This is a genomic window from Serratia inhibens (assembly GCF_003591175.1).
GTDB classification, from domain to species: domain Bacteria; phylum Pseudomonadota; class Gammaproteobacteria; order Enterobacterales; family Enterobacteriaceae; genus Serratia; species Serratia inhibens.
On the sequence record NZ_QYYG01000004.1, the window covers coordinates 57672 to 115189 of the forward strand.

General features: G+C 56.8%; 52 protein-coding genes, 4 tRNA genes, 1 other RNA gene and 1 pseudogene (2 of these 58 cut by a window edge). 17 read left to right on the forward strand and 41 right to left on the reverse strand.

The window, feature by feature from the left end; genetic code table 11:
* Positions 1–842, forward strand: partial view of a zinc/cadmium/mercury/lead-transporting ATPase gene (locus D4100_RS14840; protein ID WP_119804759.1) — the end only. The gene continues 1474 nt to the left of window position 1, outside the view; 842 of the gene's 2316 nt are visible here — the last part of the coding sequence; its start codon lies beyond the left edge, outside the window; its stop codon occupies positions 840–842.
* A gap of 59 nt (positions 843–901) precedes the next feature.
* Here the strand turns inward: D4100_RS14840 and D4100_RS14845 are convergent, their stop codons facing one another.
* From D4100_RS14845 to tusA, 3 genes are read right to left on the reverse strand one after another with little or no spacing between them, the layout of a single operon-like run.
* Positions 902–1168, reverse strand: coding sequence for a type II toxin-antitoxin system RelE/ParE family toxin (locus D4100_RS14845; RefSeq protein ID WP_119804664.1), 267 nt, complete (start codon positions 1166–1168; stop codon positions 902–904).
* A gap of 9 nt (positions 1169–1177) precedes the next feature.
* The gene (relB, locus tag D4100_RS14850) at positions 1178–1375 is read right to left on the reverse strand and encodes a type II toxin-antitoxin system RelB family antitoxin (protein WP_006318280.1); all 198 of its coding nucleotides are present in this window, start codon (positions 1373–1375) and stop codon (positions 1178–1180) included.
* A gap of 60 nt (positions 1376–1435) precedes the next feature.
* Positions 1436–1681 (reverse strand): sulfurtransferase TusA, encoded by a 246-nt coding sequence (tusA, locus tag D4100_RS14855; RefSeq protein ID WP_004950955.1) that lies wholly within the window; start codon positions 1679–1681, stop codon positions 1436–1438.
* A 219-nt stretch (positions 1682–1900) separates the two neighbouring features.
* Between tusA and D4100_RS14860 the strand changes: the two genes are divergently transcribed.
* The 3 genes and pseudogenes from D4100_RS14860 to D4100_RS14870 all read left to right on the forward strand — a co-directional run bounded on the left by D4100_RS14860 (position 1901) and on the right by D4100_RS14870 (position 3687).
* Positions 1901–2566: a 7-cyano-7-deazaguanine/7-aminomethyl-7-deazaguanine transporter gene (locus tag D4100_RS14860; RefSeq protein ID WP_006318281.1), complete on the forward strand. Its 666-nt coding sequence runs from the start codon at positions 1901–1903 to the stop codon at positions 2564–2566.
* Positions 2567–2608: 42 nt separating this feature from the next.
* Positions 2609–3043, forward strand: a pseudogene (locus tag D4100_RS14865) (N-acetyltransferase family protein).
* An 80-nt stretch (positions 3044–3123) separates the two neighbouring features.
* Positions 3124–3687 carry a DcrB family lipoprotein gene (locus D4100_RS14870; protein ID WP_119804665.1) on the forward strand — a complete coding sequence of 188 codons (564 nt, stop codon included), beginning with the start codon at positions 3124–3126 and terminating at the stop codon, positions 3685–3687.
* Positions 3688–3735: 48 nt separating this feature from the next.
* Here the strand turns inward: D4100_RS14870 and glpC are convergent, their stop codons facing one another.
* From glpC to glpA, 3 genes are read right to left on the reverse strand one after another with little or no spacing between them, the layout of a single operon-like run.
* Positions 3736–4935 carry an anaerobic glycerol-3-phosphate dehydrogenase subunit GlpC gene (glpC, locus tag D4100_RS14875; protein ID WP_006318284.1) on the reverse strand — a complete coding sequence of 400 codons (1200 nt, stop codon included), beginning with the start codon at positions 4933–4935 and terminating at the stop codon, positions 3736–3738.
* On the reverse strand, positions 4932–6203 hold the full coding sequence (gene glpB, locus D4100_RS14880; protein ID WP_119804666.1) for a glycerol-3-phosphate dehydrogenase subunit GlpB: 1272 nt from the start codon (positions 6201–6203) through the stop codon (positions 4932–4934). Before glpB ends, glpC begins: the two co-directional genes overlap by 4 nt.
* The gene (gene glpA, locus D4100_RS14885) at positions 6193–7836 is read right to left on the reverse strand and encodes an anaerobic glycerol-3-phosphate dehydrogenase subunit A (RefSeq protein ID WP_119804667.1); all 1644 of its coding nucleotides are present in this window, start codon (positions 7834–7836) and stop codon (positions 6193–6195) included. The genes glpB and glpA overlap by 11 nt, the downstream gene beginning before the upstream one ends.
* A gap of 365 nt (positions 7837–8201) precedes the next feature.
* Here glpA and glpT point away from each other — a divergent pair, with 365 nt between their 5' ends.
* Together glpT and glpQ are read left to right on the forward strand one after the other, a co-directional pair.
* Positions 8202–9557 carry a glycerol-3-phosphate transporter gene (glpT, locus tag D4100_RS14895; protein ID WP_119804668.1) on the forward strand — a complete coding sequence of 452 codons (1356 nt, stop codon included), beginning with the start codon at positions 8202–8204 and terminating at the stop codon, positions 9555–9557.
* A 200-nt stretch (positions 9558–9757) separates the two neighbouring features.
* Positions 9758–10837, forward strand: coding sequence for a glycerophosphodiester phosphodiesterase (gene glpQ / locus D4100_RS14900; RefSeq protein ID WP_119804669.1), 1080 nt, complete (start codon positions 9758–9760; stop codon positions 10835–10837).
* A gap of 35 nt (positions 10838–10872) precedes the next feature.
* Here glpQ and yigL read toward each other — a convergent pair whose 3' ends face one another.
* Entirely contained in the window at positions 10873–11673 is an 801-nt protein-coding gene (yigL, locus tag D4100_RS14905; RefSeq protein ID WP_006318289.1) for a sugar/pyridoxal phosphate phosphatase YigL, read from the reverse strand.
* Between the two features lie 11 nt (positions 11674–11684).
* Entirely contained in the window at positions 11685–12722 is a 1038-nt protein-coding gene (pldB, locus tag D4100_RS14910; RefSeq protein WP_119804670.1) for a lysophospholipase L2, read from the reverse strand.
* A 217-nt stretch (positions 12723–12939) separates the two neighbouring features.
* Here pldB and rhtB point away from each other — a divergent pair, with 217 nt between their 5' ends.
* Complete coding sequence (gene rhtB / locus D4100_RS14915) at positions 12940–13560, forward strand: homoserine/homoserine lactone efflux protein (RefSeq protein WP_006318301.1); 621 nt, start codon at positions 12940–12942, stop codon at positions 13558–13560.
* 50 nt (positions 13561–13610) lie between these two features.
* Here rhtB and rhtC read toward each other — a convergent pair whose 3' ends face one another.
* From rhtC to pldA, 3 genes are read right to left on the reverse strand one after another with little or no spacing between them, the layout of a single operon-like run.
* Positions 13611–14237: a threonine export protein RhtC gene (gene rhtC, locus D4100_RS14920; RefSeq protein WP_119804671.1), complete on the reverse strand. Its 627-nt coding sequence runs from the start codon at positions 14235–14237 to the stop codon at positions 13611–13613.
* Positions 14238–14249: 12 nt separating this feature from the next.
* Positions 14250–16082: an ATP-dependent DNA helicase RecQ gene (gene recQ, locus D4100_RS14925; protein ID WP_006318304.1), complete on the reverse strand. Its 1833-nt coding sequence runs from the start codon at positions 16080–16082 to the stop codon at positions 14250–14252.
* Between the two features lie 48 nt (positions 16083–16130).
* A complete protein-coding gene (gene pldA / locus D4100_RS14930) occupies positions 16131–17009 on the reverse strand; it encodes a phospholipase A (RefSeq protein WP_004950930.1) in 879 nt (292 codons plus the stop codon).
* 204 nt (positions 17010–17213) lie between these two features.
* Between pldA and D4100_RS14935 the strand changes: the two genes are divergently transcribed.
* Together D4100_RS14935 and rarD are read left to right on the forward strand one after the other, a co-directional pair.
* Positions 17214–17684, forward strand: a complete 471-nt coding sequence (locus D4100_RS14935) for a thioesterase family protein (protein ID WP_006318306.1) — start codon at positions 17214–17216, stop codon at positions 17682–17684.
* Positions 17685–17748: 64 nt separating this feature from the next.
* The gene (rarD, locus tag D4100_RS14940; protein WP_006318308.1) at positions 17749–18636 is read left to right on the forward strand and encodes an EamA family transporter RarD; all 888 of its coding nucleotides are present in this window, start codon (positions 17749–17751) and stop codon (positions 18634–18636) included.
* Here the strand turns inward: rarD and D4100_RS14945 are convergent.
* Both D4100_RS14945 and corA read right to left on the reverse strand, forming a co-directional pair.
* On the reverse strand, positions 18628–19686 hold the full coding sequence (locus tag D4100_RS14945; protein ID WP_043912292.1) for an AbrB family transcriptional regulator: 1059 nt from the start codon (positions 19684–19686) through the stop codon (positions 18628–18630). The genes rarD and D4100_RS14945 overlap by 9 nt on opposite strands.
* Positions 19687–19889: 203 nt before the next feature.
* A complete protein-coding gene (corA, locus tag D4100_RS14950) occupies positions 19890–20840 on the reverse strand; it encodes a magnesium/cobalt transporter CorA (protein ID WP_004950926.1) in 951 nt (316 codons plus the stop codon).
* 448 nt (positions 20841–21288) lie between these two features.
* Between corA and D4100_RS14960 the strand changes: the two genes are divergently transcribed.
* Complete coding sequence (locus tag D4100_RS14960) at positions 21289–21762, forward strand: WbuC family cupin fold metalloprotein (protein ID WP_006318314.1); 474 nt, start codon at positions 21289–21291, stop codon at positions 21760–21762.
* Positions 21763–21805: 43 nt separating this feature from the next.
* Here D4100_RS14960 and uvrD read toward each other — a convergent pair whose 3' ends face one another.
* The 6 genes from uvrD to lptM form a co-directional block, all read right to left on the reverse strand.
* Entirely contained in the window at positions 21806–23968 is a 2163-nt protein-coding gene (gene uvrD / locus D4100_RS14965; RefSeq protein ID WP_006318315.1) for a DNA helicase II, read from the reverse strand.
* A gap of 78 nt (positions 23969–24046) precedes the next feature.
* Entirely contained in the window at positions 24047–24763 is a 717-nt protein-coding gene (yigB, locus tag D4100_RS14970) for a 5-amino-6-(5-phospho-D-ribitylamino)uracil phosphatase YigB (RefSeq protein WP_006318316.1), read from the reverse strand.
* Positions 24763–25674, reverse strand: coding sequence for a tyrosine recombinase XerC (gene xerC, locus D4100_RS14975; protein WP_006318317.1), 912 nt, complete (start codon positions 25672–25674; stop codon positions 24763–24765). Before xerC ends, yigB begins: the two co-directional genes overlap by 1 nt.
* The gene (locus D4100_RS14980) at positions 25671–26375 is read right to left on the reverse strand and encodes a DUF484 domain-containing protein (RefSeq protein WP_006318318.1); all 705 of its coding nucleotides are present in this window, start codon (positions 26373–26375) and stop codon (positions 25671–25673) included. Before D4100_RS14980 ends, xerC begins: the two co-directional genes overlap by 4 nt.
* Positions 26372–27196 (reverse strand): diaminopimelate epimerase, encoded by an 825-nt coding sequence (gene dapF, locus D4100_RS14985; protein ID WP_004950915.1) that lies wholly within the window; start codon positions 27194–27196, stop codon positions 26372–26374. The genes D4100_RS14980 and dapF overlap by 4 nt, the downstream gene beginning before the upstream one ends.
* A 72-nt stretch (positions 27197–27268) precedes the next feature.
* Positions 27269–27475, reverse strand: coding sequence for an LPS translocon maturation chaperone LptM (lptM, locus tag D4100_RS14990; protein ID WP_006318319.1), 207 nt, complete (start codon positions 27473–27475; stop codon positions 27269–27271).
* Between the two features lie 78 nt (positions 27476–27553).
* Here lptM and cyaY point away from each other — a divergent pair, with 78 nt between their 5' ends.
* Positions 27554–27874: an iron donor protein CyaY gene (cyaY, locus tag D4100_RS14995; RefSeq protein WP_006318320.1), complete on the forward strand. Its 321-nt coding sequence runs from the start codon at positions 27554–27556 to the stop codon at positions 27872–27874.
* Between the two features lie 35 nt (positions 27875–27909).
* Here the strand turns inward: cyaY and D4100_RS15000 are convergent, their stop codons facing one another.
* Entirely contained in the window at positions 27910–30462 is a 2553-nt protein-coding gene (locus D4100_RS15000) for a class I adenylate cyclase (protein ID WP_006318321.1), read from the reverse strand.
* Between the two features lie 315 nt (positions 30463–30777).
* Between D4100_RS15000 and hemC the strand changes: the two genes are divergently transcribed.
* Genes hemC through hemY form a run of 4 tightly spaced genes read left to right on the forward strand, consistent with a single transcriptional unit; the run spans position 30778 to position 34801 of the window.
* On the forward strand, positions 30778–31719 hold the full coding sequence (hemC, locus tag D4100_RS15005) for a hydroxymethylbilane synthase (RefSeq protein WP_006318328.1): 942 nt from the start codon (positions 30778–30780) through the stop codon (positions 31717–31719).
* The gene (gene hemD / locus D4100_RS15010; RefSeq protein WP_006318329.1) at positions 31716–32456 is read left to right on the forward strand and encodes a uroporphyrinogen-III synthase; all 741 of its coding nucleotides are present in this window, start codon (positions 31716–31718) and stop codon (positions 32454–32456) included. Before hemC ends, hemD begins: the two co-directional genes overlap by 4 nt.
* A 23-nt stretch (positions 32457–32479) precedes the next feature.
* The gene (gene hemX / locus D4100_RS15015) at positions 32480–33604 is read left to right on the forward strand and encodes a uroporphyrinogen-III C-methyltransferase (protein WP_006318330.1); all 1125 of its coding nucleotides are present in this window, start codon (positions 32480–32482) and stop codon (positions 33602–33604) included.
* A 3-nt stretch (positions 33605–33607) separates the two neighbouring features.
* Positions 33608–34801, forward strand: a complete 1194-nt coding sequence (hemY, locus tag D4100_RS15020; RefSeq protein ID WP_006318331.1) for a protoheme IX biogenesis protein HemY — start codon at positions 33608–33610, stop codon at positions 34799–34801.
* Between the two features lie 862 nt (positions 34802–35663).
* Here hemY and D4100_RS15025 read toward each other — a convergent pair.
* From D4100_RS15025 to trxA, 20 genes are all read right to left on the reverse strand, one after another.
* A non-coding RNA gene (locus D4100_RS15025) (RtT sRNA) lies at positions 35664–35793 on the reverse strand.
* Between the two features lie 32 nt (positions 35794–35825).
* Positions 35826–35902: transfer RNA gene (locus tag D4100_RS15030), tRNA-Pro, on the reverse strand.
* A gap of 75 nt (positions 35903–35977) precedes the next feature.
* Positions 35978–36064: transfer RNA gene (locus tag D4100_RS15035), tRNA-Leu, on the reverse strand.
* 43 nt (positions 36065–36107) lie between these two features.
* Positions 36108–36183, reverse strand: a tRNA-His gene (locus tag D4100_RS15040).
* A gap of 59 nt (positions 36184–36242) precedes the next feature.
* Positions 36243–36319 (reverse strand) — tRNA-Arg (locus tag D4100_RS15045).
* A gap of 135 nt (positions 36320–36454) precedes the next feature.
* Positions 36455–37858 (reverse strand): bifunctional threonine/serine APC transporter ThrP, encoded by a 1404-nt coding sequence (thrP, locus tag D4100_RS15050; RefSeq protein WP_065505710.1) that lies wholly within the window; start codon positions 37856–37858, stop codon positions 36455–36457.
* Positions 37859–38227: 369 nt separating this feature from the next.
* Complete coding sequence (wecG, locus tag D4100_RS15055) at positions 38228–38968, reverse strand: lipopolysaccharide N-acetylmannosaminouronosyltransferase (RefSeq protein ID WP_065505709.1); 741 nt, start codon at positions 38966–38968, stop codon at positions 38228–38230.
* A 14-nt stretch (positions 38969–38982) separates the two neighbouring features.
* Positions 38983–40359 (reverse strand): ECA oligosaccharide polymerase, encoded by a 1377-nt coding sequence (gene wzyE / locus D4100_RS15060; RefSeq protein WP_065505708.1) that lies wholly within the window; start codon positions 40357–40359, stop codon positions 38983–38985.
* Positions 40356–41441: a TDP-N-acetylfucosamine:lipid II N-acetylfucosaminyltransferase gene (locus tag D4100_RS15065; RefSeq protein ID WP_065505707.1), complete on the reverse strand. Its 1086-nt coding sequence runs from the start codon at positions 41439–41441 to the stop codon at positions 40356–40358. The genes wzyE and D4100_RS15065 overlap by 4 nt, the downstream gene beginning before the upstream one ends.
* A complete protein-coding gene (gene wzxE / locus D4100_RS15070) occupies positions 41438–42688 on the reverse strand; it encodes a lipid III flippase WzxE (RefSeq protein WP_119804672.1) in 1251 nt (416 codons plus the stop codon). The genes D4100_RS15065 and wzxE overlap by 4 nt, the downstream gene beginning before the upstream one ends.
* Position 42689: 1 nt before the next feature.
* On the reverse strand, positions 42690–43820 hold the full coding sequence (gene rffA / locus D4100_RS15075; RefSeq protein ID WP_119804673.1) for a dTDP-4-amino-4,6-dideoxygalactose transaminase: 1131 nt from the start codon (positions 43818–43820) through the stop codon (positions 42690–42692).
* Positions 43807–44532 carry a dTDP-4-amino-4,6-dideoxy-D-galactose acyltransferase gene (rffC, locus tag D4100_RS15080; protein WP_119804674.1) on the reverse strand — a complete coding sequence of 242 codons (726 nt, stop codon included), beginning with the start codon at positions 44530–44532 and terminating at the stop codon, positions 43807–43809. Before rffC ends, rffA begins: the two co-directional genes overlap by 14 nt.
* Positions 44510–45391, reverse strand: a complete 882-nt coding sequence (gene rfbA, locus D4100_RS15085; protein ID WP_119804675.1) for a glucose-1-phosphate thymidylyltransferase RfbA — start codon at positions 45389–45391, stop codon at positions 44510–44512. Before rfbA ends, rffC begins: the two co-directional genes overlap by 23 nt.
* A gap of 50 nt (positions 45392–45441) precedes the next feature.
* Positions 45442–46515, reverse strand: a complete 1074-nt coding sequence (gene rffG / locus D4100_RS15090; RefSeq protein WP_193395137.1) for a dTDP-glucose 4,6-dehydratase — start codon at positions 46513–46515, stop codon at positions 45442–45444.
* Positions 46506–47768 carry a UDP-N-acetyl-D-mannosamine dehydrogenase gene (gene wecC, locus D4100_RS15095; RefSeq protein ID WP_065505702.1) on the reverse strand — a complete coding sequence of 421 codons (1263 nt, stop codon included), beginning with the start codon at positions 47766–47768 and terminating at the stop codon, positions 46506–46508. Before wecC ends, rffG begins: the two co-directional genes overlap by 10 nt.
* Positions 47765–48895 (reverse strand): non-hydrolyzing UDP-N-acetylglucosamine 2-epimerase, encoded by a 1131-nt coding sequence (gene wecB, locus D4100_RS15100; RefSeq protein WP_065505701.1) that lies wholly within the window; start codon positions 48893–48895, stop codon positions 47765–47767. Before wecB ends, wecC begins: the two co-directional genes overlap by 4 nt.
* Before the next feature lie 84 nt (positions 48896–48979).
* Positions 48980–50032: an ECA polysaccharide chain length modulation protein gene (gene wzzE / locus D4100_RS15105; protein WP_065505700.1), complete on the reverse strand. Its 1053-nt coding sequence runs from the start codon at positions 50030–50032 to the stop codon at positions 48980–48982.
* A 20-nt stretch (positions 50033–50052) separates the two neighbouring features.
* On the reverse strand, positions 50053–51150 hold the full coding sequence (wecA, locus tag D4100_RS15110) for a UDP-N-acetylglucosamine--undecaprenyl-phosphate N-acetylglucosaminephosphotransferase (protein ID WP_119804676.1): 1098 nt from the start codon (positions 51148–51150) through the stop codon (positions 50053–50055).
* 311 nt (positions 51151–51461) lie between these two features.
* On the reverse strand, positions 51462–52721 hold the full coding sequence (rho, locus tag D4100_RS15115) for a transcription termination factor Rho (RefSeq protein ID WP_004950874.1): 1260 nt from the start codon (positions 52719–52721) through the stop codon (positions 51462–51464).
* 455 nt (positions 52722–53176) lie between these two features.
* The gene (trxA, locus tag D4100_RS15120; RefSeq protein ID WP_065505698.1) at positions 53177–53503 is read right to left on the reverse strand and encodes a thioredoxin TrxA; all 327 of its coding nucleotides are present in this window, start codon (positions 53501–53503) and stop codon (positions 53177–53179) included.
* A 131-nt stretch (positions 53504–53634) separates the two neighbouring features.
* On the opposite strand from trxA, the gene rhlB reads away from it, so the two are divergent.
* Together rhlB and ppx are read left to right on the forward strand one after the other, a co-directional pair.
* Entirely contained in the window at positions 53635–54924 is a 1290-nt protein-coding gene (gene rhlB, locus D4100_RS15125; protein WP_119804677.1) for an ATP-dependent RNA helicase RhlB, read from the forward strand.
* Positions 54925–54929: 5 nt separating this feature from the next.
* Positions 54930–56426, forward strand: a complete 1497-nt coding sequence (gene ppx / locus D4100_RS15130; RefSeq protein WP_065505696.1) for an exopolyphosphatase — start codon at positions 54930–54932, stop codon at positions 56424–56426.
* Positions 56427–56456: 30 nt separating this feature from the next.
* Here ppx and rep read toward each other — a convergent pair whose 3' ends face one another.
* A protein-coding gene (gene rep / locus D4100_RS15135; protein ID WP_065505695.1) for a DNA helicase Rep crosses the window boundary here: on the reverse strand, positions 56457–57518 show its 3' portion. The gene runs 963 nt beyond the window's last position; only the last 1062 of its 2025 coding nucleotides appear in the window; its start codon lies off the right edge, out of view; the stop codon is at positions 56457–56459.

Sequence of the window (57518 nt, forward strand, 5' to 3'; positions counted from 1 at the left end):
GCGAACAGCGGTTGCTGACCCTGGCGGCGGCGGTAGAAACCGGCTCCCACCATCCGCTGGCGCAGGCAATTATCAAACGGGCCGAGCAGTATGGCGCACCTCTGCCACCGGCTCAGGCGCGTCGCGCTCTGGCTGGGGTCGGGGTGGAAGGTAAGGTCGACGGCAAAACCCTGTTGATCAGCGCACCGGCCAAACTGGCAGCAGGCCAGCTCGACGCACAGTTGCAAAACCAGGTGGAAAAACTGGAAAACGCCGGTAAAACGGCGGTGGTGGTGTTGGAAGACGGCGTGGCGATCGGCCTGTTGGCGCTGCGTGATACGCTACGCAGCGATGCCAAACAGGCCATTGCCGAACTGAACGCACTGGGGATCCACGGGGTGATGCTGACCGGGGATAACCCGCGGGCGGCGGCGGCGATTGCCGCTGAACTGGGGATCGATTACCGGGCCGGGCTGCTGCCGGAGGATAAAGTGAAGGCGGTGATCGAACTGAGTGAACGGCGCCCAACGGCGATGATCGGTGACGGCATCAACGATGCACCGGCGATGAAAGCCTCAAGTATCGGTATCGCCATGGGCAGCGGCACCGACGTGGCGCTGGAAACCGCGGACGCGGCGCTGACCCATAATCGGCTGGTCGGTGTGGCAGAGATGATCCGCATCTCGCGCGCCACGCACGCCAATATCCGGCAAAACATCACCATTGCGCTGGGGCTGAAAGGGATATTCCTGATCACCACCCTGCTGGGGATGACCGGGTTGTGGCTGGCAGTGCTGGCGGACTCGGGCGCTACCGCGCTGGTCACCGCCAACGCACTGCGCTTGCTGAAGAAACGTCAGTGATGCTCTGCGCCGGAGCCCATCCCTGGGATCCGGCGCTACTTTCATCAGCGACAGTGCCTTCAGGGATAGCGTCGGCGTGCATGCAGGACTCGCATCACCCGGATACGTTCGGCAACCACTTGGTAGATCAGAAGATAATTGGGATGAACAATGATTTCGTGCGTGCCATCAACCCTGCCACGGCGAAAAATATGAGGATGTTCAGCGGCAGGAAGAATTGCTTCTGAAATTAACACCTTCATTTTTCTGGCTGCCCGAGGATTGTCATTGGCAATGAAAAGCAGTATATCCGCCAAATCCTGGCGAGCAGATCGACTCCATTCGATGACGAGCCTTTATACCTGTTTGGCTTTCTTCCTTGCTTCCGCTACAGCGATAAGAGCATCCATCTCGGCCATCACCTCATCATGGGAAATGCCAGGCAGGGGATCATCCATGGCTTCCCGAACCTTTTCCCGAAACCAGCGATCGTAGATTTCCGTCTGCTCTTGTGTCTCATATTCTGAGACAACGGGCGAGCGTAAGATAACCATTGCTTACCCCTTTTTCCTGTACCCCATTTCAGGCAACTTACCGCACAAAACGGTCAAAAACTATACGCCCTTACGTAACAGGTAGCGGTACGGTGCCTTGTCGGTTTCCTGCGCCACCAGCGTGTGCTCCATAAAACGGCAAAAGCCCGGAATATCGCGGGTGGTGGCCGGATCATCGGCAATAATCAGCAGGGTTTGACCGTCATCCATATGGCGTACGGTCTTGCGCACCATCATCACCGGTTCCGGACAGCGCAGCCCCAGCGCATCAAGCGTCTGGTCTGCCTGGGCAAATAAGTCAGTCATGCAATTTTCTCGATCAAAAGCGATCGGCGAACGCCCGCCGCATCTCATTGGCGCCTAGTTTACGCCGGTAGTTTTTCTGCGCAAGATACGTTAACGTTTGCGTTAAATTTAGCCATTGCATTGGTTGCGCAAACACGTATCATGCCGCCGCGCAGCGCATTTTGCTGTGGCGACAAGAAACTCTGGGTTCCCTCACCCCACGACTAAAAAGGCTACAACATGTATTCGTTTACCGCTCAGCAGCGCCTCACCGCGTTGGTCTGGCTATCGCTGTTCCATATTGTCATCATTACCTCCAGTAACTACCTGGTGCAGTTGCCGATTACCGTTTTCGGCTTCCATACCACCTGGGGGGCGTTTACCTTTCCGTTCATCTTCCTGGCAACCGATCTGACGGTGCGTATTTTCGGCGCCCCGCTGGCACGGCGTATCATCCTTTCGGTAATGGTCCCGGCGCTGTTCATCTCGTACGTGATTTCTACCGTGACCTATCAGGGCGAATGGCAGGGCTTTGCCGCGTTGGGGAGTTTTAACCTGTTTGTGGCACGCATCGCCATCGCCAGCTTTATGGCTTACGTGCTCGGTCAGATCCTCGACGTACACGTTTTCAACCGCCTGCGCCAACGCAGCGCCTGGTGGGTTGCTCCTGCCGCGGCAATGTTCCTCGGCAATATCAGCGATACCCTGTCGTTCTTCTTTATTGCGTTTTATAAGAGCAGCGATGCTTTTATGGCCAATAACTGGGTGGAGATCGCCCTGGTGGATTACAGCTTCAAGGTTCTGATCTGCCTGCTGTTCTTCCTGCCGATGTACGGCGTACTGCTGAATATGCTGCTTAAGCGCATTGCCGTCCGCCGCAATGACGGCGGCCTGCGAGCGAACTGACCCGTGTTATCATTGGCGGCCTGCACCCTGCGGAGGCCGCCAATGACAGTCATCACCCGCCACGCCACCCTCAAAGAAATCCACGCCCTGTACGGGCAAATCCCCGAATTCGGTGGCCTGCACAGCCTGGCCGATTTATAGCAACGCATCGGACTGTCCGCCTGCCACCTGCTGATCGCCGAGATTGACGGCCAACCCGCCGGTTTCAAACTGGGTTATCAGACGCAAGAAAAGGTATTTTACAGCTGGCTGGGCGGCGTGCTGCCGGCCTTTCGCCGCCACGGCGTGGCGCGAGCCTTATTGGCTGAACAGGAGAGCTGGGCGCAGGCTCAGGGCTATCGCCAGGTGAGGGTGAAAACACGCAATCAGTTCCAGGCGATGCTGATGATGCTCATCGGTAATCACTATCGGATTGTTCAGCTGGAAAAGAAAGGCGAAGTGGCTGATTATCGGCTATTACTTGAAAAAACCTTGTGACAACATCTGCCTTGCATTTCAACGTGGAATAGGTTGCGATACGGCAGTAAAAACCTACCTGAAAGGAAGAAGGAAGCCCAATGCGTAAAGTAGCAAAATTGATGGGTATCAGCCTGTTAGTGCTTGGCCTGGCGGCCTGTGACGGCGACACCAAAGACACCAAGGCGCCGGCGGGCGGCGCTGCGGCCAGCGCACCGGCCGGGCAACAGGTGAGTTTACTGGACGGTAAACTGGCGTTCACCCTGCCGGTCGGCATGGCGGACCAGAGCGGTAAGCTGGGCAACCAGGCGAACAATATGCACGTTTACGCCGACAGCACCGGCCAGCGCGCGGTGATCGTGATCCTCGGCGACAAGACCGCCGACAACCTGGAAACCCTGGCCAAACGTCTGGAAGACACCCAACGCTCGCGTGACGCCAATCTGCAGGTGATTACCAACAAAGCCATCGAGGTTAACGGCGTCCCTCTGCGTCAGTTGGACAGCATCATCACCAGCGGCGGCGAGAAAGCCTACTCTTCGATCCTGATCGGCACACTGGATAACAATATGCTGACCATTCAGGTAACGCTGCCGGCGGATAACCAGCAGCAGGCGCAAAGTGAAGCCGAAGGCATCATCAACACGTTGAAACTGAAGCCGTAATCCCAAGGGGCCGGCGCGCCGGCCCCCGTTTCGCGACCTCATTACCGATTACGCCAATGCCTGCGCCAGCAGGGTGATCGGATGTTCGCAGCGCTTGCTGGTCGACATCTCGATTTGCCACTTGCAGGTTTCGCAGTCGGTCACCACCAAATCCACACCGCTTTCCTCTATCTGGCGAAACAACGAAGCGCCAATACCCTGTGAAGTCGCATAGTTCTCCGATTTAAACCCGTAGGTGCCGGCAATGCCGCAACACTGCGAATCCAGCACGACCAACTCCAGCCCCGGAATTTGCCGCAACAGCTCCAGCGTATAAGCGGTCCAACCCATTTTCTCCATATGACAGGGCGTATGATACGCCACCCGCAACGGCGTGCGTTTCAGCGGCAGAGTGCGACCCTGGATGATCAGACGATACAAATAGCGCGTCGCCAGCTCTACCCGCTCGCGCACCGCCGAGGTATCCACCTCCAGCAGGTGCGGATATTCATCGCGCAGGGTAAAGGTACAGCTCGACGAGGTGGCCACCACAGAAATACCGCGCTCCAGTACCGACTCATGCAAGGATTCGGCATTCACCTTGGCCTGCTTTTTGGCCTGGGTGATAAAGCCGTTGGCGATCAAAGGCACGCCGCAACATTTCTCGCGTTTCAGCAGCTGTACGCCGATATTCATCGCGTTAAAGACCTTGATCAGATCCTTGCCCAGTTGCGGATGGTTGTAATTGACGAAGCAGCCGTGAAAAAACGCCACCTGTTCGGCATAGCGCTGCTGGGCCTGCGCCTGCCGGCGATACCAGCGGCGGAAGGTGCCGAACGAGTATTTTGGCAACTCGCGGCGATGGTCAATTTTCAGCGCTTTGTCCAGCAGCGCACGCACCGGTTTCAGGCCGGTGGCGGCGTTGACTATGGGCGCAAAGGGTGTCGACAGCGACCCCATGAGGTCGGTATGGCTGAGGATGGCGTCGCGCAGCGTCGGTTTGCTCTGAGCGTAGTCGGCGCGGGCGCGCTGAATGATATCGCCGATTTTGACGTCGGACGGGCAGGCGACCTCACAGCGCTTGCAGTTGGTGCAATACTTCAGCGCTTCATCGTACAAAGCCGGATCTTTCAACCGCAGGCGTTCGCCGTCTGGCCCCGCCTGTTTTGGCCCCGGATAGAGTGGGTTGGCTTTGGCGACCGGACAATAGGTGGTGCAGACGGTGCATTTGATGCAGTTTTCAAAGCTGTTGTCTTTCTGCAGGCTCATGGTCGCCCCTCCTCTGCGGCAATCTGTTGCGCAACGTGCAGCGCCCCGATCAGCGAAACGCCGGCACCGCAGCCCTGCTGTAGCGGATCGTACCCGCCGGTGACCGCGCCGATGGCATACAGGTTGGTCAGCGCCTCCCCGCACCTTAACGCACGCAGCCGGCCATCGGTGCGTACGCCGAACTGCAAATAAGGTTGCGGAGCAAACAGATCGCTGCGGCTCCAGTCGGCGCGATCCGCACGGCTTTCTACGTCCAGCCCAAACACCGGCTCGCGCACGCCGTCAAAATCCGCCACCAGCCCATTGCTGAAAAAGCTGCCGCTGGCCAGCACCACCTGCTGCGCCTGCAACGGAATATCGCCATGGTTGCGGGTGTAAAGGCCGGTAACACGCCCGGCGTCGATATCCGCCCGCAGCACGCTGTCCCCCGGCATAAAGATGCCCCCCAGCTGTTGCAGACGCCGGCGCAATGCCTGGTGCAAACGCATGCCCAGCACCGAAGGCGGTAGCGTCGGCAACAAACGCACCGGTTTGCCCACTGCCGCCTGCAGCGCCACCAGCGGAGCATCCTCCTCCAACCCCAGACAGGCCGGCAGGAAAATCGCCTCGGCATCACCGGCCAGGCGGCGCAGCTCGTCCTCCATCGGCATCAGGTTTTCCGGCAAATCCAGCACTCTGGCGATATTCACCGCCCGGAACTCGCTGGGATTGTTGCGCAACCGGTCCAGCGCGGGTAAATGCAACCAGTCGCCCCTGGTGCGCACACCCAGTGCCTGTATGAGTGAATCGGCGGCCAGTTGCGGCTGAAAATCCAAAAATCCCTCAATGCCAATCACCGCAACGCTTTCCCACGGCAGTTCACCGGCCAGCGGCGTTACCGGAATGGTCTTCGGACTAAGCCAGGTTGCCCGGCGTGTGCCGAGCGGCGTAATGCGCAGATGATTCCTTTCATTGCTGCCTTGCAGGCTCAGGCCGCAGCGCTGCAACAGTTGGGCCGCCTCATCAGACAACTGCGCCACCCTGTCTGCGCCAATCAAGGAATAAGGATGCTGCGGCGCCTGTCGCGCCAGTTCAGACAACGCAGCCAGCGGTGCGTCAACCGGCGTGCCGTCGGGCAATTGCGCCAACAAATCGAGCGAGCCGGAGGAAAAATACAACGCGCTCTGGCCAGAGCTGACCACGGCGCAGCGCTTGCCCTGCTCCGCCAAACCGATGGCGCAAGCCATGCCCGCCAGGCCGCCGCCAATCACCACCACGTCAAATCGCATCATCCACCTCCTGTTTCTCTCGGGCATCCAGTCCGCACAATCCCTGATAAACCCAACTGGTGAACTCGCTTTCGCGCAGCGCGTCGCCCCAGGCAATCGGGCGTATACCCTTCCAGCGCTCATTGAGGAAATGCGACAGCTGATCGATCGACTGCTGCGGGGTGGCGACGTTAAAGCGCGTCAGTAGCCCGGCCGCGCGGCAGGCGCACAGCTCGCCCTGGCAGGTGCCCATGCCAACACGGGTGCGGCGGCGCAGATCCACCAGATTATTTACGGTGAGTGAGTTCACCGCATAGCGCACCTCGCCGGCGGTGACCGCCTCGCATTCGCAGACCAGACTGTTGTCCAGCCGATCGCCAGCCGGTACCAGGCTGGCGCGATCGCCGTGGCGATACACCGCCGAGCCGCGAATACTGGCCGGCAACGCCACCACGCTGCGCACCGTTTCCTCCGACGTCTGCCGGGAGCCGGGCAACGGTTCGATCGCGGTGGTGCATGGGCTATCCAATCCAAGCTTTTCACACACTTTATCGGTCGCCCACTGCGCCATCAGGCGATAGGTCATCAACTTGCCGCCGGTGATGGTGATAAATCCTTCCAGCCCATCGCGGCTGGCGTGATCGAGCAGCACGATGCCACGGCTGACGTTGCGGCCGCTGGGGTCGTCGTCGCTGGCCACCAACGGCCGCACCCCGGCATAGGCGCGCAAAATGCGGGTTTGCGCCAGTTCCGGCGCCAACAGCGCACCTTCACGGATCAGAATGTCCACCTCCTGCGGCGTCACCACCATATTGTCTATCTGGTCATAGTCGATGTGGGTGGAGGTGGTGCCAATCAGCGAGATGGTGTCACCCGGCACCAGAATGTCGGCGTCTGCCGGTTTGCGGCAACGGTTGATCACCATCTTGTTGATGCGGTGGCCCAGGATCAGCAATGCCCCTTTGGCCGGGAACATGCGGATGCGCAGATCGGCGTACTCCGCAATCTGTTGGCCCCAAATGCCGGCGGCGTTGACCACCACCTCGGCGTGGATATCGTAGCGGCGCGTAGTCTGATGGTCGAAAACGCGCACGCCGGTCACGCGGTCACCCACGCGCAATAAACCGACCACCTGATGATAGGTCAGGATCTGTGCGCCATGCTCGCGGGCATCGAGCATATTGGCGGCGGTCAGGCGGAATGGGTCGACGGTACCATCCGGCACCCGCACGGCGCCGATCAGCGCCGGGTTAGCCGCCGGCTCCAGGCGCAACGCGAGTTGCGGATCAATGGCTTCGGCGTTGATGCCGGCACTGTGGCACGAGGCGATAAACTGTTGCTGGTAGGTCAACGAATCCTGCGGCAGGGTAATGAATAGCCCATCGGTGCGCTCGATGCAGTGATGGGCGATGTGTTTGAGGATGCGGTTCTCTTCTATGCACTCACGCGCCGACTCGCCGTCGGTCACCGCATAGCGCGCTCCGCTGTGCAACAAACCGTGGTTACGACCAGTGGCGCCGGTGGCGATATCATGGCGCTCCAGCAGTATGCAACGCAGGCCACGGCGCGCGCAGTCACGGGCAATACCCGCCCCGGTTACACCGCCGCCAATGATTATCACATCCGTTTCGCTGTCCGGTGAATGGCTGCTCATGACGCTCCCTCAGGATCCGTGGTTATTGCCCTATTGGGCCACAGCTACTGGGGTCTTTGTTTGATAAGGAACAATAACGAACTTAAAACGAAAACAAAATGTCCACAAAAAACCATGAATGTGATCGGAATCACGATTTTTGGCCGTTTTTCTATTTCATATCGTTAACTAATCGCTCAAAATCCGCCTGAGTTTCATAAAAGTGTAACATTTGCGCCATTCATCACAGTGACACCAGGCTGTTTTGACTAGGATGACGCTCGTTATGGAACAAAAAAACACCACATTCGATATCCGCTCAATCATCAAATGAACGTAGACGATCATATTGATGTGATAACTAAATAAAGCCATCGGAGGCGCTCATGTTGAGTATTTTTAAGCCGGCAGCACACATTTCCCGTGTGCCGGTCGACAAAGTCGACCCGCTGTACCGTAAATTGCGCTGGCAAATATTTCTGGGGATTTTCTTCGGTTACGCCGCCTACTATCTGGTGCGTAAGAACTTCACCCTGGCGATGCCTTATTTGATCGACCAGGGTTTCAGCCGCGGTGACCTCGGTTTCGCGCTGTCGGGTATTTCCATCGCCTACGGTTTTTCCAAATTCATCATGGGGTCGGTTTCTGACCGCTCCAACCCACGCGTGTTCCTGCCCGCCGGTTTGATTCTGGCTGCCGCAGTGATGTTGTTCATGGGCTTCGTGCCCTGGGCGACATCGAGCATCGCGGTCATGTTCGTATTGCTGTTCCTGTGCGGTTGGTTCCAGGGCATGGGCTGGCCGCCTTGCGGCCGTACCATGGTGCACTGGTGGTCGCAGAAGGAGCGTGGCGGTATCGTTTCGGTCTGGAACTGCGCCCATAACGTGGGTGGCGGCCTGCCGCCGCTGCTGTTCCTGCTGGGCATGGCCTGGTTCAACGACTGGCACACGGCGCTTTATATGCCGGCCTTCGGCGCTATTCTGGTGGCCCTGATCGCCTTTGCGCTGATGCGCGATACGCCACAATCCTGTGGCCTGCCGCCGATAGAAGAATACAAAAACGATTACCCGGACGACTACAGCGAGAAAGCGGAAGAAGAGCTGACCGCCAAGCAGATCTTCATGCAGTACATTCTGCCGAACAAGCTGCTGTGGTATATCGCCGTGGCCAACGTGTTCGTTTACCTGCTGCGTTACGGCATTCTGGACTGGTCACCGACCTACCTGAAAGAAGTGAAGCATTTCACGCTGGATAAGTCTTCCTGGGCCTACTTCCTGTACGAATACGCCGGTATTCCGGGCACCCTGCTGTGCGGCTGGATGTCGGACAAGGTGTTCAAAGGCAATCGCGGCGCCACCGGCGTGTTCTTTATGACTCTGGTGACCATCGCTACCGTCGTTTACTGGCTCAACCCGGTCGGTAATCCTGGTATCGATATGGCCTGCATGATCACCATCGGCTTCCTGATTTACGGCCCGGTGATGTTGATCGGCCTGCACGCGCTGGAACTGGCTCCGAAGAAAGCGGCCGGTACCGCAGCGGGCTTCACCGGTCTGTTCGGTTACCTGGGCGGCTCCGTTGCGGCCAGCGCCATCGTCGGTTACACCGTGGACTACTTCGGTTGGGACGGTGGCTTTATGGTGATGATTGGCGGCAGTATCGGCGCGGTAGTGCTGCTGTTGCTGACCATGCTGAGCGAGAAAAAGCACCACGCAGAAATCGCAGCCAACAAACGCGGCTAAGCATTATCGCATCATCTTTACCCTATGAATTTCGAGTTGCAGCTAGGCGGCCAGCTCACTCATCCCCAGGCGCTTACTAAAGTCAAGTAACTGGGGTCTGTGAGCGCAGGTAACAACGCTGCAACTTGAAAGGCGACGGGTAAAAAGGCCGCGCTGCGGCCTTTTTATTACCCTGCACCTACAACATGGAGAATTACGGAATGCGGACTCAAGTCAAAGCCCTGCTGACAGGGATCATCCTGGCCACCTCAATGGTCAGCGCCGTACAGGCTGCGGACAAGGTGGTGATCGCCCACCGTGGCGCCAGCGGCTATCTGCCGGAACACACGCTGCCGGCGAAGGCTATGGCCTACGCGCAGGGTGCGGACTTCCTCGAGCAGGATCTGGTGATGACCAAGGACAACGAGCTGGTGGTGCTGCATGACCATTACCTCGATCGCGTTACCGACGTGGCCGAACGCTTCCCGAGCCGGGCGCGCAAAGACGGACGTTATTACGCCATCGACTTTACCCTGGCGGAAATCAAGTCGCTGAAGTTCACGGAAGGCTTTGAGATCGAAAACGGTAAAAAGGTGCAGGGTTACCCTGGCCGTTTCCCGATGGGCAAATCGGATTTCCGCGTCCATACCTTCCAGGAAGAGATCGAGTTTGTTCAGGGGCTGAACCATTCAACCGGCAAAAACATCGGTATTTACCCGGAAATCAAGGCGCCGTGGTTCCACAAGCAGGAAGGCAAGGATATCTCCAGCAAAGTGCTGGCGGTACTGAAAGAGTATGGCTACACCGGCAAGGGTGACAACGTTTATCTGCAATGCTTCGACGCCAACGAACTGAAGCGGATTAAAACCGATCTGGAACCGAAGATGGGCATGGATCTGAAGCTGATCCAACTGATCGCCTATAACAAATGGCAGGAAACCTATGAGCAAAAAGCCGACGGAAAATGGGTGGAATACGATTATGACTGGATGTTCAAGCCGGGCGCGATGAAGCAGATTGCCCAGTACGCCGACGGTATCGGGCCGGATTATCACATGCTGGTGGAAGCGGAGAAATCCAAACCGGGCCACGTAGTGCTGACCGATATGGTGAAAGAAGCCCATGCCAACAAGCTGGCAGTGCATCCGTTCACCATCCGCGCCGATGCGTTGCCAAACTACGTGACCGACGTGAATCAGCTGTATGACGTGATTTACAATCAGGCAGGCGTTGACGGCGTGTTCACCGACTTCCCTGACAAGGGTGTGCAGTTCCTGCAAAAGCAGGGCCAGCACAAGTAACCTGGACAAGGGCGCCGCAAGGCGCCCTTGTTGCCTCAGGCCAGGAACATCTTGCGCAGGTAATGCGGCACCGCGTCGTCGACGTTGGAGCCAATCACTTCCAGCTCCGGCAACTTGTCTTTCAGGCGCTGGTGCGCGTCACGCATAATGCAGCCCTTGCCGGCCATCGCCAGCATTTCCAGGTCATTCATGCCGTCACCGAAGGCGATGCACTCTTTCAGCGAATAGCCGATGATTTTGGCCACTTCTTCCAGCGCATGACCTTTGGATACGCCGCCCGCCATCACTTCCAGACAGGTCGGGAACGAGAAACTGACGTTAACCCGGTCGCCCCAGCGCGCATTGATGGCATCTTCCAGCGGCAACAGCTTTTCATGGTCGTCACAGGTGAAGTACACCTTGCACACGCCGTCGGTTTCCAGCAGGCCCGGCTCATACAACTGATACTGGAAGACCGATTCCCGGAAGAACTCTTCCTGCTCCGGGCTTTCCCGGTTGATGAACCAGTCGTCGTTGCGATAGACATTGGTGGTGATGTCCGCATCGTCATGCAGCATGCCGTAGAGATCGCGGGCGATGTCTTCCGCCAGGTTGTGGCTGAAAATCAACTCGCCGGCAGTGTTATGCACACGAGCACCGTTGGAGGTGATCATAAAGGCGCTGATATCGAGGTTATCGCGGATCTGCGAAACGTCGATGTGATGCCGGCCAGTGGCAAACACAAAGTGCACGTCACGCTGGGTCAGCAGCTTCAACGTCTCTTTGGCATAAGGCGACAGGGTGTGGTCAGGTGATAGCAGCGTGCCATCTAAATCGGAAGCGACAACGTGATACATAAGGGTATGTTCTAACCTCTGATGGAGTGGTCGGCGGCAGGGGCGCCACCTAAGTGTTGAGCAAAGAAACGCAGGATTGCGTTCAATGCTTCGGCGCGCATCGCGTCCCGCTCGAACAGGATCTCATGGCGTGCGCCTTTGATAACCCGCGGTTTCCCCCCTTCACAAGGGTGCCCCGCGTCTGACAGTGCCTGACAAAAAGCCTGCTGAGAACGGTTGTCGACTACCCGTTCCTCACCGGCCTGCAATAATAACAGCGGTGTGGTGATTTTAGCCGCCTGCGCGACAATCTGCCGCCCGGCCTGAATGCTTTCCCGAACCCAGTGGTAAGTAGGGCCACCCACCTGCAACTCGGGGTAATCGGCGTAATAACGTAAACAGCGGCGATAGCGTTCACGGCTGTGGGTCAATACGTTGACTACATAGGGCAGCGGCCGCCACTGGCCTGTGCCTATCGCATAGTAATCGCGCACCCTCGGGTGTTTTTCCACCCAGTTAAGGATGCGGTCCGCCATCCAGCCCGGCATCGGCAGATGAATGCCGAACATCGGCGCGCAAAACGCAGCGGCATCAAACGCCTGCGGCTGACGCGCCAAAAACTGCGCCAGTATCGCGCCGCCCATCGAATGTGACAGCGCAAAGTGCTGCCGGTAACCGTGCGGCACCACTTGCTGCTGATAAAACTGGGCGAAATCGTCAATATAATCGGCAAAGTTTACCACATGACCGCGGTGCGTATCAGCCAGCAAGCGACCAGAACGGCCTTGCCCGCGATGATCGATAATCATCACATCAAAACCGCAATGGAACAGATCGTAGGCAACTTCCGGATATTTAACGTAACTTTCGATTCGGCCGGGGCAGATCACCACCACTCGCTGATGACGCGATGAGCTAAAACGCACGAAGCGGATCGGTACGCCGCCCACGCCACTGAACTCGCCCTGCTCTCGCAACCGCCAAAAGTCCAGCAGCGGGCCGGTGGCGAAAGCAGCGAACTGCGTTTCACGCATTAACCAGTCATCGGTGCCTTGAGTGAACGACGTCATTACATGCCTTTTAGCGGGGGATGTGCCTATAAAAATGTGATAAATATTACTATACCCTATGGGTTTCAAGTTTCAGCTAGGCGCCCAGCTCGTTCATCCCCAGGAGCTTACTCCGGTAAGTGACTGGGGTGAACGCGTGCAGGTAACAACGCTGCAGCTTGAAAGACGAAGGGTATAGCCATTTTGGCACAAATTGGTACTTTCAGGGAGCCTTACGATGACCTTGGACTGGTGGTTAACCTATCTGCTGACAACCCTTATTCTGAGCCTGTCACCCGGCTCTGGCGCAATCAACACCATGAGCACCGGTATCAGCCACGGGTATCGCGGCGCGGCGGCATCCATCGCCGGGCTGCAGGTCGGGTTGAGTCTGCATATCGTGCTGGTGGGGATCGGCCTCGGTGCGCTGGTCTCTCAGTCGCTGCTGGCGTTTGAAATGCTGAAATGGCTGGGTGCCGCTTACCTGGTGTGGCTCGGTATCCAACAATGGCGCGCCGCCGGCTCGCTGGATTTGCATACCCTGGCGGGCAGTATGCCGCGCCGCCGTTTGTTCCGCCGCGCGGTGCTGGTCAATTTGACCAACCCGAAGAGCATCGTGTTTCTGGCCGCACTGTTCCCGCAGTTTATTTTACCCAACCAGCCGCAGGCCGAGCAGTATCTGGTACTCGGCGTGACTACCGTGGCGGTGGATATTGTAGTGATGATTGGCTACGCCACGCTGGCGACCCGCATTGCCGGCTGGCTGAAGACGCCGCGCCAAATGCAGTTGCTGAACCGTATATTCGGTTCGCTGTTTATTCTGGTGGCCGGGTTATTGGCTACGGCCAGAAAGGCATAATGCAAAAGGGCCGAACATCGCTGTTCGGCCCTCGCGATATCTTCCTGCGATTAACGGGTAAAGATCAGATGCAACCCGAAACCGGTGAACAATACGCCCGCCAGCCCGTCGATCCATTTCGCCAAACGCTGATAGCCGCGGCGCATTGCCGGCAGCGCAAACACTACCGCCACCAGGCTGAACCAGACAAAGGTCTCGGCGATAATCAGCAGGAACAAACCCCAGCGCGCGCCGGCACCCACGTCGTCACCGACAAACAGCGAGAACACGCTGCCGAAATAGATAACCGCTTTCGGGTTTGAAAGGTTGGTCAGGAAACCGCGAATAAAGCTGCGCCCGGCCTTTGGCAACGCCACTTTCACTTCTTCCGCCGGCACCGATTGGCCGCTCTGGGAGCGTGCGGAACGCAGCAGCTGCCAGCCCATCCAGCATAAGTAAATCCCACCGCCGACCATGATGATCTGGTGCAGCCAGGCCATTTTCTGCAAGATCAGGTGCAGGCCCATCAGCGCAACCCCCGCCCACACCACGATACCCAGTGAAATGCCCACTACGCCCATCATCGCCTCGCGGCGCGAACGGCTGGCGGCGGTTTGCGAAACAAAAAAGAAGTCCGGCCCCGGGCTCATCAGCGCTATCAGGTGCACCAGCGCCACGGTCAGAAACAGCATCAGCATGATTTATTGCCCTTATTCTTCGTCATTGTCGAGGTGATCGCGGATCATCGCCATAAACGGGGCGCCGAAACGCTCCAGTTTGCGCTGGCCAACGCCGTTAACGCTAAGCAGATCGCCGGCCTTGATCGGCATCTGCTCCGCCATTTCCAGCAGCGTGGCATCGTTAAACACCACATAAGGCGGGATATTTTCTTCGTCGGCAATCGACTTACGCAGCTTGCGCAGTTTGGCAAACAGCTTGCGATCGTAATTGCCGCCGTAGGATTTCTGATTGGCGCTGCCACGCGACTTCAGGCTTTGGATGCGCGGCACCGCCAGTTGCAGCTCCAGCTCGCCACGCAGCACCGGGCGTGCGGCCTCGGTCAATTGCAGCGCCGAGTGCATGGCGATGTTCTGGGTAATAAACCCCAGGTGGATCAACTGACGCAGCACGCTGGTCCAGTGCTCGGTGGTTTGCTCGCGACCGATGCCGTACACCGGTAACTTGTCGTGCCCGTATTCGCGGATGCGCTGGTTATTGGAACCGCGCAGCACTTCGACAATATAACCCAGGCCGAACCGCTGGCCGACGCGATACACGCAAGACAGCGCCTTGCGCGCGTCTTCCAGCCCGTCATAGCGCTTGGGGGGATCGAGGCAGATATCGCAGTTGCCGCAATTTTGCTGCTTGCCCTCGCCAAAGTAATTGAGCAACACCAAACGACGGCAGGTTTGCGCTTCGGCGAAAGCCCCCATGGCGTTCAGCTTGTGGCGCTCGATATCCAGCTGTTGCCCGGCCGGTTTCTCTTCCAGACAGCGGCGCAGCCAGGCCATGTCGGCCGGGTCATACAACAGGATCGCTTCGGCCGGCAGGCCATCACGCCCGGCGCGGCCGGTTTCCTGATAGTAGGATTCTATATTGCGCGGAATATCAAAGTGCACCACGAAACGCACGTTGGGTTTGTTGATGCCCATGCCAAAGGCGACGGTGGCTACCACCACCTGCAAATCGTCACGCTGGAACGCTTCCTGCACCTGCGCGCGGCGATCGTTGTCCAGCCCGGCATGATAGGCGCCCACGCTCAGCCCGCGGCTCTGCAAACGCGCAGTGGTGTCTTCCACCTTGGCGCGGCTGTTGCAGTAAATGATACCGCTCTTGCCGCGTTGGTCCTGCACGAAGCGCCACAGCTGATCGAGCGGCTTGAACTTTTCCACCAGCGTATAGCGAATGTTTGGGCGGTCGAAGCTGCTGACCTGCACCAGCGGATCGTGCAGCGCCAGCAGGCGCACGATGTCGCCACGGGTAGACTCGTCGGCGGTAGCGGTCAGAGCAATCACCGGCATCGTCGGGAAGCGCTGCTTCAACTGACCCAACGCGCGGTACTCAGGACGGAAATCATGGCCCCACTGCGAAATGCAGTGCGCCTCGTCCACCGCCAATAGCGCCGGCGGACAGTGGTCGAGCAAATCGAGGAAGCTGTCCATCATCAGCCGTTCGGGGGCGATGTACAGCATTTTGATCTGGCCGCTGCGGCAACCCGCCATGACCTCCAACTGCTGCTCGCGCGTCTGCGTCGAGTTATAGCAGGCGGCGGAAACGCCATAAGCCAGCAGTTGATCGACCTGATCTTTCATCAGCGAGATCAGCGGGGAAACCACTAACGTCAGGCCATCCATCACCAGCGCCGGGATTTGATAGCACAACGATTTACCGCCGCCGGTCGGCATGACCACCAGACAATCCAGCCCGCCGATCGCCGCGTTGATAATCGTTTGTTGACCCGGTCGGAATTGCTGGTAGCCAAAGGTATCGCGCAATACCTGCTCTGCCAGCAACTCTTTGTTTATCACTGCTGCGGTTGACACACACTTCCCCACTTTTTGCTGCATAGCGCCGCCATCATGACGGCCGTATTACATAATATCGTTAAGCATGACACCAACGCCAACCCGTGTCTGCCGGAAGTTGTAATCAATCAGCGATTCGCCGTAGCCGCTGAACACCTGAGTGTAGAAACGCACGTGTTTGGAGATTGGGTAACTCCAGCCCAACTCCGCACCGCCGTAGCCGCTGTTCCAGTTGTAATGGCTGTCGACGCTGAACACGCTGTCGCCCCAGGCGTAACCGACTTTCAGACGGTAATATCCCATATATTTGGTGATATCCGGATTGTCATCGCTGCTGTCGCTTTCCGAGAAGCGGAACCAGGGTTTCAGATCCACCTGCCAGTTACCGTTCTGCGCCATAAAACGCGCATAGCCACGGTTCCAACTGCGGGAAGTTGGATCAGAACGCCCATTGGACTGATGGTTGAGACCCACTTCAACATCGCGCAACGTCCAACCGGCAAAGCGGTAATCCGTCGCCCAGCCGAGGAATACCTGCGGCTCGTAGTTGGTTTCGCGAAACGGTGACGATTCCCCGTGGTTGGAAAGCTGCCACCAGGAACGCTGAGTATAAGAGGCGCCCAGCACCGAGTTGTCGCCCAGAATGCCACGCCACAGCGGGAAGGCCAGGCTGAGCTGGTATTTCACTTCATCCTTGCGCGCCTTCTCGGCCCAGTTATAGGTCTTGATGGCCTCTTTGTTGATATTGCTGGTATCGGTGTACAACACATAGTTGGTGTCGTACGGGTATAGCGTAAAGGGGTTGTCGTGATCCTGCAGCATGTTGGCGATAATGCTGCCGCGCACTGCGGGTTTATCATGAATTTGCTGCTCTTTGGCCTCTTCCGCCTGCACCAGCAATGGTGCCGCCAACATGGCCAAAACGATCCCTGACAAAATGCGCATAACGTTCCTCACTCCAACAAAAATGACAAACTCTGAAATAAAAACAGGCCATTTTACACACAAAGGCGGTTTTGCAGCAGTGCGGCGTGCATTTATTGGATTAGTCTGGTAAGCAACAAAATATAGGCATAAAATCAACAATCGATTAACCTGGACTGACCAGTTAATAACCTCCTAACTCTATTGAATAAAGAACGGGTATTTATGTCCACTACACCAATGACACTCGATGCTGCACGCCAGAAAATCGGCGAAATCTTTGTTTATCACATGCCGTTTAACCGCGAGCTGGGCCTTGAACTACGCCGTTTTGAAGATGACTACGTTGAACTGAGCTTCACCAATCAGCCCAAACTGGTGGGTAACGCCGCCCAGAAGATCCTGCATGGCGGCGTGATCGCTTCAGTGCTGGACGTTGCCGCCGGGTTGGCCTGCGCCGGTAGCGTACTGATGCGTTTGGATCCGCTGATCGAAGAGGAAGTGGCCTCGCGCCTGTCGCGCATGGGGACCATAGATCTGCGCGTTGACTATCTGCGCCCCGGCCGCGGCGAGCATTTCGTCGCCTCCGCCAGCGTATTGCGCAGCGGCAACAAAGTGGCGGTCGCCCGCGTCGAGCTGCATAACCACGATGGCCTGCATATCGCCAGCGCCACCGCCACCTACCTGGTCGGGTGATTGTGTGCGGTGAGCGTCTTAAGTACACTCACCGCATCTCCGTTTTACCCATCCGAGTATCGTCATGGACGCACAGCAAACGCGGCAGGGCATCTTCTTTGCTTTGGCCGCCTATTTTATTTGGGGTATCGCCCCGGCCTATTTCAAGCTGATTCAACAGGTACCCGCCGATGAGATCCTCACTCATCGGGTCATTTGGTCCTTCTTCTTTATGCTGGCGCTGATCACGCTGGGCCGCAACTGGCCGCAGGTTCGCGCCGCCTGCAGCAACCGCAAACGGCTGCTGCTGCTGGCGGTGACCGCAGTGTTGATCGGCGGCAACTGGCTGCTGTTTATCTGGGCGGTAAATAACCACCATATGCTGGAAGCCAGCCTGGGCTATTTTATTAACCCGCTGGTTAACGTGCTGTTGGGAATGCTGTTCCTGGGAGAGCGTTTCCGCCGCATGCAGTGGCTGGCGGTGGTGTTGGCGTTTGCCGGCGTGTTGATTCAGTTATGGCAATTCGGGTCGCTGCCGATTATCGGTCTGGGGCTGGCGTTCAGCTTTGCCTTCTACGGCCTGCTGCGCAAGAAGATCGCCATCGACGCGCAGACCGGCATGCTGATTGAAACCCTGTGGTTACTGCCGGTAGCGGCGGCGTACCTGTTCCTGTTCGCCGACAGCCCAACCAGCCATCTGGGCGCCAATCCGTGGTCGCTGAACCTGCTGCTGGTCGCGGCCGGCATCGTCACCACCATACCGCTGCTGTTCTTTACCGCCGCGGCGACCCGCCTGCGCCTGTCGACACTCGGCTTTTTCCAGTACCTCGGCCCGACGCTGATGTTCCTGCTGGCCGTCACTTTCTATGGGGAGAGCATCGGCCAGGACAAACTGGTGACCTTCGGCTTTATCTGGGCGGCACTGCTGCTGTTTATCCTCGACGCACTCTATACCCAGCGCAAATTACGTTGACGCAGGCGAGGCTCGGTTGGAAATGAAGCGGGCCATCGCCGGGCCGGTCAGCAGGATGGTGAACAGACGCAACGTTTGCATCGCCATCACGAAGGACATATCCACCCGGCTGCCCGCCGCAATGATCGCCACGGTGTCCAGCCCGCCCGGGCTGGTCGCCAGATAGGCGGTCATCAGATCCACCGGCAGGAAGCGGGTCAACATCCACGCCAGCAGCCCGCAAAACAGCATCAGCGCCACTATCGACGCTACCATCTGCGGCAAAGTGCGCAACGCCAGCAAAAATATCGGCCGGGTGAAACGTAGCCCGACGCTCCAGCCAATCAGGGTATAAGCCAGCGCCAGCAACCATTCGGGCACCTGCAACGCCATCGCGCCGCTTGAGTGAACCGTTGCGCCGATAATCATCGGTAAAAGCAGCGCGCCGGAAGGAATGCGCAGCCGGGGGCCAAGCCAGGCGCCGGCAACGGCGATACCCAGCGTCGCGAGAAAACGCCAATCCAGCGGCGGAAACCATTCCAGTGCGACGCTGCCGTGGCCCGCCTCATCGCCCAATCCAATCCGCGCCACCATTGCCGCCGCAGTGGCGACAAACAGCACCCGCAGGTACTGCATGAACGCCACTAACCGGACATCTGCACCGAAATCCCCCGCCATCGCCACCATCGCCGAAGCGCCGCCGGGCGATGATCCCCAGGCACCGGTCGGCCCCGGCAGTCCGCTGAAACGCACCAGACACCAGCCGGAAACGCCGCTGGCCGCCAGCGTGGCAAACAGCACCAGCAGCACCAGTGGCCAGTCATCGAGTAACGGCGTGAGGATAGCGGGAGAGAGGCTTTGCGCGATCATGCAGCCGAGCACCGCCTGCGCGACGATAAACAGACGAGTGGGAATACGCACCGTAGCGCCCGACAGCCCCATCGCCACGCCGACGATCATCGGCCCCAGCAACAGCGCAGCGGGAATATGAAATGTTTGCAGGCCAAACCCCAGCGCCAGCGAAGCCAGCAGCAGGAGCAGCCATTGAATCAAGCGGGGAACTCTTTCCATCAACACACACGCCTTAGGGTGCAGATAAGCTGAGGGGCTATTCTACCTCTATTTAGCAGGCTAAGGGATAATCCCCACGCACTCTTTAAACGTAGCGCGCACAGTCAAATTGAGTGCGGACAGCGCGCAGGCCCCGGAGCATACACGCAGTATGTGAGGAGGCCGAGCACTGCCCAAGCTCAAGTTGGCAAAGCGCGTTTCGTTTAAAGCCAGTTCTTGCGCTTGAAGTACAGATAAGGGGCCAGCCCCGCGAGGATCATCAGGCTGATGGCCCCCGGATAACCGAACGACCATTTCAGTTCCGGCATAAACTCAAAGTTCATCCCGTAGCTGGAAGCCACCAGCGTGGGCGGCAGGAACACCACCGACACCACCGAGAAAATCTTGATGATGCGGTTCTGTTCGATATTGATAAAACCCATCGCCGCCTGCATCAGGAAGTTCACCTTCTGGAACAGCGACTCGTTATGCGGCAACAGGGATTCGATGTCGCGCAGCACTTCACGCGCCTGTTCCAACTGGCCGGTCGGCAGGCGCGCCTTGCGCACCAGGAAGTTAAGCGCGCGTTGGGTATCCATCAGACACAGGCGCACTTTCCAGCCGATATCTTCCAGCTCCGCCAAGGTTGACAAGGCTTCGTCATATTCGTCGCCCTGATGGCCTTCCATGATCACCCGGCTGAGCTTTTCCAGATCGCTATAGATGTTTTCGATCTCGTCCGCCAACTGCTCAATCTTGGTTTCGAACAGATCCAGCAACAGCTCATAGGCATTGCCGTCAACCATCGTCAGATTGCGGGCGCGCATGCGGTACAAACGAAACGCCGGCAGTTCACGTTCACGCAGGGTATACAGCCGGCCGTCGCGAATGGTGAAGGCCACGGTCGAGTTGCCGGCGTGATCTTCCGCATCTTCAAAATAGAAGAAGGAGTGAATATGCAAGCCATCTTCATCTTCGAAGAAACGCGCGGAGGCTTCGATGTCGTCCAGCTCAGGGCGCGTCGCCAGGCTCTGGCCCAGCTCATTTTGCACGCGCTCACGCTCGCCCTCTTCCGGTTCAACCAGATCAACCCACAGTGACGAGGTGAGATCATCCGAGTCATCCAACTCCAGACGGGACAGGCGACTGTTATCTAATTTAAACGCGCTTAGCATGTGCCAAAACTCCCTATTGGTGACGGGTGCAGACAACGCGTGGAAGCACAGAAACAGAGGGGTGTTGCATCACCAGCTTGTTTCAGACCATGAAGGATCTGACTCGTAGCGACGCTTTGCGGGGTCGCCGACAACCACGAAGGCCATCAGCTCAATGGGATAGCCTTAGAAGTTGTACCTGTTGTTGTCCAGGTCAGTGAGCCAGTATCTACTGGGTGTGTCCAAGGCGTATGTCCTCATTGATAATCGTGCGCGCATGTTACGCCGAGAAGAAAAAGCCTGTCAACACGTTAGACAGGATAATTGCGCAACAATTCAGCATGCTGTCGCGGGTTTAAAAAACGCGCTTAACCCGAGGTAAACCGTGCAGAAAAAGTCTGCGGCGATCTCTGACCGCCTCCGGGAAAGTTGCTAAGATTAGGCCACTATAAGCCTGCGGATTTAGCCGATGAAACAGATGACCGCCCACGACCTGACCGCGATGAGCGAACAGGCTGCCAAAGTGGCGCGCCTGCGTGCGCACCGTACATTACACGAAGAGTTAAGCGATCCGGTACAGCGCCTGGCGATTGCCATGGAGCCGGGCACCTATATCCGTCCGCACCGCCATCCGCAAACCTGGGAGCTGTTGACGCCGCTGCGTGGCCGCTTCGTGGTGCTGCAATTTGACCAGGATGGCGTCGTCACGCAGCGCACGCTGCTCGGCGAAGAGACCAAAGTGCTGGAGATGCCGGCGTTTACCTGGCATGCGGTGCTGTCGGTCGATGCAGGCGGCGTGGTGTTTGAAGTGAAGCAGGGGCCGTATCAGCCGCTGGCGGAAGAAGATTGCATGTCATGGGCGCCGGCGGAAGGCGGTGAGGGCACCGAAGCGGTGATGCGCTGGTATGCCACCGCGCAGATTGGCGACAGTTACTCTCGCTGATTTGGCTGATTGCAGGGGACTTTCCCCCTGCAACTCGCCGGCCTTACACCGTTTCCAGCCGGGCGTAGGCCGCCACCAGCCACTTGATGCCTTCGCCCGGAAACGCAATTTGCAACCGGCTATGTTCGCCGCTGCCTTCCAGATTGACGATGGTGCCTTCGCCAAACTTGGGATGGCGCACCCGTTGGCCAAGCTTGTAGCCGGTGTCGTTTTCGCTGATTGGCGTGCCCATGCGGCGATGATTCACCGGCCGCGATACGCTGGCGCGCAGCCGCACTTCTTCCACACAGTCTTCCGGCAGTTCGCCGATAAAACGCGAAGGCCGATGATAAACCTCTTTGCCGTACAAACGACGCGTTTCGGCATAGGTCAGCGTCAGTTTCTGCATGGCGCGCGTCAGACCAACGTAGGCCAACCGGCGCTCTTCCTCCAATCGCCCGCCTTCGTCCAGCGACATCTGGCTCGGGAACATCCCCTCTTCCATCCCGACGATAAACACCAGCGGAAACTCCAGCCCCTTGGCGGAGTGCAGGGTCATCAGTTGCACCGCATCCTGATACGCATCTGCCTGCCCCTCGCCCGCCTCCAGCGCGGCATGTGACAGAAACGCCTGCAGCGGCATCAGATCCTGATCTTCATCCTGATAGCTGTACTGCCGCGTCGCCGTCACCAGTTCTTCAAGGTTTTCGATACGCGCCTGGCCCTTTTCACCCTTTTCCTGCTCATACATGATGAACAGCCCCGAATCGCGGATCACCCTGTCGGTCTGCACATGCAACGGCATATCTGCGGTTTCGTGCGCCAGGGAATCCACCAATTCGGTAAAACGTTGCAGCGCGGACGCCGCACGCCCGGCCAGCACTTTGTCTTGCAACAGCGCACGGGTGGCCTGCCACAGCGTCAATTGGCGATCGCGCGCCGTACGGCGCACTTCGTCCAGCGTTCGGTCGCCGATGCCGCGCGTCGGGGTATTCACCACGCGCTCAAACGCCGCGTCGTCGTTACGGTTGGCGATTAGCCGCAAATAGGCCAGCGCATCCTTGATTTCCTGACGTTCGAAGAAGCGCTGCCCGCCATAAATGCGGTACGGCATGGCGGTTTGCAACAGCGCCTCTTCCAGCACGCGCGACTGGGCGTTGCTGCGGTAGAGTATCGCGCAATCATTCAGCGCACCGCCGTTTTCCTGCCAGGTCTTGATGCGGCCGACGACAAAGCGCGACTCGTCGAGTTCATTGAACGCGCAGTAGATTGAGATAGGCTCGCCTTCGGCCCCCTCGGTCCACAGGTTTTTACCCATGCGCCCGCCATTGTTGGCGATCAGGGTATTGGCAGCCTTCAGGATATTGCTGGTCGAACGGTAGTTCTGTTCCAGGCGGACGGTTTGTGCGCCGGGGAAATCCTTCAGGAAACGCTGGATGTTTTCCACCTGGGCGCCGCGCCAGCCGTAAATTGACTGGTCATCGTCACCCACGATCATCACATTGCTGTTATTGCCGGACAGCAGGCGGATCCAGGCGTACTGGATGCTGTTGGTATCCTGGAACTCGTCCACCAAGACGTTGGTGAAGCGCTCGCGGTAGTGATTGAGGATATGCGGCTTGTTCAGCCACAGCTCATGGGCGCGCAGCAGCAGTTCGGCAAAGTCCACCAGCCCGGCTCGGTCGCAAGCTTCCTGATAGGCCTGATAGATACGCAACCAGGTCGCTTCCACCGGGTTGTTATAGGTTTCAACGTGCTGCGGGCGCAGGCCTTCGTCTTTTTTGCCGTTGATGTACCACATCGCCTGACGCGGCGGCCATTGCTTTTCGTCGATATTCAGCGCCTTGACGATGCGCTTCAGCAAACGAAACTGGTCGTCGCTGTCGAGGATCTGGAAATCCTGCGGCAGATTGGCGTCCATATGGTGGGCGCGCAGCAGCCGGTGAGCCAGGCCGTGGAAGGTGCCGATCCACATACCGCCCTGGCTGGTGCCAATCAGGTGTTCGATCCGGTGGCGCATCTCCGCCGCCGCTTTGTTGGTGAACGTCACCGCCATAATCGAATACGGCGAGCAGTTCTCTACCGACAGCAGCCAGGCGATGCGATGGACCAGCACCCGGGTTTTACCGCTGCCCGCGCCGGCCAATACCAACAGGTTGCAGCGTGGCGCCGCCACGGCTTCGCGTTGTTTTTCATTCAGGCTGTCGAGCAGATCGGAAACGTCCATAGGCACCATTAATTGGTAAGGGAGAACGCGCCTGGGACGCGTTTTCCACTGGGAATTTATACAGAGTTCTGGCAGGGATTATAACAATGCTGTCAGCGATGCCAACTGCGAAATCTCAATATGTGGCAGCAGACGGCTGTCCGCGACCTGCATCAGGTTGCGCTGGCGGTCGTTGATCCAGCAGGCCTGCAGGCCTGAGCGCAGCGCCCCGGCGACGTCGGTGGTCAAATCATCGCCAACATGCAGAATGCGCTCGGCGGGAACCCCTAACCGTTCCGCGGCCAACCGGTACATGTCCTGATAGGGTTTGGCGCGGCCATCCGGCCCGGAACGCAGCACAAACCGGAAGTAACCGTCCAACCCGCACAGCGCCGGATCGGCATTGCCGTTGGTGATCGCCACCAGCGGGAAACGCTCCCCCAGCGCTTTCAACGTAGCGTGAGTCGCCTCCGGTACCTCGATGCGGCTGCGCCACAGCGCAAAGTTCTGCATCGCCGCGTCGGCGCCGAGGGCAGCCTCGGCATCCCGCAGCCCCTGGCGGCTCAGCGCCAGATGAATGGCGCGCCAGCGCCACTGGGTGACGTCGTGATAAATCTCCGGATCCTGCTCGCGCAGCTCCTGGCGCAGGCGGTGAAAATCCGCCGACTGAAAGTGATTCAGCCCAGGATGATAATTCTGCAGAAAAGCTACCGACTGCAACTCGGTCTGCCTGATCACCGGGCGGTTGTCGTACAGCGTGTCGTCCAGATCGAAGGTCAGCGCCGCCAGCGGGCGCAGCGGACGATAAAAATGCATCAGGATTTCCCCCGTTTGGCGCGCGGATGCGCAGCATCGTACACGTTCGCCAGATGTTGAAAGTCGAGGTGGGTATAGATTTGGGTGGTGGTGAGATTGGCGTGGCCGAGCAATTCCTGCACTGCACGCAGATCGCCGCTCGACTCCAGCATATGGGTCGCAAACGAGTGGCGCAGCTTGTGCGGATGAATATGGCTGTTAACGCCCTGCTTGACGCCCCACTCGGCAAAACGCTTTTGCACGTTGCGGGTCGAGATGCGTTTGCCCTGATTGGACAGGAACATCGCGTCGTCTGTCGGGCCGAACAGATCACGCATCGCCAACCAGTGTTCCAGCCAGGTAACGGCGGTGCGGCCCACCGGCAGTTTGCGTTCTTTGCTGCCCTTGCCCAGCACCCAAATTTCGCCGGCGGCCAGATCAACATGGCGGCAGTCCAGCCCCACCAGCTCCGAAAGGCGCAGCCCGGCACCGTACATCACCTCCAGCATGGCGCGATCGCGCACCGCCAGCGGATCGTTAAGATCGATATTCAACAGCTGGTTTATTTCATCGACATCGATATTTTTCGGCAGATGACGACCGCTGCGCGGCGTTCGGATGCCTTTGGCGGGATTGGCGATCAACGCGCCCTGGCTGACCTGCCAGTCGAGAAAGCTGCGCAGCGCCGACAAACGCAGCGCAAGGCTGGAAGATTGCAGGCCCGCTCGTTTGCTGCGCGCCGCCAGCATGCGGACTTTGGCGGCGTCCAGCGCCGGCCATTCGGTCACGCCCATCTCCTGAGCCAGCGCCATCAGCGCCTGCAGTTGGCGTGAATAGCTGAGCTGAGTGAGCGGGCTGAGCTGACGCTCAACCTTCAGATAACGCAGGAAAGCGTCCACCGGCTGTTGCAGGCTGGCCGCTACCGGAGTCATGCTCGTTCTATCCAGCGTTCCAGCAGTTCAGGCAGCATGCGCGCCAACTGATTGAGCATCACGGTCCCCATGCCCTGCTGATAGTGTTGCGTATCGCGGCTGCTGAAAATCACCATGCCCAGTTCGCCGTCTTCGCCCAGCATAGACAGCGCGACCGAGCCAACCAGCTTGGCCTGCGGCAACAGCAGCAGCAGCTCGGGGCCATTCAGGCTACCGAGAAAATGCTGCTGATCACCCAAACGCTGAATACGCAGCGGTTCAAACGACGAACGCGTCAGGGCAAGATGGGTGAAGTCGGAAGGTGCGCCGATCTTCCAGCTTTCGGAAAACAGACGGATATTAGCGCCGGCCAGACCGAAACCACGCGCCCAGCGCTGCAAGCGATTGAGCATGTCCTGCAAGCTGTCGGCGGTGGCCAGATTGGCCTGCAGATGCAGCAAGCTGGCAAACAGCGTTTCGTTGGCGCTGGCCTGCTCCATCAATAGGGTGATCTCTTCTTCGAGCCGGCCAATATGGTTGCGCTGGCGGGCCAAATGCCACTCGACCAGCGACACGGTTCCGCGGACGGGATGGGGGACGCGCATCTGTTCAACCAAACGCGCATTGCGGATAAAGAAATCCGGATTTTGCAGCAAAAACTGCATTACGGCGTCGTCGTCAAGCTCAATGCCTGCGACAGCCTGGTCCTCAACACTCTTCATAGATGAATAAATCCGTCATATACATGGGTTGCCGGACCGGTCATAAACAGCGGATTGCCTGGCCCTTTCCAGCGAATATGCAGGCTGCCACCCGGCAGTTCTACGTGCACCTCTTCTGACAGCAATTCCTGTTGAATCCCCACGGCCACTGCCGCACAGGCTCCGCTGCCGCAGGCCTGCGTTTCACCGGCACCGCGTTCATAGACCCGCAGCTTGATGTGTTCACGACTGACGATTTGCATAAAACCGATATTGGCCCGCTCCGGGAAACGCTCATGCCCTTCCAGCACCGGTCCAAGCAGCTCTACCTTGGCGGTTTTTACATCATCCACCTGTAAAACACAATGTGGATTGCCCATCGACACCACGCCGCACAGCACGGTATGTTCCGCCGCACGCATGATGTATGTCCTTTCCTCTTTGGTGGCGCGAAACGGCACCGCCTGAGGATCAAAATTCGGTTCGCCCATATTCACACACACCAGATCGTCGTCGGTGACGCTAAGCACCATGCGCCCGGTTTGGGTGCTGACGCGGATGTCGCGTTTGTTGGTCAGCCCTTTCAGCCGCACAAAGCGGGCGAAACAGCGGGCGCCATTACCGCACTGCGCCACTTCACTGCCGTCGGCGTTGAATATGCGGTAGTGGAAATCAAGTTCCGGATCGTAAGGCGGTTCTACCACCAGCATCTGGTCAAAGCCAACGCCCAAGTGCCGATCGGCCAATCGGCGGATCAGTTCAGGTGAAAAATAGACATTCTGTGTAACGGCATCGACCACCATAAAGTCGTTGCCCAGACCGTGCATTTTGGAGAACTGCATATCATACTCCGCTATCTGGACGCGCTATCCGTCTTGGGTTTGCGGCGACGCCCCGCCACCGCAAATCAGGTGTTACTGGCCGCTCATCGACGGTTTTTGCTGAGAGACAGAGGTTTCCTGCTGATTTTTCTGTACCTGATCGCCCGTTTGTACCGGCGGAGTGGCCGATTTCTGGCTGCCAGGTTCGGCCGGAGGGAAATACAGCGGGCCTTTCAGACCGCAGCCGGAGAGCCCGACCAGCGTCACTGCCATCAGCGCATAGCGTAGTTGTTTTTTCATTTGCATTAATGCCTGTAATTCATGCGTCCAAGATCTCTATAATCGCAGGTGGATCATGAAAAGCAATAGGAATTGATTATGAACGACAGTGAGTTTCACCAGTTGGCTGACCAACTGATGCTTAATATCGAAGAGACACTGGACGATTTTGACGGCGATGCGGACATAGATTACGAAACTAACGGCGGCGTAATGACGTTAAGCTTCGAAAATGGCACCAAAATCGTGATCAACCGCCAGGAACCGCTGCATCAGGTGTGGCTGGCAACCAAAACCGGCGGCTATCACTTTAACTACCGAGACGGCGCCTGGTTCTGCGATCGCAGCGATCGCGGGTTCTACCCGTTGCTCAGCGAAGCGGCCAGCGCACAGGCCGGCGAAGACGTGCATTTTGCCTGATAAGCGGCTGATTCCGTAGGGCTTGCCCTACGGAATCAATGCAACTGAAATTGCTGCTTCAGCGGCTGAGCGGCACCATCGGCCAGGGTAACGCACAGGCTCGACAGGACATTGCTGCGGAACGGGATCACCTGAGTGCGGCCATCCAGCTGTACTATCTGGTAAAACTGCGGCAGGTTGAAGTTGATAAAACTGGAACCGTAAGTGAAGCGATCGTGCGAAGAGGAGTAGAAGCGGCTGACGTCGCGCACCAGTTCCTCTTTACTGCCTTCACAATGGTGATAAACCTCAACCCGGTTAGATTCATCCAGAATATAGATGTTAAAGCCTTTATCGTCCGACGTGTCTTCGAAGAAGAACTGAATGATCCCCTCACTGGCGAAACCATCCACTACCGGCGGCAAGTGCACCTGATCGGTTTCCACTTTGATCGACAGACCGTGCAATTTGTTGTTGGAAATGGCGCCGTAGAATTCCACCGCGTTCTCCAGCTTTTGCACCGACACGCTCAGGCGCTCAAAGAACAGGCCCCAGGTCTGGCCGGCGACGCGCACCGCTTTGAAACGGCCCGGCTCCAGGCGGGTGCTGGACAGCCGCAGCTCTATGCATTCCGACACCAGTTGCTGAATGCGTGTGCGGATAAGACCGCGCAAATGCTGGCTATAGCAGAACACCTCCACCGATTCCGGTGGCGCGGCGTCCTGATGCATTTTACCGAGAATGGTCTTCAGCGCTTCCAGCACCGATTGCTCACCGCTGAAATGCAGGGTACGCACTTCGTTCCATGAGTTGCGGTACAGCAGATCGATACTGCCTACCAGGCATTGCTGCTGCTGACCGAAACTGAACACGTCGAGCTTGCGGAAATCGAAATGCACCACCTGATTGCGGAAGGCGGCGGTCGGATCGTTTTCCAGATTGACGATAATCGCCAGATGGCGGATTTCACACGGGCTGTACAAGGCTTTTGGCGTCGGTGCCGCCAGGCGCAGCGGGAAATGATGCGACACATCCGCCACCAGTTCCTGCAGTTTGGCCGTGTCGCACAGGTTGCCGCTCTTGATGTGCAGGCGGGTCTGCGGTGTCAGCAGGCCGTTGAAATAGGCCCAGGCCACCAGCTTGTTCAGGTAGCGGTTATATTCCAGCGGTTGGTGGCTGACGATGGAATCCATCGCCGGCGCCTGATTATACAGATACCAACCGGTGCGGTTGGCACGGCCAATCGGCACATGAATAAAGGTTAAGTCGTTTTCCGACAGGTCCGGCGAGATCTGCGGGTTAACCAGCGTGACCTTGCCGGGCAGGGCTTCAAACGCCGCATACAGCTTGCGGGTGAGCACACCGATATCCTGCGGGCTGGCGCTGACGCTGAGGTTGTTGCGGCGCGCGAAGCGGATCAGGTTGCGATAGCTCTGCATCATCGCATCCAGTAGTTCGTTGTGCGCTTCACGTACTCGTTCGATCTTCCAGTTGGCGCGGTTATCCAGGATAGCCAAGCGCCCTTCGTCCCATCCCCACTCGCTGACCAGTTGGCTCAGGATTTCGCGCCGCCAACCGACGCAAGCGTTAGCACGCGACAGTTTTTCACAGACTTTCAGATAGAAACAGCGACGGACGAGATCGAGGCGGGTGGTGTCGTTGATTTGGTTCAGATAATGCGTGACGCGTTCGAGCATCATGCAGTAGGAGTCGAGACCGAAACAGACGATCTCGCCTTCATGCAGGCGGTGTTTAATGTCCATCGCCAACAGTTGGGTATTCGGGTATTCCCAGGAATAGGCTTCCAGCAGCAAGGTTTTCAGCACGGCCTTGTAAGGCGAATCGATGCTCTTGTACAACTGCCACAGGCTGGCGCCAAAATACTCCTCCGCCGACAGCGTGCTCAGGCCGCCGAGATCCAGCCATTCGTTCGGCGTCAACGCACCTTGTGAATACAGCGACAGCACATATTCATCGTAATGCGCTTCTTCTTCACCCGGCACCATGTTCCACAAAATACGTTTGCCGGCCAGGCGCACCGCGGTGCGGTAAAACTCATCCAGCAGCAGGATATGTTGGGTGGATCCGCAGTTCTCGCCACCCAGGCTACCGCTCTCGTTATGGCGGAAGCGGTTTTCATCGATCAGGAAGAAGCTGACTTCTACGCCCATCGACGCCGACCATTTTTCCAGCAGGCTGCATTTTTCCTGCAGACGGCTACGCTCTTCGTTATCCAGCCAGGACTGATGGCACACCCAGATGTCGAGATCCGAGCTGCAGCTTTGGCCAATCGACGAAGTGCTGCCCATCGAGTAAACACCGGTAATCGGCAGTTCACCGCTGGCCGGCTTGTCAAACGGGCTGCCCCATTTGTCTTCTAAATCGTTAAGGTAATCTTGCTGGGTTTCATCAGGCGTGTAGAGGCAAACGCCGTGGGGAACGTTACCGTTCAGATAGCCCGGCATCAGTGGGTGATGGTGGTGCAGTAAGGTAGGCAGCAGACTGTATACCCGTTGAAACGCGGGCTTCATGGCCGCTAGGGCGCGATCGACTCGTAATTGGTTGATCGCATCCAGTCTCTGCTTCAGTGTCTCGATGTAGAGGTACAAGACGTCTCGCCTGATTATCCCGGTGTTTAGAAAAAACCCGTATTCCATAAGCGCCGTTTGTATTGGAAGAATATTTGGCAACTTATTGTCGGAAACGTGATCAATTTAACACCTTGCTGATTGACCGTAAAGGAGGTAACGCTCCACTATTATTGTAGCGCTTCTCTAAACGATTTACCCACAGTGTTAACTGCCCCAAAACACATCACACGTCCCGTTGATTCCGTTGTCCTTTCTCCGCCTGTGGCTTCTTGCACTGACAGTTTTCACACTCAGTGGTAGGATGGATGGCGAATTATAAAAACGGTAACAAGCATGTTAGACAAAATTATTCGAATTGCCACCCGACAAAGCCCACTCGCTCTCTGGCAAGCACATTATGTGCAACAGCGTCTGATGGCCAGCCACCCCGGCCTGCAGGTTGACCTGGTGCCAATGGTCACAAAGGGCGACATTATTCTGGATACGCCGCTGGCGAAGGTCGGCGGTAAAGGCCTGTTTGTTAAAGAACTTGAGTTGGCGCTGCTGGAAGGCCGCGCCGATATCGCCGTCCATTCGATGAAAGACGTCCCGATAGATTTTCCCGCCGGCCTGGGTCTGGTGACCATTTGCGAGCGTGACGATCCGCGCGACGCATTTGTTTCCAATCGTTTCGCCTCGTTCGATCAGTTGCCGCAGGGCAGCGTGGTTGGCACCTCAAGCCTGCGCCGTCAGTGTCAGTTGCGCGAACGCCGGCCGGATTTGATCGTGCGCGATTTGCGCGGCAATGTCGGCACTCGCTTGGCCAAGCTGGATAACGGCGATTACGACGCCATTATTCTGGCGGTCGCCGGGTTGAAACGCCTTGGGCTGGAGCAACGTATCCGCAGCCCATTGAGCCCCGAAGAGTGCCTGCCGGCTGTCGGTCAGGGTGCGGTGGGCATCGAATGCCGCCTCGACGATGACGCTACCCGCGCGCTGCTCGCGCCGCTCAATCACACCGCAACCGATATCCGCGTGCGCGCTGAACGGGCGATGAATACGCGGCTGGAAGGCGGTTGTCAGGTGCCGATCGGCAGCTATGCCGAGCTGGAAGGCGATAACCTGTGGCTGAGAGCCTTGGTCGGCTCACCGGACGGCAGCCAGATGGTGCGCGGCGAACGTCGCGGCCCGGCGGCCCTGGCCGAGCAAATGGGCGTTGAGCTGGCGGAAGAACTGCTGGCACGCGGCGCGCGTGATATTCTGCACGACGTATATCAGGGAAATCCCCCGGCATGACGATTCTGGTAACCCGCCCCTCTCCTTTTGGAGAACAACTGGTGAGCCGCCTGCGCGCACTCGGCCGGGTTGCCTATCATGCCCCGTTGATCGATTTCGCCCCCGGCAGCGATCTGCCTAAACTGCCGCAGGCATTGCAACAACTTAATGATGGCGATCTGGTGTTTGTCGTGTCGCAGCATTCGGTGAATTACGCCAACTCGGTTATTGGCCGCGCCGGGCTGACATGGCCGGCTCGGTTGTCCTATTATGCTATTGGCCGTGCAACCGGGCTGGCGATGCACCGCATCAGCAGCCTGCCGGTGGAGTACCCGCGCGAGCAGGAGATCAGTGAAACGCTGCTGCTGCTGCCGGCCTTGCAGAAGCTGGACGGCAAGCAAGCGCTGATACTGCGCGGCAACGGCGGGCGCGAGTTACTTGGCAATCAGTTGAGCGAGCGTGGCGCCAACGTCAGCTATTATGAATGTTATCAACGCAGCCCGGTGCACTATGACGGCAGTGAGCAAAGCGCCCACTGGCAGCGTGCCGGTGTTGATACGCTGGTCGTCACCAGCGGTGAAATGTTACAACAGCTCTATACTTTAGTTCCTGATTACTATCGTTCTTCGTGGCTGTTGCGTTGCCGCCTGATAGTAGTGAGCGAACGTCTGGCTACCCTTGCCCAGGAATTGGGCTGGAGCACGATTCGGGTAGCTGATAAAGCCGATAATGACGCGCTAATCCGCGCGCTACAATAAACCTGACTATGGGATGTGCCACTATGACGGAACAAAATACCCCATCCGCCCCGGTTGAAGAACCAACCCCAGCGGTTGAGATCTCCCAGCAGCCAGATGCTGACCGCCGCAAAGGGAAAAATACCGGTCCGGTGCTCGGCGCGATCGCCATCGTGCTGGTTATCGCTCTGGGTGCGGGCGGTTATTACCACACACATCAGCAGGCACAACGGCTCATCGCCGCCAATCAAGCTTTGCAGCAGCAGCTTGACGGGCTGAAACAGAGCCAGCAGCAAGAAAGAAACGCGTTGGAAGGTCTGTTGCAGCAACAGGGCAAAACGCTGGACGCAGCCGACCGCGAACAAGCCACTCTGGCCCGGCAGCTTAACGAACTGCAGGAAAAGGTCGCGACCATCTCCGGCAGCGATGCCAAAACCTGGCTGCTGGCGCAAGCCGACTTCCTGGTGAAAATGGCCGGGCGCAAACTTTGGAGCGATCAGGACGTGACCAGTGCGGCGACGCTGTTGAAAAGCGCCGACGCCAGTCTGGCGGACATGAACGACCCAAGCCTGCTCGAGGTGCGTCGCGCCATCACCGAAGACATCAGCACGTTGTCCACCCTGACCCAGGTCGATTTCGACGGTATCATTCTCAAAACCAATCAGCTGTCCAACCAGGTCGACAACCTGCGCCTGGCGGATAACGACAGCGATGAAGCGCCAATGGATCAAGACAGCAGCGAGCTTTCCAGCTCGATTGGCGAATGGCGGCAGAACCTGAGCAAAAGCTGGCACAACTTTATGGCCGACTTTATTACCGTTCGCCGCCGCGATGCCAGCGCCGAACCGCTGCTGGCACCGAATCAGGACATCTATCTGCGCGAAAATATTCGTTCGCGCCTGCTGGTGGCGGCACAGGCGATCCCGCGTCATCAGAATGAGACGTACAAACAGTCGCTGGAAACCATTTCCACCTGGGTACGCGCCTACTTCGATACCACAGATCCAGCCACCAAAGCTTTTCTGGAAGAGTTGGATAGCCTGAGCCAGCAGTCGATCTCCATGGACGTGCCGGATCAGCTGAAAAGCCAGCCGTTGCTGGAAAAACTGATGCAGACCCGGGTACGCAATCTGCTGACCCAGTCCCCTGCCGCTCACCAGGAGGGATAAGCCATGTTACGCGTGCTATTTCTGTTCCTGGTACTGATCGCAAGCGTGGTGGTCGGGCCGATGCTGGCCGGCCATCAGGGCTATGTGCTGATCCAGACCGACAACTACAATGTCGAAACCAGCGTCACCGGCCTGGTGATCATGGCAGTCCTGTTCTTTGTCGTGCTGCTGGCGATCGAATGGATCCTGCGCCGCCTCTTCCGCACTGGCGCCCGCACCCGCGGCTGGTTCCTTGGCCGCAAACGCAGCCGGGCGCGCAAACAAACCAAAGCCGCGCTGATCAAACTGGCTGAAGGGGATTACAAGCAGGTTGAAAAACTGCTGACGCGCAATGCCGACCACGCCGAGCAACCGGTAGTGAACTATCTGCTGGCTGCCGAAGCCGCACAGCAACGCGGTGATGCTTTCCGCACCAACCAGTATCTGGAGCGCGCAGCCGAGGCCGCCGATACCGATCAGTTGCCGGTAGATATCACGCGCGTGCGCATTCAACTGGCGCAGGGGGAAAACCATGCTGCGCGTCACGGCGTCGATCGCCTGCTGAACCAGGCACCGCGTCATCCCGAAGTCTTGCGTCTGGCAGAGCAGGCTTATCTGCGCACCGGCGCCTTTGCCTCGCTGCTGGAAATTCTGCCGTCGATGGGCAAAATCAATTTGCACACCGAAGATGAGCTGCAAGCGCTGCAACAGCAGGCTTATATCGGCCTGATGAACCAGGCGATGGCAGACGAGGGCAGCGATGGCCTGAAGCGCTGGTGGAAAGATCAGAGCCGTAAAACCCGCCATGAAGTCCCGCTGCAAATTGCGATGGTAGAGCACCTGATCGAATGCAATGACCACGAAATGGCGCAGGAAATCGTGCTCGACAGTCTGAAGCGTCAGTATGACGAACGTCTGGTGTTGTTGATCCCGCGTCTGAAGTCCGGCAATCCGGAACAGTTGGAAAAAGCGCTGCGTCAGCAGGTCAAACAGCATGGCGCTACACCGTTGCTGAACAGTACGCTCGGTCAGTTGTTGATGAAACACGGTGAATGGCAGCAAGCCGCCGACGCATTCCGTGAAGCGCTGAAACAGCGTCCGGATGCCTACGACTACGCCTGGCTGGCTGATGTGCTGGATAAGTTGCATCGTTCGGACGAGGCCGCTCAAATGCGACGCGAAGGACTGATGCTGACGCTGAAGCATAACGGCGAGTAACGCGACAATGCATTGTCTTTCAAGGCGCGCCCCCTGGGCGCGCCTTTTTTATCCGCTTTATTCTCTGGCCAGGGCATACAAACGCAGCCAACACAGATACAGCTTCAAATATGGCAATTATATATACCCAAAATAATTGGAGCTGAATCAAGGCGGATCCCCAGGAGCTTACTCAGGTAAGTGACTGGGGGGCGCAAACGCAGCCAACACAGATACAGCTTCAAGTATGAAGGGGATAGGCAAAAAAAAACACTTGCCGCGGTGGCAAGTGTATAAAAAGCAATCAGGTCTAGGACAACAGGGGCGGTGCCTCACTCAACGTTATGCCCGGAGTGTGATGTCAGCAGTTGCAAACAACGCTGTCATCGTTCTGGTGGACAATAGGCACCCTAAATCGGCTCTGCATCATTCCCAGGGTTTATGAAGCCTAAGGCGAACATAAGAGGTGGAATGAGCATCTACAGAATAGATATTGCACGTGGCGTGCCAACTTCAGGCAGACGCTCGCCGGATTTTGCATAAAACCCACTATTCAATTGAATTATAAAACATTTAATTATTTTCATACCGATAGCGCGGTTCGTTCTCCCGCGCCATGCTCTTGGTCTGCTGCTGCTAACTCTGTCGCCTTAAAACGACGACTTAAGCCAAAGTGATTTTTATCAAACAAAATCATAATGTTATATGTCTCAACCTGACGACAATGCGCAGTGCCCATGTCGCCGAAACCCAACGACGAGCCACAGCACGCCGACAAGGAGGACAAGGAGGACAAGGGCAGCGAGGAAACCTGAGGGAAATATAAAGTGCGGATTGCAGAAAGCGAAAAGCCCGTTCATTGCTGAACGGGCTTTTCTGAAAGTGGTCGGCGAGAGAGGATTACGCGCATCTGCAATGCTTGCCCTGCGGGCCGTTGCTAAAGCAACGTTGTCTCGCTACGCTCGACTCAAACCTCCTTCGGAGGTCCTCATCCTATAAACTACAGATGTAAAAAAACCCGCTAAAAAGCGGGTTTTCTTGAATGTGGTCGGCGAGAGAGGATTCGAACCTCCGACCCACTGGTCCCAAACCAGTTGCGCTACCAAGCTGCGCTACTCGCCGATTTCTTGTTGCAGATACTACTGAATTTTATCGCTTATGTCTATGTAAATATTAATATTTATTAGACATTTTGTGTGGTGCGAAGAGAGGGACTTGAACCCTCACGTCCGTAAGAACACTAACACCTGAAGCTAGCGCGTCTACCAATTCCGCCACCTTCGCACAGTCACAAAACAGCTTACAATTCTTCACTTCTCTTAGGAAGTGGGGTGGCTAATGGGACTCGAACCCACGACAACTGGAATCACAATCCAGGGCTCTACCAACTGAGCTATAGCCACCATTACTTCTTAACTTCACGCGGTAATACTACCACCGCAGCTCTTGCACACAAACTTAATGGTGCGCCCGACAGGATTCGAACCTGAGACCTCTGCCTCCGGAGGGCAGCGCTCTATCCAGCTGAGCTACGGGCGCATAGCGCCGTTGCGGGAGGGGATACTACGGATTTAACCCAATCCTGTCTAGTGCTTTTTCGAAGAAATGTTGCGTTTGATTACGCTTTGCTCACTCCCACGCTGAAAAGCGCTATCCGTAGCCCCTTTTCACCGGTTATTGCTGCGTTTCTGCCCGTTTTTCAGCCGGATGATGTTTCTTGTGCATGCCGAAAGCAAAGTAGCACAGGCTGACACCCGCCAAGAAAATCGCCCCCACCAGCAGAGAAATACGCGTATCGGGGTTAATTCCCATGCCAATCAGTACACAGACCAGGAAAGCGATGGTCAGATAGTTCACATACGGGAACATCACTGACTTGAAGCTGTGGGTTTTGATCGCTTCTTTATGGGCGCGACGGAAATACAGCTGGCTAATCAATACCACAAACCACGGCACCATACCGGGCAGCACACTGGCGCTGTAGACATAGACAAACACCTGCTGCGGATTCGGAATGAGGTAGTTCAGCCCGGAGCCGATCAGCAGGCAGACGATGGTCACGGCAATGCAGTTCACCGGCACACCGCTGGCGGACAGCCTGGTCAACCAAGCGGGCAGTTGGCGGTTCTTGGCCAGGGCATACAGCATGCGGCCACCGCTGTACATACCGCTGTTGCAGCCGGAGAGTGCCGCGGTCAGCACCACGAAGTTAATGATACCGGCGGCGGCGACAATACCGATTTTGGCGAAGGTCAGCACGAACGGGCTGCCGCTGGTGCCAATACCGTTCCACGGGAAAATAGTGACGATGACAAAGATGGCGCCGACATAGAAGATCAGAATGCGCCACAGGATATTGTTAATCGCGCGTTTCAGCGTGACCTGCGGGTTCTTGGCCTCACCGGCGGTAATGCCGACCAGCTCAACCCCCTGATAGGACGCCACAACGATACACAGCGCGAACAGGAAGCCCTTCCAACCACCGGCAAAGAAGCCGCCGTGTTGCGTAAGATTGGCGAAACCGATCGGCTCGCCGCCGTTGCCAAAGCCAAAGAAGATCACTCCCAATCCCACCAGAATCATCACGATGATGGTGGTCACCTTAATCATGGCAAACCAGAACTCCAGTTCACCGTAAAGACGCACCGCCGCCATGTTGGCCAAAGCGACCATCGCCACGGCGATCAGTGCCGGCACCCACTGCGGGATTTCCGGGAACCAGAATTGGACATAGACCCCAATGGCGGTGATTTCAGAGATGCCAACGGCAATCCACATGAACCAATAGCCCCAGGCGGTGAGATAACCGAAATACGGCCCCATGTATTTATGCGCATAAACGGCAAAAGAACCCGCTACCGGCTCCAGGAACAGCATTTCGCCCATCGAGCGCATAATAAAGAACACGAACAACCCGGCAATGATATAGGCCAGCAATACCGACGGCCCCGCCCATTTCAGCGTGCTGGCCGACCCCATAAACAGGCCGACGCCAATGGTGCCACCCAGAGCAATCAGCTCAATATGCCGGGCCTCTAGCCCCCGGTGCAGTCCTTGCGGTTTTTCTTTGTGTGCCATAGATCCTCAATGATGTTTTTTTGATTGTGTTTGCATGCCGGCCGCTGCCGGTCGTTATTGTTTTTAATTAAAATAGAGTAAATCATCCCCCGCCGCTTTGGCTGACATCAATGAATGTTCGGGGCGATCTTACGGCGAGAAAAACGTCGTTCAGCGCTGCCGCTCCGGGCGCCAGCGGCTGGGGATAATTTCCGGACGGTATCGTTTCGCATTTTGCCGCTATAAGCAAACCGCAACTTAAAACTTTATGGAATAAATGAGGGAGGGCTTAGGGGCTGAGGTTATAGAGGTGCTGCCTAATGCGTCATAAAGCAGGTTATTTGAACAAGTGAATACGCCAGGGCAGCACAATACACCCCGACGTATTTATCACATCTTGCCGCGGTAGTAGTAACCCACAAACTTCAGCAGTTTCAGCTGGCGGCCAATCCGGCTGGGTTGACTGAGCAGCCGGTAGAGCCACTCCAGACCAAGATTCTGCCAGACCCTTGGCGCGCGTTTCACATGGCCGGTGAACACGTCGTAGGTCCCGCCTACGCCCATATACAATGCCTGCGGATGCACCTTGCGGCAGTCGCGCATCAGGATTTCCTGTTTCGGCGATCCCATGGCAACCGTCACTATAGCGGCGCCGCTGGCGCGGATACGTTCGAACAGCGCATCGCGCTGTTCAGGCTTGAAGTAACCATCCTGGCTGCCGACCAGGTTCACATTCCACTGGCTGCGCAACTTCTGCTCGGTTTCCGCCAGTACCGAAGGTTGGCCACCAATCAGGAACACCGGTGTCCCCTCTCGGCCGGCACGCTGCATCAGCGCCTCCCACAGATCGGCTCCCGCTACGCGCGACACTTCAGCACCCGGATATTTGCGGCGGATTGATCGCACCATGCTGATACCGTCGGCATATTTGTATTCCGCTTCGTCCAGCAGTGCATGCAGCGCGGTATCTTCCTCCGCCTTCAGTATCTTTTCTGCGTTCATTGCCACCAGCGTGCCCTGTTTTACCTGACCACCGTCAAACAGAAAATCCATGCATTGCGCCATATCGCGAAATCCCCAAAGGCTGAAACCGCGCAGCTCGTATTTGGGAACCCTAATAGTTGCTTCCATCGTTATTATTATCCTTACAGAATACCGTTGGCGCGCGGGGAGGATGCCGGCGATGCCAGCCTGCGCGAACGCAACACCCGTGCCTTAATCAAACCGGCAGCGTCGAACAGCCAGTACAGCAATTTCGCCATCAGCAAACAGGCGCCAAAAATAAGGCAGAAGAACACCACCCGCGAGACAAACGAATCCACGCCTTCCCTCGCCAAGACGATAATGTTGAACACCGCGCCAAAACAAAAACTCTGCAATATGGCCGCCTTATAGCGGTTAGGCTCGCTTTTGCCCATTTCGTACAGCCAGTCGAACCATTTGATGACCATGCCAACCAACACGGCACCAACAGGGATGAACAGCGCGCCGCCCATCACCACCAGCGACCCGATCAGCGTCGGCGAGATCGCCAGGCCGGAATGGTTATCCAAGACTTCCCAGGTGAAATAGTTGGCGGTATTCAGCACCGTATCCGGACGGCCCGGCCACAGCCAGGCAGGAATGAACACGTAGAAGTCACGTACTATCGGTGCCAACCCCTGGAAGTCGATTTTGTCGTAATTTTGCAGCAACAACGCCAGGTTTTCCCATGGCGAGAAAGTGTCTCGCGTCAGGTAAAGGAAGGTGTAAAACGCTTCGGAACCGCTGACGTCCAGGCTGTAACGCTTTAACGCCAGCCAGAACATGCCGACGATGCCGAACACACCGGCGGCCACCAGCATCCACAGCGAAATCCAGCCGCGCACGATGCCGATAAACAAAAACAGTGAGAAAGCGATGATGATATTGGCGCGAGTGCCGCCGACAATCACGTAGGTCAGGATACCGAAGGCCACCGTAGCCGCCAGGAAGAAGAACCAGGCGCGCAGATCCTGTTTCAGGAAATACACCACCAGCATTGCCGGAATAAAGAAATAGAAGAACCGCTTGAGCGCTACGCCGGATACGTCGCTAGAGAATATCTGGCTATAGGAGTTGAGCTTGAACAACAGAAAACCGTTTTGCATGAAGAAAATGCCAACGGTGCCGATTGCCACCAGCGCCAGCAGTATCCAGGTCAGATTGGTTTCCACCCGGTTCATGGTAAATACCGGCTTGCGCGGCCGCACGCTGGGCTTGCGCAGCCGGGTTTTATAACTGACGTAATAAATCGCGTAAAACGCGGTAGCGGAGAGAATGGCGTACAGCAGGAACTCGACCGGCACCACCTCAACGTCGAACTGAAACACCAACAGACACGTCAGCGGAAAGCCGAAGTAAAACGTCAGCAAATACAGCAGGGAAAAGAACACGTTGAAGTTAAAGCGGATGCGCCGAAACTCCTGATAGGTCAGAGTAAGGATAAACAGCACGCCGACCAGATAGACGGCAAACAACCCGCCAAATTGCGCCAACGTCATGAGCCTTCCCCCGCAGCCAGCGCCAATGCCTGTTGCCAGCCATCAATGTAGTTTGGATTAAAGAAAGCGATCGCCTGTTTATCTACCGATGCCAGTTGGCGCTGCGCCTCGCGCACCACCGCTTCATCCAGCGAATCGCCGTAGAACAACACCGGCAAATGCTGCTCCGCCAAATCCTGCCAGAACGGGTTCTGCCGGCTGAGCACGAAGGGTACGCCGAACTGAATCAGCAAACACAGGGTACCGATACCCTGCTGGCGGTTAAAAATAAAGTAGCCGAGATCGCACTCACGCAAAATGTTCAGGTAATCGTCGAACGCCACCTGTTGCGTCAGCAACTGCAGGTTCTTGTCGCCGAACAATTGCAACCCGGCGGTACGCACCTGCTCAATGTAGGCGTCGTTGTTGGTCGGATACCCCATCGGCAGGATCACGCGCACGTCCGCACCGAACTGCTGGTGGATCGCCTTCAGCGCTTCAATGTGGCGGTTGGTGCGATCGCCGGAATTCCCGACCAGAATGGTCATTGGCCCGGCCAGGTTTTTCTCTACGCTAATGCCGGTCAAAGCCGGATCCATTCGCGTTGGAAAATACAACAGCGAGGCCGGCACGCGCGCATGGCGCTGCTGGTAATGGATCACGTCGCCGCGGGTTGCAAATACACGCGCCACCCGCCCCTGCGCGATGCGGCGCAGTAAATAGAACAGGCGAAACTTCCAGTGAGTGGCATCCTCATACAGATCCGCACCCCAGATCTGCCAGCTCACCTGGCGAGCTTTGATTTTACCGCTCAGCAGCGCCAGCCACAGCGCAGGATTAAACTGCCCATGCAGGAAGAAACGCTGATTGCGATCGGCCCGAGCGCGGGAGATAACCGCCGCCGCCAGGCTTTTCTTATCCGGGAAAGCCTCGATGCTCAGCTCGGGAAAATCGTCCAGCGCCGCTACGTCTCTGGCCGCCACCATGAAATGGCGCGTCTGTTCGGGCGGCAGGCGCTTCGCCAGCACGTCGTTGAAGAAACGCAACACAGTCTGATTGTGATGCGGGATATCAGATCCCAATACGTGAATCAGTATGGTCATACTCGTCTACGATAAAGAATAAATACGCAGCTACAGAGCGCGAAATACACGATGTAGGTTGCCATATAGGCCTGTGCCGCACCCAGTGCACCGTGCAGCGGTATCAGCCAGTGCGAAAACAGCGTCAACAGCAGAAACTGGCTGACTTCCGTCAGGATGTAAAAACGCAGCGACGCCTTGGCGATAACCAGGTAGCCAAAGACATAAGCGCCCACCTTAAGTACATCCCCCACCAGTTGCCAGGCGAACAAATCGCGCATGGCGACGAACTTGTCCGTGAACAGCAACCAGATGGCGAAATCGCGCAGCAGCCAGACGGTAAAACTCGCCGCCGCCACGGCGGGCAGCACAAACTTCAGGGAACGCACAATCTCTTGCGAGATGGCGTTTTTGTCCTTCAGGCGCGACAGCGTCGGCAACAGATAGACGGTAAACGAAGCGGTGATAAACTGCAGATAAGCGTCGGAAATGCTGCTGACGCCCTGCCAAATCCCCACCTCATCCCAACTGTAATGGCTGGCCAGCAGGTTACGCATCATCACATAGGCCACCGGCAACGTCACTGAGGTAATCAGCGCCATAATGGTGAACTTGCCGAGATGACTGGCCAGCGCCTTGTCCCAGGCCAGCGCCAGATAGCGCAGCGGCAAGGTCTTGCGCCGCCACAGCATAAAGCCGGCGGGCAATACCACCAATGCCGGCACCAGCGCCAACCCCGCGAGCGCGCCTTCATAGCCGCCCAGCTTAAAGCACAGGTAGTACGCCACCACGCCAATCAGGCTGCCGCCAATCACCGCCAACGCGTTGCCCATCGCATCGCGGTAGCCTTTCAGCACCGCCATAAACAGGTTGGCGTAGGCGATACCCATTTGAATAAAGGCCACCGCACGCACCACGTTCACATATTCGGCGTGGCCGAACAGCGCAATGCTGATGGGAACTGCCGCGAATAAAAACACCAGCGCCAACAGCGTCGAGAAGCCCAGTACGATAGTCGACGCCGTACCGACCGCCAGCCGCAACCGCTGCGGATCCTGATGATACTCGGCGACGTATTTAGTGATGCCGTTGAAAATCCCGGCGCCGGACAGCACGCCCAGCACGGTAATCAGTTGGCGGAAGTTACCCGCCTGCCCAACGCCGCTGGGGCCAAACGCTACCGCCAGCAATTTCACCACCAATAACCCCACGCCAATTTTGATCAGCGTGGAGCCGGCGGTCCAAATCGATGCTTTTGCCAACGACATGTCAGGCGAAGAAACTAAGAATGGTATTGATCACCGTACGCTGATTAACATCAGACATATTGTAGAACAGCGGCAGGCGCACCAGGCGCGCGCTTTCCTGGCTGGTGAAGCGGTCTTCGCCGGCAAAACGGCCGAAGCGATCGCCCGCCGGGCAGTCGTGCAGCGGAATGTAATGGAACACCGCCATGATTTCGGCTTCTTTCAGATAATCGATAAACGCCGTGCGGTCGTCAATATCGCGCAATTTGATATAGAACATGTGCGCATTTTGCACGCAGTCCGCCGGAATGGTCGGCAATACGATACGGCCGGCCTCGGCCAGCGGCAGGAGGCTACCGTAATAGTTCTGCCATAGTGCCAGGCGGCGCTGGTTAATGCGATCGGCAGCCTCGAGCTGGCCCCACAGGTAAGCGGCCTGCAGATCTGACATCAGGTAGCTGGAACCGATATCGCGCCAGGTGTACTTGTCGACCTGACCACGGAAGAACTGGCTGCGGTTGGTGCCTTTCTCGCGAATGACTTCCGCCCGGTCGATCAGCGCCGGGTCGTTAATCAGCGTGGCACCGCCCTCACCGCCTGCGGTGTAGTTTTTGGTTTCGTGGAAGCTGAAACAGCCAATATGGCCGATGGTGCCGAGCGCTTTACCTTTATAGGTCGACATCACGCCCTGAGCGGCATCTTCCACCACGTACAAGTTGTATTTTTTCGCCAGCGCCATGATGGTGTCCATCTCGCAGGCCACGCCGGCGTAATGAACCGGCACAATGGCGCGGGTCTTATCGGTGATCGCCGCTTCGATTTTGCTCTCATCGATGTTCATGGTGTCCGGACGCAGGTCGACAAACACCACTTTAGCGCCGCGCAGCACAAAGGCGTTGGCGGTTGAAACAAAGGTGAAGCTCGGCATGATCACTTCATCGCCCGGCTGAATATCCAGCAGGATCGCCGCCATCTCCAGCGAGGCGGTGCAGGACGGCGTCAGCAGTACTTTCTGGCTGCCAAAACGCTGCTCCATCCACTGCTGGCAACGACGGGTAAAACCTCCATCGCCACACAGTTTGCCGCTGCTCATTGCAGCCTGCATATACTCAAGTTCGGTGCCAACAACCGGTGGTGCGTTAAATGGGATCATGTTTTCCTCTGTATAACCAATACGAGGTGCTTTCGATAGCGGCACCCTGTCGTTGATAGAGCCGTAACGCGGCGATATTACCTATCTGGGTGGCGACCCGCAGGCGCTGCAGCGACCGGCATTCTGCGATAGCAGCCGCCATCAATCGGGAGCCAATCCCTTTGCCGGATGCGCCGGGAAATGCCGCCAGCAAGCCTATTCGCGCCTCCTGGCCACCGATATCACGCAGGCTGACAAACCCTTCAGGCTGCCCGGCTTCGTCCAGCGCCAGCAGGCACTGGTGGTCAAATGTCCCCAATACCGCTTTTTCTATCCACATAGCATAGAAGCGGCCGCTGTCATGCACGTCATACCAGGGCGCACGAAAACGGCTGGCGGTGAACACCTTGGCCGCTGCCGCACGCAACGCCGGGATATCGCCCGGCACTGCCGGGCGAATGGCCCGTGGCGGCACGCTCTGGGATGATGCACATTCCGTACCGATATTCAGTACCAGATCGACTTCGCCTTCAACCAGTTGAAAGCCCAACCTGGCCAATCCATCCGCCCAGGCCGTTTGATGCGCAGGAATTTTGGCCTGCACCAATGCGTAGGCGTTCAAATCGGCTTCAGCGAGTATGGGGGCTACCGCGGCAAAACCGAGCTTTGCGCTGTTAAGGGCAAAAAACTCGGTTTCCCAGGCCAAGGGTTCAATACTGGCGCGGACGTGCATGCAATAAATCCAGCAGGTACTTGCCGTAGCCGGTTTTGAGCAACGATTGCGCGGCGCGTTTCACACCGTCATCGTCCAGCCAGCCATTGCGCCAGGCGATCTCTTCCAGGCAGGCAATTTTAAAGCCCTGACGTTTTTCCACTGTCTGCACAAAGCTGCTGGCTTCCAGCAGGCTATCGTGCGTGCCGGTATCCAGCCAGGCGAAACCACGGCCCAGCAGCTCGACGGTCAGTTCACCACGCTCCAGGTACATCTGGTTAATGCTGGTGATTTCCAGCTCGCCGCGCTCGGAAGGTTTCACCTGTTTGGCGAACTCCACCACCTGATTGTCGTAGAAATACAGGCCTGTCACCGCCCAATTGGATTTAGGTTGTTGCGGTTTTTCCTCGATCGACAGGGCGCGGAAGTTATCGTCAAACTCCACTACGCCGAAGCGCTCAGGATCCATTACCTGATAGCCGAACACGGTAGCGCCTTGCGTGCGGGCAGCGACAGTTTTCAGTTTCGGGCTAAAGGCTTGCCCAAAGTAGATATTATCACCCAGCACCAGGCAGCTCGGTTCACCGGCCAGGAATTCTTCACCAATCAAAAATGCCTGTGCCAGGCCGTCCGGGCTGGGTTGTTCGGCATAGCTGAGAGTAATGCCGAACTCTTCTCCGGTGCCCAGCAAGCGTCTGAACGAGGGTAAATCTTCCGGGGTGGAGATGATCAGAATGTCGCGGATCCCCGCCAGCATCAGCACCGACAGCGGATAGTAAATCATCGGCTTGTCGTATATAGGCAGCAGTTGCTTGGATACGCCACGGGTAATCGGGTGCAGGCGTGTGCCGGAGCCGCCCGCCAGAATAATACCTTTCATACTCACTCCAGACTCCACAGGGCCCCCAAACGGCAGCGGCCTCGCTAAATTTAGTCGGATAAACCTAAGCGTTCACCCGCATAAGAACCGTCCTGAACGCGGCGCCACCAGGTTTCATTGTTCAGATACCAGGAAACCGTTTTGCGGATGCCGCTCTCAAAGGTCTCCTGTGGTCGCCAGCCCAGTTCCCGGTCAATTTTCCCGGCATCGATCGCATAGCGCATATCATGGCCCGGGCGATCCTTGACGTAAGTAATCAGGTCGCGGTATTTCGTCACGCCCTGCGGCTTGTTCGGGGCCAGCTCTTCCAACAGATCGCAGATGCTGTGTACCACCTCGATGTTCTTGCGCTCGTTGTGACCGCCGATGTTGTAGGTTTCACCTACCACACCTTCGGTAACAACCTGGTACAACGCGCGCGCATGGTCCTCAACATACAGCCAATCGCGTACTTGCGCGCCGTCGCCATATACCGGCAATGGCTTGCCGGCAACGGCATTCAGGATCACCAACGGGATCAGTTTCTCCGGGAAGTGATACGGGCCGTAGTTATTGGAGCAGTTAGTGACGATGGTCGGCAGACCGTAGGTTCGCAGCCAGGCGCGCACCAGATGATCACTGGAGGCTTTAGAGGCCGAATACGGGCTGCTCGGCGAGTAAGGCGTGGTTTCCGTGAACAGATCGTCCGTGCCGTGCAGATCGCCATACACTTCGTCGGTGGAAATGTGGTGAAAGCGGAAATTCTGCTTCTTCTCCGCGTCCAGCGGCTGCCAATACCGGCGGGCCGCTTCCAGCAGGGTGTAGGTCCCCACCACGTTGGTTTCAATAAATGCCGCCGGGCCGTCGATCGAACGGTCAACATGGCTTTCCGCCGCCAGGTGCATAATTACATCCGGCCGATACTGGGCAAAAACCCGATCCAACGCTGCGCGATCGCAGATATCCACCTGTTCAAACGAATAGCGTTCGTTATCGGCAATCACCGCAAGCGACTCCAGATTGCCCGCGTAAGTGAGCTTATCTACCACCATGACGCTGTCCTGCGTGGCTTCAATGATATGCCTCACGACGGCGGAGCCAATAAAGCCGGCGCCTCCAGTGACTAAAATACGTTTCAACGCCATACCCCTTTGGTATCCACTACCCAGGATTGTGTAATCTCTTCCGGCTTGATCGCCTTGAATTGCTTATGGTCGACCAGCATGACGATCACATCCGCCTGCTGCAAGGCATCGGCCAACCCTTTCAGCGTCACGTGACCGGCCAGAGATTTCGGCAACTGTTCAACATTGGGTTCAACCACCAATGTTTCGCCAACGTGCCAGTCGGCAATCAGATGCGCCACTTCCACCGCCGGGCTTTCGCGCAAATCGTCGATATTCGGCTTGAAGGCCAGACCGAAACAGGCAATTTTCACTTCTGAAGCGCGCTTGTCGGTGGCCGCCAGACAGTCGGCAACGGCGGCTTTCACACGGTCAACCACCCACAGCGGTTTTCCGTCATTCACCAGACGCGCGGTATGGATCAGGCGCGCCTGCTGCGGATTTTGCGACACGATAAACCACGGATCGACCGCGATGCAGTGGCCACCGACGCCAGGACCTGGCTGCAGGATATTCACCCGCGGATGGCGATTCGCCAAACGGATAAGTTCCCAGACGTTGATGCCCTGCTCGGCGCAAATCAGCGACAGCTCATTCGCAAAAGCGATATTCACGTCGCGGAAACTGTTTTCGGTCAGTTTGCACATCTCGGCGGTGCGTGAATTGGTCACCACACATTCGCCTTCAAGGAAAATCTTGTACAACTCGCTGGCGCGATCCGAACATTTTGGCGTCATGCCACCAATAACGCGATCGTTCTGAATCAGCTCAACCATCACCTGCCCCGGCAGCACACGCTCCGGGCAGTAAGCGATATTCACATCGGCGGCTTCACCTGCCTGCTGCGGGAAGCTGAGATCGCTGCGCGCCTCGGCCAACCACTGCGCCATCTGTTCGGTAGCCCCCACCGGGGAGGTGGACTCCAGGATAACCAGGTCACCCTTTTTCAGTACCGGCGCCAGTGATTTGGCGGCAGCCTCGACATAAGCCAGATCGGGCTCATGATCGCCTTTAAACGGCGTCGGCACCGCGATCAGAAAAGCATCCGCGGCCAAGGGTTTGGTCACCGCCTGCAGATAACCGCCGTCGACGGCCTCTTTAACCACTTTATCCAGATCGGGTTCAACGATATGAATCGCACCGCGGTTAATGGTATCTACCGCATGCTGGTTAACATCTACGCCGACCACTTTTTTCTTGCGAGAGGCAAATGCCGCCGCCGTTGGCAGACCGATATACCCCAGGCCGATAACCGAAATAGTGTTAAAACTCATAGTGTCACCTGATGATTCTTCAAAGCTGCGAGAATACGCTGGCAGGCATGCCCGTCACCGTAAGGGTTATGCGCCCGACTCATGGCGTGATATTCCTTTTCATCCGTCAACAACCGGGTCACCGCATCAACAATTTTAGCCACGTCAGTGCCGACCAGGCGGACCGTACCCGCATCCACCGCCTCCGGCCGTTCGGTAGTGTCACGCATGACCAGCACAGGTTTACCCAACGACGGCGCTTCTTCCTGGATACCACCGGAGTCGGTCAGAATCATATAAGCGTTAGCCATCAGATACACAAAGGGCAAGTAATCCTGCGGATCGATCAGGATAATGTTATCAATCCCTTTCAGAATGCGGTTGACCGGTTCGCTTACGTTCGGGTTGAGATGCACCGGGTACACCACCTGTACGTCTGGATGAGTACGGGCGATTTCTGCCAACGCGCTGCAAATCCGCTCAAACCCGCCGCCGAAGCTTTCGCGACGGTGGCCCGTCACCAGGATCAATTTCTTGCTGGCATCCAGGAATGGGTAGCGCTGCGCCAGGCCGTCATGCACGGCGGCATCACCCATTACCCGGTCGCGAACCCAGAACAGCGCATCGATAACCGTGTTGCCGGTCACGAAAATATGATCGTCCGGCAACAGTTCGCGCAACAGGTTCTGGCGTGAATTTTCCGTCGGTGCAAAATGATACATCGCCAGATGACCGGTCAGCTTGCGGTTGGCCTCTTCCGGCCATGGCGAGTACAGATCGCCGGTGCGCAAGCCCGCCTCCACGTGTCCAACCGGGATGCGCTGATAAAAAGCCGCCAGGCTGGTCGCCAGTGTGGTAGTTGTGTCACCGTGGACCAGCACCACATCCGGCTTGAATTCTTCCAAAACGCCTTTCAGGCCTTCCAAAATGCGGCAGGTAATCTCACTCAGTCCCTGACCGGGTTTCATGATGTTCAGATCGTAATCCGGCACGATTTCAAATAACCGCAATACTTGATCCAACATCTCACGATGCTGTGCCGTTACGCAGACTCTTGATTCAAAGGCTTCATCCTGAGCCAGGGCATGTACCAGCGGTGCCATTTTGATGGCTTCAGGTCTGGTGCCGAAAACAGTCAACACTTTCACAGCGAATCTCTTTTGGTCGGTTAGCCGCAGGCATACCTGCGAATTGGGCGCTCACACGCCCATAAGCGAATTATTATATTATTTTTAATTACGCGGGCGGCGCACCAGGGCAATACCTGCGCCAACCAAAGCGCCCATCGCGCCCCACATGATCAACCAGAATACCCGCCGCGGGCTGTCACGTTTTACCGGTTCTTCCGGGGTCCGCAAATAGCGGTAAGTCTGAAATTTCTCGTCCAGAGTCGGGCCAACATTCAATGTCGACAGCATCGCACGATTTTGGTCGTAATCCAGATCGTAGGTTGGCCCTGAAGCCTGCAGCCCTTCCAGTCGCGCCTGCAGCATAGGTTTCCCCAGCAGGAACAGATCGGAATCCGGCAATTGTTCGGCCGGCGTGTCGGTTTGAGTCCGGCTGATACCCTGCGTATCGGCAATTTTCAACGCCTGCTCAATAGTGTTCAGTTCGCGCTTGTAAACCGCATCCGCCACCGCCTCCTGACGCTTCACCTGCGCTTTCATCGAGGTAGTGCGGGCAGCCCATGCGCCCTGGATTTCTTCATTCAGGTGCTGGGCTGCGCGATGGCTGGCAAATGCCACGTACTGGCGCAGCAGGTGATTGGCGTCCGCCGCAGTTTCCGCCGTCAGCTTCACGCCGTCGTTCGGCACTTTTTTGTCATCGCGCGGCGTAAACTGAACGTTGTTAATCAGTTCATCAAGCAATGCCGCATCTGCACGCGCATCACCTTCCTGACGCTGTTTGTAATAATCGCTCTGCAGCCAGAAATCGCGACGCGTATCGTATGCCGCCAACTGCATAATAAATTCATTATAGGCTTCGTCAGCGATACCCGGCTGCTCAGTCGAGACCGCCGGCAGAGTACGCACATCCAGATTTCGCAGGAATTGCTGCTGGGAATAATAACCCCCCAGTGCATTCACGGTTGGCCGATCGGTAATCGCCGCCGCACTCCATTCCTGTTTCACCAGGTAGGATACGACCAGCGCAATCACCGCGAACAATGCCGCCATGCCGATAATCCATTGCTTGCCGCGCCACAGGGTACGGCACAAGCCGCGGATATCGAGTTCGTTATCCACCGCCGGGATATTCTTGTCAGACGTTGTTTCTGGATTCATCACTGCCCAAAAGCCTCTGGTTAAGATACTTGCTTATTGTCGGTCGAACGCCGTAAGCGGCGCTTGATACGCTTAATGTAACGTGCAACACGCCAGGCGCGTTTGATGCAATAACCGTACAAGAAGAAAGCAAGCAAGAACAATGCCAACATTACCCATTCAGGGACAAAAGTAAGACGTTCGCCAAGCACGCCAATCGCCGCCAGCAGCGCTGCCGCCAGGGTAATCAGTACGAAAGCCTGTCGCGGCGTAAAGCCTGCACGCATAATCAGATGGTGAATGTGTTGACGATCGGGGGAGAAGGGGCTCATCCCCTTGCGTAAGCGACGGTACATGATCGCAATCATGTCCATCAGCGGAATAGCGATAATCCACAGGGCGGTAACGGGATTGATGGAGTGGACCTTACCCTGCGAGCTTTGCAGCAACAGCCAGATGGCGGTGAAGCCGATCAGCGTACTGCCCGCATCCCCCATAAATACCTTATACCGCCGGCCAAGAATGCCGAGGTTAAGCAGGATATAGGGAACGATGGTGGCGATCATCGCGAAGCACCAGAAAGCCAAATCAGAATGGCCGCTCAGATACAGCAGAACACCCAGCGCACCGAAGGAAACGCACGAAAGCCCGCCCAGCAGGCCGTCAATGCCGTCCACCATGTTAAAGGCGTTGATGGCGGCCCAAACGGCAAACAGCGTGACCAGATAGCCGAAAGGCCCCAGCTGCATTTCCCAGTCACCCAGCACATGGCCGAAACTGCGCAGATAAAGACCGGCGAAAACCATCATCGCGATGCCGACCAAAGCCTGAACCAGAGCACGAATTTTCACGCTGATATCGAAACGATCGTCGAGAGCACCAACGAACACCAATATACCCGCACAGGTCAGGTAAAGTTTGCCGTGCGCAATCGTTTGGTCAGAGATAAGGAAGGCAAAGCACAGCCCGGCATAAACGGAAATACCGCCGACAAGAGGAATTAACCCCTGATGACGCTTACGGTAATTAGGTTTATCAACCAGACCAATACGTTTTGCTGCTTTACGGGCAACAAAGAGAAACGCCAAAGAAAACAGGAAAACAAATAGAATTTCAGTACTCATAGTGAGTAAGTTCACAGTTAACAGATCTCTGTAGAAGATAAGGCAGCTTAACACGGGCGACAGGTTGCGCCACGGGCTCCCGCTACCTTTCAGTCATTTCCTATGACAACAGCCATTCATTCTTACGCCAATGTGTGTATCCGCCGTTTCGACAGCAACAAAGCGCGAACGGCAAAGCGCCGACCGCAAATAAGATGAATTCTCAGTAAGTCACAAAAAACTTACATTTCCATTTCTGTTACTTATCGTATCCGCCAAATGCAAAAAACGCCACGACTAGGCGTGGCGTTCTCTGAGTTTTTTACTCAATTATGAGCGCATCGTCATTATGAGCGCTTCATCATATCGAAGAATTCATCATTGGTCTTGGTCATGGCCAACTTGTTAATGAGGAACTCCATCGCATCAATCTCGCCCATTGGGTGAATGATTTTACGCAGGATCCACATTTTTTGCAGTTCTTCAGACGTGGTGAGTAACTCTTCTTTACGGGTACCGGAGCGATTGTAGTCGATCGCAGGGAATACGCGCTTCTCGGCGATTTTACGCGCCAGGTGCAATTCCATGTTGCCGGTACCTTTAAACTCTTCGTAGATAACCTCGTCCATTTTGGAACCGGTATCTACCAGCGCAGTAGCGATGATGGTCAGGCTACCGCCCTCCTCAACGTTACGTGCCGCACCGAAGAAACGCTTAGGACGATGCAGGGCGTTGGCGTCCACACCACCGGTCAGCACTTTACCGGAGGCAGGCACAACGGTGTTGTAGGCACGTGCCAAACGGGTGATGGAGTCAAGAAGGATGATAACGTCTTTCTTGTGCTCAACCAGGCGCTTGGCCTTCTCGATCACCATTTCCGCAACCTGGACGTGACGGGAAGCCGGCTCGTCAAAGGTAGAGGCGATGACTTCACCCTTCACCAGACGCTGCATCTCGGTCACTTCTTCCGGACGCTCGTCGATCAGCAGCACCATCAACACGCAGTCTGGATGGTTGTAGGCGATGCTCTGCGCAATGTTCTGCAGCAGCATGGTTTTACCGGCTTTCGGTGGAGCAACAATCAGGCCACGCTGGCCACGGCCAATCGGAGAAGCCAGGTCCAGCACGCGCGCCGTCAGATCTTCGGTTGAACCGTTGCCACGTTCCATCCGCAGACGGGAGTTGGCATGCAGCGGGGTCAAGTTCTCGAACAGGATCTTGCTGCGGGCGTTTTCCGGTTTGTCGTAGTTGACTTCATTAACTTTCAACAGGGCAAAATAGCGCTCGCCTTCTTTTGGCGGACGAATCTTACCGGAAACGGAGTCACCTGTACGGAGGTTGAAACGGCGGATTTGGCTAGGGGATACGTAGATGTCGTCGGGGCCTGCAAGGTAGGAACTGTCTCCAGAGCGGAGGAAACCAAATCCATCCTGCAATATCTCCAACACGCCATCGCCGAAGATATCTTCTCCACTTTTCGCATGCTGCTTAAGGATGGAGAAGATAATGTCCTGCTTGCGCATACGGGCAAGGTTTTCCAGCCCCATATTTTCGCCGAGAGTAATCAGCTCAGAAACCGGCGTATTCTTTAATTCGGTAAGATTCATAGTGGTGGGTTCTTAAACTCGGGGTGTGTCTCGAACTGCTATCGTGAATGGTATGGCAGCGTGATACGTGCCTGTTTACTGGACGTTCGACCACCGGGCGCTGAGCTGTCACGGTAAGAAATGGCTTACAAGAGACGCGCGCATTGACGGTTTAAGATCGAAGGTACCTTAAAATTGATTTTGCAAAACCGTTTGACTGCTAAAACACGGGTTGAGTTCATTTTACTGTCAACACCAGCGGTTCAGCACAGAGTATAGCTTTAGATTCAAACTCTTTAGATTTAAAACTTCGGGCAAGTTCTATATGCAGTGTGGCTAAACTTAACACGCTTATTGGCAGGCGTCTAGCGGTGAATTTAAATCCCCGCCAGACGCCTGAATATCCCCATTGCCTCTGAAGCTACAGCCTATTGGCTACAGCTTTGATCCCACAGGATATAGGGCGTTACGCCCGATTACAGATTCGCGTTAAGGAAGTCTTTGAGCTGGCCTTTGGACAGCGCACCCACCTTGGTCGCAGCCACTTCACCGTTTTTGAACAGCAGCAGCGTCGGGATACCGCGGATACCGAACTTAGGTGCGGTTGCCGGGTTTTGGTCGATATTCAACTTGGTGATAGTCAACTTGCCTTCGAACTCAACGGCAATTTCATCCAGGATCGGAGCAATCATCTTGCACGGCCCACACCATTCAGCCCAGAAATCGACCAGGATTGGCCCTTCAGCTTGTAGCACGTCGGTGTTGAAGCTGCTGTCAGTCAGGTGAATAATTTTATCGCTCATGTTCTACTCCACAGGATTATGTCTACCTTGTTGGTGTAGCATTAACCAACCTAAGGTGATTTTATTTCACCGCGTTTATTTCAACGGATGTGCTTTCGTAAAGCAATAGTTAGCTGATATTCTACCACACTATGAGCAAAACACACTTGACCGAACAGAAGTTTTCCGACTTCGCCCTGCACCCGTTAGTCCTTGAAGCCCTTGAAAAAAAAGGGTTTCACCATTGCACGCCTATCCAGGCGTTAGCATTGCCGCTCACGCTCTCCGGGCGTGACGTTGCAGGTCAGGCGCAAACCGGTACCGGAAAGACGCTGGCATTTTTAGCGTCTACTTTTCACTATTTGCTTTCTAACCCGGCGAAACAGGGTCGCCAGACCAACCAGCCGCGCGCCTTGATCATGGCGCCAACGCGTGAACTGGCGGTGCAGATCCACTCCGATGCGGAAGCCCTCTCCCAGTCCACCGGCCTGAAACTGGGTCTGGCGTACGGCGGCGACGGCTACGACAAACAGCTGAAAGTGCTGGAAAGCGGCGTGGATATCCTGGTAGGCACCACCGGTCGTTTGATCGATTACGCCAAACAGAACTACATCGATCTGGGCGCGATCCAGGTTGTGGTGCTGGATGAAGCCGATCGCATGTACGATCTGGGCTTTATCAAAGACATTCGCTGGTTGTTCCGCCGCATGCCTGCGGTCGATCAACGCCTGAACATGCTGTTCTCCGCCACCTTGTCCTATCGCGTACGCGAACTGGCTTTCGAGCAGATGAACAACGCTGAATATGTTGAAGTGGAACCGGAACAAAAAACCGGCCATCGCATTCAGGAAGAACTGTTCTATCCGTCCAACGAAGAAAAGATGCGCCTGCTGCAGACGCTGATCGAAGAAGAGTGGCCGGACCGCTGCATCATCTTCGCCAACACCAAGCACCGCTGTGAAGACGTCTGGGGCCATTTGGCGGCCGACGGTCACCGCGTTGGCCTGCTGACCGGCGACGTGGCGCAGAAAAAACGCCTGCGTATTCTGGAAGACTTCACCAAAGGCAACCTCGATATTCTGGTCGCCACCGACGTCGCCGCCCGCGGCCTGCACATCCCGTTGGTCACGCATGTGTTCAACTACGATCTGCCTGACGACTGCGAAGACTATGTTCACCGTATCGGCCGTACCGGTCGTGCCGGCGAAAGCGGCCATTCCATCAGCCTGGCCTGCGAAGAGTACGCGCTCAACCTGCCGGCGATCGAAACCTATACCGGCCACAGCATTCCGGTGAGCAAGTACAACAGCGACGCGTTGCTGACTGACCTGCCTGCACCGAAACGCCTTGCGCGTCCACGCGGTGGCAACGGCCCACGCCGTAATTCCGCGCCGCGTCGTGGCGGCGGTGCGCCACGCAATAACCGCAAACGTCCAGGCTGATAACCATGCTCAGTTCCAGCACGCTCTATGCCGCTATCGACCTCGGCTCCAACAGCTTCCACATGCTGGTGGTGCGAGAAGTGGCCGGCAGCATTCAGACCCTGGCGCGCATCAAGCGTAAAGTGCGTCTGGCGGCCGGGCTGGATCAGAACAATCACCTGTCGCATGACGCCATGCAGCGCGGTTGGCAATGCCTGAAGCTGTTCTCCGAACGCTTGCAGGACATCCCCCGTGCCCAGATCCGCGTGGTCGCTACGGCCACGCTGCGCCTGGCGTCAAATGCCGATGAATTCCTGCAGACCGCCGAGCAAATTCTCGGGTGTCCGATCCAGGTGATCAGCGGCGAGGAAGAAGCGCGTCTGATTTATCATGGCGTTGCCCATACCACTGGCGGGCCGGACCAGCGTTTGGTGGTCGATATCGGCGGTGGCAGCACCGAGTTGGTCACCGGTACCGGCGCTCAGGCCGCCCAGCTATATAGCCTGTCTATGGGCTGTGTCACCTGGCTGGAGCGTTTCTTTAGCGATCGTAATCTGGGGCAGGATAATTTCGAACGCGCCGAACAGGCCGCGCGCGAAATGGTGCGCCCTATAGCGCCGCATCTGCGTCAGCACGGCTGGCAAATCTGCGTCGGGGCTTCAGGCACCGTACAGGCACTGCAGGAAATCATGGTGGCGCAAGGCATGGATGAGCGCATCACCCTGCCCAAGCTGCGTCAGTTGAAACAGCGCGCCATTCAATGCGGCAAGCTGGAAGAGTTGGAAATCGAAGGCTTGACGCTGGAACGCGCACTGGTGTTTCCAAGCGGGCTGTCGATCCTGCTGGCGATTTTCCAGGAGCTGGGCATTGAAAGCATGATGCTGGCCGGCGGCGCGCTTCGCGAAGGACTGGTCTACGGCATGCTGCATTTGCCGGTTGAACAAGATATCCGCAGCCGCACCATTCGCAATCTGCAACGGCGCTACCTGTTGGATACCGAACAGGCCGAACGAGTCAGCCAACTGGCTGCCAACTTCTCGCAGCAGGTGAGCAACGAGTGGCAACTGGACGCACGATGTCGCGAGTTATTGCACAGCGCCTGCCTGATCCACGAAATCGGCCTCAGCGTTGATTTCAAGCAGGCACCACAACATGCCGCTTACCTGATCCGCCATCTGGATTTACCCGGTTTCACACCGGCGCAAAAAAAGCTGTTGGCTACGCTGTTGCAAAACCAGAGCAACCCTATCGATCTGCCGCTGCTGAGCCAGCAAAACGCCCTGCCGCCGCGCATGGCGCAACGTCTATGCCGCATTTTGCGACTGGCCATCATTTTTGCCAGCCGGCGCCGCGACGACACGCTGCCTGCGGTACGCCTTCGCGCCAATAACGATGACGAGCTGACGGTGATCCTGCCGTCGGGTTGGCTGGAACAGCACCCGCTACGTGCAGAGGCGCTGGATCAGGAAAGCCACTGGCAAAGCTATGTGCACTGGCCACTGATGCTGGAAGAACAACGTTGATATGACAAGGGCGCCAAGCGCCCTTTCTTTTTAGCCTTCACCTTTGGCCTTGGCCAGCTGCGCGCGAATATTGGCCAAATGGCTCTGCCCTTTTTGCATGCGCTCCTGCGGGCTGACCACCTTACGTTCGCTTTCCCACGCCAGATCATCTTGCGGCAATTCCAGCAAGAAACGGCTCGGTTCCGGCCGCACCAGCTCGCCATATTGGCGGCGCTCGCGGCACAGAGTGAAAATCAGCTCTTTTTGGGCGCGGGTGATCCCTACATAGGCCAAACGCCGCTCTTCATCGACATTATCCTCGTCGATGCTGCTCTGATGCGGCAATAATCCTTCCTCCATCCCCACCAGGAACACATAAGGAAACTCCAGCCCTTTGGAGGCGTGCAGCGTCATCAATTGAACCTGATCCAGCTCTTCATCGCTTTCACCGCGTTCCATCATGTCCCGCAGGGTAAAGCGCGTCACCACCTGGGTCAGCGTCATTGGCTCATCCAGCTCGCTACCTTCGAGCATTTCCGTCATCCAGCCAAACAAGGTGTTGACGTTTTTCATGCGCATTTCGGCGGCTTTCGGGCTGGGTGACGTTTCAAACAGCCAACTTTCATAGTCCACGCCGTGGATCAGGTCGCGCACCGCGGCCACCGGTTCACGCTCCGCCAGTTGGGCGATACCGTCCAGCCAGTGGGTAAAGCGCTGCAAAGATTCCAGCCCGCGGCCAGTCAGATGCTGGCTCAGACCCAGATCGAAACTGGCGCGGAACAGGCTTTTGTTACGCTGATTGGCCCACTCACCCAACCTTTGCAGCGTCGCCGGGCCAATCTCACGCTTTGGCGTATTGACGATACGCAGGAAAGCGCTGTCGTCATCCTGGTTGGTCAGTACGCGCAGATAGGCCAGCAAATCCTTGATTTCCGGCCGCGAGAAAAACGAGGTGCCGCCGGAAATCTTGTAAGGAATGCGGTTCTGCATCAGCATTTTTTCGAACAGCCGCGACTGGTGGTTACCGCGATAGAGAATCGCATAATCGCCATAATTGGTTTTCTTCACAAAGTGGTGGGCAATCAGTTCGCCTACCACCCGCTCGGCCTCGTG

Coding starts and splice junctions, on each gene's coding strand:
- wzyE (WP_065505708.1), bottom strand. CDS start 40,359: ATGACGTTGGCGCAATTTGGCGGGTTGTTTGCCGTCTATCTGGTCGGC.
- hemY (WP_006318331.1), top strand. CDS start 33,608: ATGTTACGCGTGCTATTTCTGTTCCTGGTACTGATCGCAAGCGTGGTG.
- rffG (WP_193395137.1), bottom strand. CDS start 46,515: ATGGCGTTGAAACGTATTTTAGTCACTGGAGGCGCCGGCTTTATTGGC.
- D4100_RS15065 (WP_065505707.1), bottom strand. CDS start 41,441: ATGACCATACTGATTCACGTATTGGGATCTGATATCCCGCATCACAAT.
- rffC (WP_119804674.1), bottom strand. CDS start 44,532: ATGCACGTCCGCGCCAGTATTGAACCCTTGGCCTGGGAAACCGAGTTT.
- thrP (WP_065505710.1), bottom strand. CDS start 37,858: ATGGCACACAAAGAAAAACCGCAAGGACTGCACCGGGGGCTAGAGGCC.
- glpB (WP_119804666.1), bottom strand. CDS start 6,203: ATGCGATTTGACGTGGTGGTGATTGGCGGCGGCCTGGCGGGCATGGCT.
- wzzE (WP_065505700.1), bottom strand. CDS start 50,032: ATGAATCCAGAAACAACGTCTGACAAGAATATCCCGGCGGTGGATAAC.
- D4100_RS14870 (WP_119804665.1), top strand. CDS start 3,124: ATGCGTAAAGTAGCAAAATTGATGGGTATCAGCCTGTTAGTGCTTGGC.
- uvrD (WP_006318315.1), bottom strand. CDS start 23,968: ATGGACGTTTCCGATCTGCTCGACAGCCTGAATGAAAAACAACGCGAA.
- lptM (WP_006318319.1), bottom strand. CDS start 27,475: ATGAAAAAACAACTACGCTATGCGCTGATGGCAGTGACGCTGGTCGGG.
- rfbA (WP_119804675.1), bottom strand. CDS start 45,391: ATGAAAGGTATTATTCTGGCGGGCGGCTCCGGCACACGCCTGCACCCG.
- rhtC (WP_119804671.1), bottom strand. CDS start 14,237: ATGCTGATGCTGTTTCTGACCGTGGCGCTGGTGCACCTGATAGCGCTG.
- dapF (WP_004950915.1), bottom strand. CDS start 27,196: ATGCAGTTCTCCAAAATGCACGGTCTGGGCAACGACTTTATGGTGGTC.
- rarD (WP_006318308.1), top strand. CDS start 17,749: ATGGACGCACAGCAAACGCGGCAGGGCATCTTCTTTGCTTTGGCCGCC.
- D4100_RS14860 (WP_006318281.1), top strand. CDS start 1,901: ATGTATTCGTTTACCGCTCAGCAGCGCCTCACCGCGTTGGTCTGGCTA.
- yigB (WP_006318316.1), bottom strand. CDS start 24,763: ATGCATTTTTATCGTCCGCTGCGCCCGCTGGCGGCGCTGACCTTCGAT.
- hemX (WP_006318330.1), top strand. CDS start 32,480: ATGACGGAACAAAATACCCCATCCGCCCCGGTTGAAGAACCAACCCCA.
- pldB (WP_119804670.1), bottom strand. CDS start 12,722: ATGACGTCGTTCACTCAAGGCACCGATGACTGGTTAATGCGTGAAACG.
- D4100_RS14980 (WP_006318318.1), bottom strand. CDS start 26,375: ATGAAGAGTGTTGAGGACCAGGCTGTCGCAGGCATTGAGCTTGACGAC.
- D4100_RS14960 (WP_006318314.1), top strand. CDS start 21,289: ATGAAACAGATGACCGCCCACGACCTGACCGCGATGAGCGAACAGGCT.
- hemD (WP_006318329.1), top strand. CDS start 31,716: ATGACGATTCTGGTAACCCGCCCCTCTCCTTTTGGAGAACAACTGGTG.
- wzxE (WP_119804672.1), bottom strand. CDS start 42,688: ATGTCGTTGGCAAAAGCATCGATTTGGACCGCCGGCTCCACGCTGATC.
- rffA (WP_119804673.1), bottom strand. CDS start 43,820: ATGATCCCATTTAACGCACCACCGGTTGTTGGCACCGAACTTGAGTAT.
- glpC (WP_006318284.1), bottom strand. CDS start 4,935: ATGAGCCTGCAGAAAGACAACAGCTTTGAAAACTGCATCAAATGCACC.
- corA (WP_004950926.1), bottom strand. CDS start 20,840: ATGCTAAGCGCGTTTAAATTAGATAACAGTCGCCTGTCCCGTCTGGAG.
- relB (WP_006318280.1), bottom strand. CDS start 1,375: ATGGTTATCTTACGCTCGCCCGTTGTCTCAGAATATGAGACACAAGAG.
- wecC (WP_065505702.1), bottom strand. CDS start 47,768: ATGAGTTTTAACACTATTTCGGTTATCGGCCTGGGGTATATCGGTCTG.
- trxA (WP_065505698.1), bottom strand. CDS start 53,503: ATGAGCGATAAAATTATTCACCTGACTGACAGCAGCTTCAACACCGAC.
- glpQ (WP_119804669.1), top strand. CDS start 9,758: ATGCGGACTCAAGTCAAAGCCCTGCTGACAGGGATCATCCTGGCCACC.
- xerC (WP_006318317.1), bottom strand. CDS start 25,674: ATGACTCCGGTAGCGGCCAGCCTGCAACAGCCGGTGGACGCTTTCCTG.
- rhlB (WP_119804677.1), top strand. CDS start 53,635: ATGAGCAAAACACACTTGACCGAACAGAAGTTTTCCGACTTCGCCCTG.
- glpA (WP_119804667.1), bottom strand. CDS start 7,836: ATGAGCAGCCATTCACCGGACAGCGAAACGGATGTGATAATCATTGGC.
- ppx (WP_065505696.1), top strand. CDS start 54,930: ATGCTCAGTTCCAGCACGCTCTATGCCGCTATCGACCTCGGCTCCAAC.
- D4100_RS14935 (WP_006318306.1), top strand. CDS start 17,214: ATGTCCACTACACCAATGACACTCGATGCTGCACGCCAGAAAATCGGC.
- glpT (WP_119804668.1), top strand. CDS start 8,202: ATGTTGAGTATTTTTAAGCCGGCAGCACACATTTCCCGTGTGCCGGTC.
- rho (WP_004950874.1), bottom strand. CDS start 52,721: ATGAATCTTACCGAATTAAAGAATACGCCGGTTTCTGAGCTGATTACT.
- rhtB (WP_006318301.1), top strand. CDS start 12,940: ATGACCTTGGACTGGTGGTTAACCTATCTGCTGACAACCCTTATTCTG.
- hemC (WP_006318328.1), top strand. CDS start 30,778: ATGTTAGACAAAATTATTCGAATTGCCACCCGACAAAGCCCACTCGCT.
- yigL (WP_006318289.1), bottom strand. CDS start 11,673: ATGTATCACGTTGTCGCTTCCGATTTAGATGGCACGCTGCTATCACCT.
- cyaY (WP_006318320.1), top strand. CDS start 27,554: ATGAACGACAGTGAGTTTCACCAGTTGGCTGACCAACTGATGCTTAAT.
- pldA (WP_004950930.1), bottom strand. CDS start 17,009: ATGCGCATTTTGTCAGGGATCGTTTTGGCCATGTTGGCGGCACCATTG.
- D4100_RS14945 (WP_043912292.1), bottom strand. CDS start 19,686: ATGGAAAGAGTTCCCCGCTTGATTCAATGGCTGCTCCTGCTGCTGGCT.
- wecG (WP_065505709.1), bottom strand. CDS start 38,968: ATGGAAGCAACTATTAGGGTTCCCAAATACGAGCTGCGCGGTTTCAGC.
- tusA (WP_004950955.1), bottom strand. CDS start 1,681: ATGACTGACTTATTTGCCCAGGCAGACCAGACGCTTGATGCGCTGGGG.